The organism is Arthrobacter globiformis, assembly GCF_030815865.1.
Lineage (GTDB): Bacteria > Actinomycetota > Actinomycetes > Actinomycetales > Micrococcaceae > Arthrobacter > Arthrobacter globiformis_B.
On the sequence record NZ_JAUSXI010000001.1, the window covers coordinates 1,416,994 to 1,474,664 of the forward strand.

The 57,671-nt window shown below is 62.2% G+C and carries 40 protein-coding genes and 4 pseudogenes (2 of these 44 only partly in view); 15 read left to right on the plus strand and 29 right to left on the minus strand.

Annotation, left to right across the window (positions count from 1 at the left end; all coding sequences use genetic code 11):
- The 4 genes from QFZ33_RS06620 to QFZ33_RS06635 all read left to right on the plus strand — a co-directional run.
- On the plus strand, positions 1-565 hold the end of the coding sequence (locus QFZ33_RS06620; protein WP_307025945.1) for an MFS transporter. The gene continues 950 nt to the left of window position 1, outside the view; 565 of the gene's 1,515 nt are visible here — the last part of the coding sequence; its start codon lies beyond the left edge, outside the window; the stop codon is at positions 563-565.
- 227 nt (positions 566-792) lie between these two features.
- Positions 793-1,113: a GYD domain-containing protein gene (locus QFZ33_RS06625; RefSeq protein WP_307025946.1), complete on the plus strand. Its 321-nt coding sequence runs from the start codon at positions 793-795 to the stop codon at positions 1,111-1,113.
- A 53-nt stretch (positions 1,114-1,166) separates the two neighbouring features.
- Positions 1,167-1,547, plus strand: coding sequence for a VOC family protein (locus QFZ33_RS06630; protein ID WP_307025948.1), 381 nt, complete (start codon positions 1,167-1,169; stop codon positions 1,545-1,547).
- A gap of 122 nt (positions 1,548-1,669) precedes the next feature.
- Positions 1,670-1,915: an ester cyclase gene (locus QFZ33_RS06635; protein ID WP_307025950.1), complete on the plus strand. Its 246-nt coding sequence runs from the start codon at positions 1,670-1,672 to the stop codon at positions 1,913-1,915.
- Between the two features lie 51 nt (positions 1,916-1,966).
- Here QFZ33_RS06635 and QFZ33_RS06640 read toward each other — a convergent pair whose 3' ends face one another.
- From QFZ33_RS06640 to QFZ33_RS06650, 3 genes are all read right to left on the minus strand, one after another.
- The gene (locus QFZ33_RS06640) at positions 1,967-3,082 is read right to left on the minus strand and encodes an MFS transporter (protein ID WP_373427332.1); all 1,116 of its coding nucleotides are present in this window, start codon (positions 3,080-3,082) and stop codon (positions 1,967-1,969) included.
- A gap of 49 nt (positions 3,083-3,131) precedes the next feature.
- Positions 3,132-4,364 carry a LamG domain-containing protein gene (locus QFZ33_RS06645; protein WP_307025951.1) on the minus strand — a complete coding sequence of 411 codons (1,233 nt, stop codon included), beginning with the start codon at positions 4,362-4,364 and terminating at the stop codon, positions 3,132-3,134.
- Between the two features lie 543 nt (positions 4,365-4,907).
- Positions 4,908-5,222: a hypothetical protein gene (locus QFZ33_RS06650; RefSeq protein WP_307025953.1), complete on the minus strand. Its 315-nt coding sequence runs from the start codon at positions 5,220-5,222 to the stop codon at positions 4,908-4,910.
- Between the two features lie 541 nt (positions 5,223-5,763).
- Between QFZ33_RS06650 and QFZ33_RS06655 the strand changes: the two are divergent.
- A pseudogene (locus QFZ33_RS06655) lies at positions 5,764-6,045 on the plus strand (MFS transporter); the annotation flags it as partial.
- 33 nt (positions 6,046-6,078) lie between these two features.
- On the opposite strand, the gene QFZ33_RS06660 reads toward QFZ33_RS06655, so the two are convergent.
- Together QFZ33_RS06660 and QFZ33_RS06665 are read right to left on the minus strand one after the other, a co-directional pair.
- Entirely contained in the window at positions 6,079-7,329 is a 1,251-nt protein-coding gene (locus QFZ33_RS06660; RefSeq protein WP_307025954.1) for an MFS transporter, read from the minus strand.
- Between the two features lie 295 nt (positions 7,330-7,624).
- Positions 7,625-7,861, minus strand: a complete 237-nt coding sequence (locus tag QFZ33_RS06665; protein ID WP_307025955.1) for a PEP/pyruvate-binding domain-containing protein — start codon at positions 7,859-7,861, stop codon at positions 7,625-7,627.
- Between the two features lie 882 nt (positions 7,862-8,743).
- Between QFZ33_RS06665 and QFZ33_RS06670 the strand changes: the two genes are divergently transcribed.
- Together QFZ33_RS06670 and QFZ33_RS06675 are read left to right on the plus strand one after the other, a co-directional pair.
- Positions 8,744-9,031, plus strand: coding sequence for a hypothetical protein (locus QFZ33_RS06670; RefSeq protein ID WP_307025956.1), 288 nt, complete (start codon positions 8,744-8,746; stop codon positions 9,029-9,031).
- Positions 9,032-9,619: 588 nt separating this feature from the next.
- Positions 9,620-10,528 (plus strand): annotated as a pseudogene (locus QFZ33_RS06675) (APC family permease); the annotation flags it as partial.
- Here the strand turns inward: QFZ33_RS06675 and QFZ33_RS06680 are convergent.
- Positions 10,528-11,187: a diacylglycerol/lipid kinase family protein gene (locus tag QFZ33_RS06680; RefSeq protein ID WP_307031698.1), complete on the minus strand. Its 660-nt coding sequence runs from the start codon at positions 11,185-11,187 to the stop codon at positions 10,528-10,530. The pseudogene QFZ33_RS06675 and the gene QFZ33_RS06680 overlap by 1 nt on opposite strands.
- A gap of 492 nt (positions 11,188-11,679) precedes the next feature.
- Here QFZ33_RS06680 and QFZ33_RS06685 point away from each other — a divergent pair, with 492 nt between their 5' ends.
- Positions 11,680-12,756: a methyltransferase gene (locus QFZ33_RS06685; RefSeq protein ID WP_444861225.1), complete on the plus strand. Its 1,077-nt coding sequence runs from the start codon at positions 11,680-11,682 to the stop codon at positions 12,754-12,756.
- A gap of 108 nt (positions 12,757-12,864) precedes the next feature.
- On the opposite strand, the gene QFZ33_RS06690 is transcribed toward QFZ33_RS06685, so the two are convergent.
- Positions 12,865-13,089, minus strand: a complete 225-nt coding sequence (locus QFZ33_RS06690; protein WP_307025958.1) for a hypothetical protein — start codon at positions 13,087-13,089, stop codon at positions 12,865-12,867.
- 39 nt (positions 13,090-13,128) lie between these two features.
- Positions 13,129-13,626: a thiamine pyrophosphate-dependent enzyme gene (locus QFZ33_RS06695; RefSeq protein ID WP_307025959.1), complete on the minus strand. Its 498-nt coding sequence runs from the start codon at positions 13,624-13,626 to the stop codon at positions 13,129-13,131.
- Positions 13,627-14,186: 560 nt separating this feature from the next.
- Here QFZ33_RS06695 and QFZ33_RS06700 point away from each other — a divergent pair.
- Positions 14,187-14,339, plus strand: a complete 153-nt coding sequence (locus QFZ33_RS06700; protein WP_307025960.1) for a hypothetical protein — start codon at positions 14,187-14,189, stop codon at positions 14,337-14,339.
- A 15-nt stretch (positions 14,340-14,354) separates the two neighbouring features.
- On the opposite strand, the gene QFZ33_RS06705 is transcribed toward QFZ33_RS06700, so the two are convergent.
- From QFZ33_RS06705 to QFZ33_RS06740, 8 genes and pseudogenes are all read right to left on the minus strand, one after another.
- On the minus strand, positions 14,355-17,648 hold the full coding sequence (locus QFZ33_RS06705; protein ID WP_307025962.1) for a UvrD-helicase domain-containing protein: 3,294 nt from the start codon (positions 17,646-17,648) through the stop codon (positions 14,355-14,357).
- The gene (locus tag QFZ33_RS06710) at positions 17,645-20,479 is read right to left on the minus strand and encodes a PD-(D/E)XK nuclease family protein (RefSeq protein WP_307025963.1); all 2,835 of its coding nucleotides are present in this window, start codon (positions 20,477-20,479) and stop codon (positions 17,645-17,647) included. The genes QFZ33_RS06705 and QFZ33_RS06710 overlap by 4 nt, the downstream gene beginning before the upstream one ends.
- Positions 20,476-22,542: a sigma-70 family RNA polymerase sigma factor gene (locus QFZ33_RS06715; protein ID WP_307025965.1), complete on the minus strand. Its 2,067-nt coding sequence runs from the start codon at positions 22,540-22,542 to the stop codon at positions 20,476-20,478. Before QFZ33_RS06715 ends, QFZ33_RS06710 begins: the two co-directional genes overlap by 4 nt.
- A 34-nt stretch (positions 22,543-22,576) precedes the next feature.
- Positions 22,577-22,987: pseudogene (locus QFZ33_RS23850) on the minus strand (DEAD/DEAH box helicase family protein); the annotation flags it as partial.
- Positions 22,988-23,064: 77 nt separating this feature from the next.
- On the minus strand, positions 23,065-24,750 hold the full coding sequence (locus QFZ33_RS06725; protein WP_307025969.1) for an NERD domain-containing protein: 1,686 nt from the start codon (positions 24,748-24,750) through the stop codon (positions 23,065-23,067).
- A complete protein-coding gene (locus QFZ33_RS06730) occupies positions 24,747-25,313 on the minus strand; it encodes a hypothetical protein (protein WP_307025970.1) in 567 nt (188 codons plus the stop codon). Before QFZ33_RS06730 ends, QFZ33_RS06725 begins: the two co-directional genes overlap by 4 nt.
- A gap of 446 nt (positions 25,314-25,759) precedes the next feature.
- Positions 25,760-26,374, minus strand: a complete 615-nt coding sequence (locus tag QFZ33_RS06735) for a hypothetical protein (RefSeq protein WP_307025971.1) — start codon at positions 26,372-26,374, stop codon at positions 25,760-25,762.
- Positions 26,375-26,502: 128 nt separating this feature from the next.
- Positions 26,503-26,628 carry a hypothetical protein gene (locus tag QFZ33_RS06740; protein WP_307025973.1) on the minus strand — a complete coding sequence of 42 codons (126 nt, stop codon included), beginning with the start codon at positions 26,626-26,628 and terminating at the stop codon, positions 26,503-26,505.
- A gap of 412 nt (positions 26,629-27,040) precedes the next feature.
- Here QFZ33_RS06740 and QFZ33_RS06745 point away from each other — a divergent pair, with 412 nt between their 5' ends.
- The gene (locus QFZ33_RS06745) at positions 27,041-28,258 is read left to right on the plus strand and encodes a hypothetical protein (protein WP_307025975.1); all 1,218 of its coding nucleotides are present in this window, start codon (positions 27,041-27,043) and stop codon (positions 28,256-28,258) included.
- Between the two features lie 19 nt (positions 28,259-28,277).
- On the opposite strand, the gene QFZ33_RS06750 is transcribed toward QFZ33_RS06745, so the two are convergent.
- From QFZ33_RS06750 to QFZ33_RS06765, 4 genes are all read right to left on the minus strand, one after another.
- Complete coding sequence (locus tag QFZ33_RS06750) at positions 28,278-29,846, minus strand: TY-Chap domain-containing protein (protein ID WP_307025977.1); 1,569 nt, start codon at positions 29,844-29,846, stop codon at positions 28,278-28,280.
- Positions 29,847-29,856: 10 nt separating this feature from the next.
- The gene (locus QFZ33_RS06755; protein WP_307025979.1) at positions 29,857-30,858 is read right to left on the minus strand and encodes a sigma factor-like helix-turn-helix DNA-binding protein; all 1,002 of its coding nucleotides are present in this window, start codon (positions 30,856-30,858) and stop codon (positions 29,857-29,859) included.
- Positions 30,859-30,887: 29 nt separating this feature from the next.
- The gene (locus tag QFZ33_RS06760) at positions 30,888-32,417 is read right to left on the minus strand and encodes an ADP-ribosylglycohydrolase family protein (protein WP_307025982.1); all 1,530 of its coding nucleotides are present in this window, start codon (positions 32,415-32,417) and stop codon (positions 30,888-30,890) included.
- Positions 32,418-32,511: 94 nt separating this feature from the next.
- Positions 32,512-33,117, minus strand: coding sequence for an ARPP-1 family domain-containing protein (locus QFZ33_RS06765; protein ID WP_307025984.1), 606 nt, complete (start codon positions 33,115-33,117; stop codon positions 32,512-32,514).
- A gap of 93 nt (positions 33,118-33,210) precedes the next feature.
- Here QFZ33_RS06765 and QFZ33_RS06770 point away from each other — a divergent pair, with 93 nt between their 5' ends.
- The gene (locus QFZ33_RS06770) at positions 33,211-33,879 is read left to right on the plus strand and encodes an NUDIX hydrolase (RefSeq protein ID WP_307025985.1); all 669 of its coding nucleotides are present in this window, start codon (positions 33,211-33,213) and stop codon (positions 33,877-33,879) included.
- 100 nt (positions 33,880-33,979) lie between these two features.
- Here the strand turns inward: QFZ33_RS06770 and QFZ33_RS06775 are convergent, their stop codons facing one another.
- Complete coding sequence (locus QFZ33_RS06775) at positions 33,980-35,569, minus strand: SIR2 family NAD-dependent protein deacylase (protein ID WP_307025986.1); 1,590 nt, start codon at positions 35,567-35,569, stop codon at positions 33,980-33,982.
- A 269-nt stretch (positions 35,570-35,838) separates the two neighbouring features.
- Between QFZ33_RS06775 and QFZ33_RS06780 the strand changes: the two genes are divergently transcribed.
- Together QFZ33_RS06780 and QFZ33_RS06785 are read left to right on the plus strand one after the other, a co-directional pair.
- A complete protein-coding gene (locus QFZ33_RS06780; protein WP_307025988.1) occupies positions 35,839-38,010 on the plus strand; it encodes an AAA family ATPase in 2,172 nt (723 codons plus the stop codon).
- A gap of 3 nt (positions 38,011-38,013) precedes the next feature.
- On the plus strand, positions 38,014-39,201 hold the full coding sequence (locus QFZ33_RS06785; protein WP_307025989.1) for an McrC family protein: 1,188 nt from the start codon (positions 38,014-38,016) through the stop codon (positions 39,199-39,201).
- Between the two features lie 333 nt (positions 39,202-39,534).
- Here the strand turns inward: QFZ33_RS06785 and QFZ33_RS06790 are convergent, their stop codons facing one another.
- Positions 39,535-40,368 carry a hypothetical protein gene (locus QFZ33_RS06790; RefSeq protein WP_307025990.1) on the minus strand — a complete coding sequence of 278 codons (834 nt, stop codon included), beginning with the start codon at positions 40,366-40,368 and terminating at the stop codon, positions 39,535-39,537.
- A 152-nt stretch (positions 40,369-40,520) separates the two neighbouring features.
- Between QFZ33_RS06790 and QFZ33_RS06795 the strand changes: the two are divergent.
- A pseudogene (locus QFZ33_RS06795) lies at positions 40,521-43,600 on the plus strand (DUF3427 domain-containing protein).
- 222 nt (positions 43,601-43,822) lie between these two features.
- On the opposite strand, the gene QFZ33_RS06805 reads toward QFZ33_RS06795, so the two are convergent.
- Both QFZ33_RS06805 and QFZ33_RS06810 read right to left on the minus strand, forming a co-directional pair.
- Complete coding sequence (locus tag QFZ33_RS06805) at positions 43,823-44,842, minus strand: ISL3 family transposase (protein ID WP_307025993.1); 1,020 nt, start codon at positions 44,840-44,842, stop codon at positions 43,823-43,825.
- Between the two features lie 4 nt (positions 44,843-44,846).
- Positions 44,847-45,116: a hypothetical protein gene (locus QFZ33_RS06810; RefSeq protein ID WP_307025995.1), complete on the minus strand. Its 270-nt coding sequence runs from the start codon at positions 45,114-45,116 to the stop codon at positions 44,847-44,849.
- Positions 45,117-45,356: 240 nt separating this feature from the next.
- Here QFZ33_RS06810 and QFZ33_RS06815 point away from each other — a divergent pair, with 240 nt between their 5' ends.
- Positions 45,357-46,949 carry a HEPN domain-containing protein gene (locus QFZ33_RS06815; protein WP_307025996.1) on the plus strand — a complete coding sequence of 531 codons (1,593 nt, stop codon included), beginning with the start codon at positions 45,357-45,359 and terminating at the stop codon, positions 46,947-46,949.
- 171 nt (positions 46,950-47,120) lie between these two features.
- Here the strand turns inward: QFZ33_RS06815 and QFZ33_RS06820 are convergent, their stop codons facing one another.
- The 5 genes from QFZ33_RS06820 to QFZ33_RS06840 all read right to left on the minus strand — a co-directional run.
- A complete protein-coding gene (locus tag QFZ33_RS06820) occupies positions 47,121-49,052 on the minus strand; it encodes an AAA family ATPase (RefSeq protein ID WP_307025999.1) in 1,932 nt (643 codons plus the stop codon).
- 2 nt (positions 49,053-49,054) lie between these two features.
- Positions 49,055-52,264 (minus strand): DEAD/DEAH box helicase, encoded by a 3,210-nt coding sequence (locus tag QFZ33_RS06825; RefSeq protein ID WP_307026001.1) that lies wholly within the window; start codon positions 52,262-52,264, stop codon positions 49,055-49,057.
- Between the two features lie 269 nt (positions 52,265-52,533).
- Positions 52,534-55,692 (minus strand): helicase C-terminal domain-containing protein, encoded by a 3,159-nt coding sequence (locus QFZ33_RS06830; protein ID WP_307026003.1) that lies wholly within the window; start codon positions 55,690-55,692, stop codon positions 52,534-52,536.
- Positions 55,682-57,562, minus strand: coding sequence for a phospholipase D family protein (locus QFZ33_RS06835; protein WP_307026005.1), 1,881 nt, complete (start codon positions 57,560-57,562; stop codon positions 55,682-55,684). The genes QFZ33_RS06830 and QFZ33_RS06835 overlap by 11 nt, the downstream gene beginning before the upstream one ends.
- On the minus strand, positions 57,555-57,671 hold the end of the coding sequence (locus tag QFZ33_RS06840; protein ID WP_307026007.1) for a DUF6361 family protein. 1,092 nt of this gene lie beyond the right edge of the window; only the last 117 of its 1,209 coding nucleotides appear in the window; its start codon lies off the right edge, out of view; it ends in the stop codon at positions 57,555-57,557. Before QFZ33_RS06840 ends, QFZ33_RS06835 begins: the two co-directional genes overlap by 8 nt.

Here is a 57,671-nt window from a genome sequence, read left to right on the forward strand (position 1 = left end):
GACGGGACGCCTCTCAGACAGGATCGGCCGCCGGCCCGTGCTCTGGATCGGGGCCATCAGCACGGTGGTGCTGTCGCTCCCCGCGTTCCTTCTGATCTCGGTCGGCACCGTTCCCGCCACGCTCGCCGGCCTGGCACTCGTCGCGTTTCCCGTGGCGTTTTTCGTTGCCATTCTCGCGTCCGCGCTCCCGGCGCTGTTCCCCACGGCCCACCGCTACTCTGCCATGGGCATCGCCTACAACTTCGCCGTGGCCATCTTCGGCGGGACTACCCCATTCATCATTGCCGCGCTCATCCAGCTGACCGGCAACGACCTGATGCCGGCGTTCTACCTCATGGCGACGTCCGCCATCGCCGCGGTCGCCATCTACTTCCTGCCCGAATCCGCCCGGCGGCACCTGCCCGGCTCCATGCCCAGCGTGGATTCGGAAGAAGCCGCCCGCGAGCTGGTGGCGACGCAGGACCACAACCCCTTGCTGGAGATGGACTCGCTGCCGTTCGACAGCAGCTACGAGGAAGCACGGGCGGCGCATGGGGGACGCCCTGACAGGCCGACGGTGATGTGAGCGATCGTCGGTAAGCGGGGACGTCGAACACAGCTCCCGGACGATGCAGTCCGGCGGTGGCGGACTCGCGTCCGCGGAGTTAGCAGACAGCCGTTGTTAGCGCGCCGAAGTAGGCCTACGCTGTGCGCACGGCCCCACTCCGGGACCGCTCCAGGACCCACCGCCACGGGTGTCAGGCACGCCCTGGGGCGCCCGTGTCCTGGGACCATAACGGAACAGGAAAGACCATGACCAAGTATCTGTTTGAAGGGAACTACGTGGGTGAAGGAATCAAGGGGCTGATGCGGGAAGGCGGCTCCAAGCGGCGGGACGCGGTGGTGGACGCCCTCAAATCCGTTGGAGGATCGCTGGAGAGCTTCTACTTCGCTTTCGGGGACACCGACGTCCTGGGCGTCCTGGATATCCCGGATCAGGCCAACGCCGCGGCACTTTCGCTGACGATCAATTCGACGGGCGCCGTGAATCTGCGCCTGAAGCCGCTCATGACGCCGGAAGACATCGACGAGGCGGCCAAGAAGACACCGTCATACCGCGCCCCGGGGCAGTAGGGCGTGGGAGAGCACCGCCATCCACCAGAGAACAATGCAGAAAGGAAATCATCATGCTCACGGATTTGGACATCATGGCTGTTCTGCCCGCGAAGGACATCAACCGGGCCAAGGATTTCTATCGGGACAAGCTGGGGCTGGAACCTGCCGAGTCCCCGGAGGAAGGCAGCCTTTTTTACCGCGGCGGCCACGGAACGGGACTCCTCATTTACCAGACAGACAATGCAGGGACGGCGAAGAACACCCAGATGGGCTGGGCCACGGACAACCTGGAACGCGAAGTGGAGGAGCTGCGGGCCCGCGGCGTCGTCTTTGAAGAGTACGACATGCCCGGGTTGAAGACGGAGAACGGCATTGCCACGAGCGACTGGGGGAAGGCCGCTTGGTTCCTGGACAGCGAAGGGAACATTCTCAACCTCTCCCAGCGCGCGTAACGGCTAACTCCCAAGCGGGGCAACTCGGCCCCGCTAACCTCCGCTTCGTCCTGCGGAGCCCGCGTGGCGGCCAGCTGCTTCGCCAGGTACCTGGCGCGCAGGACAGGAACCCGCTGCTGGAGATGGACACCCTGCCGTTCGACAGCAGCTATGAGGAAGCGCGGGCCTCGCACGGGGGACCGCCTGAGCGTCCCACCAACACCGGTCCGCTGCACATGGGAGACAAGGAAATTCCGGCCACGGGCAAGTCGGTGACTGCGACCGGAGCGTACTTCGCCTCCGTCAGGGACGGAAAGATCGTCTCCTTCCGTGCCCATCCGGATGTCGCCACAATGATGGGGCAGCTCGGGCTGATGCCCGGGATGTGAGCCGGATGGCCCGGATCTGAACAAAAGGAGGCCGGCAAGTCGGCCTCCTTTTCAGTGCCGGAGCGCAGGCTCCGCGGCTTCCGGCTCCCTGACCGCGGCATTGGACCAGCCGCGCTCTCTGCGGCCCGGCGGGTAGGCGTGCCGCCGGCCCGCCAGCGTGATGACGAACGCGACGACGACCGGCACCGCCGCTGCGACGGGCACCATGAGCGGGCCGGCCAGCACCAGGGCGGCGGAGCCATAGAGCGCGCCGATGGTGATGCCCAGCTGGATGGTCAGGACGGTGAGGCCGTTGGCGGCGTCCCGGTCCTCGCGCCCGGCGCGGAGGATGGCGGCCTGGTTGTAGATGCCGATTGCGCCGAGGCCTGCGCCCCACACGGTCATGAGGACCATGGCGCCGGGAATCGTTCCGCCGCCGAGCGGGAGGAGGAGCATCGCGGCGGCGATGGCCGCCGTCGTGATTATGAGCGAACGGCGCGGCCGCGAATCCACGGTGACGCCCGCGATCCAGATGCCGATCAGGCCGGACGTGCCGAGGACGGTGAGGGAGAGGCTGGTGGCGTAGTCGGGCAGGCCGGCTTCGCGGATGAACGGCGCGATGTAGGTGAAGAGCGCGAAGTGGGCCAGGACCAGCAGCGGCCAGGCGATGGCCACGGATTTCACGCCGGGCTGAGCGATGGCCTTGCGCATCGAGGGGCGGACGGCGTCGGGGACCCGGCGGACCTGCGGCAGCAGCCAGACGGCCAGGCCGGTCAGGAGCAGGCTGAAGCCGGCCAGGAAGAGGAAGGACGCGCGCCAGCCGAGGAGCGCGCCGAGCGCGGTGCCCACGGGAGCGCCGATGGCCATGCCCAGGCTGTTGCCGCTGAAGACGATGGCCAGGGCTTTGCCCACTTTGTCGGCCGGGACCACGCGGGAGACGAACGGCGCGACGGTGGTCCAGAGCAGGCCGTGCGCCAGGCCGCCGACAAGCCGCGCGCCCATGGCCGCTGCGAAGTTGGGTGCGAGGCCGACGAGGACGTTGCTGAGCGCGAAGGTGAGGACGAGTGAGATGAGCAGGGTCTTCCGCGGGATCCTGGCCAGCAGCCGGGCGGCCGGGATCACCGTGACCACGATGACGGCGGCATACGCTGCGGCGAGGTAGCCGGCCACCGGGTCGCCATCGCCTATGTCGTCAGCAACACAATCTGACTCCTAATAATCCCGATGCAGCCGTCGGTCATGATCCGAACTCGAAGGAGTCAACGACTGCGCCAGCTCCGGCTCCCCCAAGATAGTCCATGAGGCTGTGCTGCTCGAGCACGGCCGTCACCTCGATCGCGACGTTTCCTTTTTCCCAGTCGAGCAGGAAGAGGCGCATTTCCACGGGGGCGCCGATCACGTGATGCAAGGCAGAGACTCCGCCGCCGATGATGACCGGAACCGCGTGGATGACGCCGTCGAGCGGGCATGGGCTCCTCCACCCGTCACTCACCCGGAGATCAAGCGCGACACCGGACAAGCCGCCCACCGTCACGGGAGCGGCCCGCACGATCTCGAGACCCGGTATCGTGCGGTACCACGCGGCGAGTTCCGCGGCGCTCGTACCTACCCCGGGCTGCGCTTCTTCACCGCAGAGCGCGGGTGCGCGGACATTCTGGTAGACGCCGATGTAGCTGCCGCCCCAGGCGCCCTCTTCTGGATCGTCGTTCCGCTTCAGCAGTACATTCCCGGGCAGATCCTCGCCGTTGGCCCAGCCTGGGGGGACCGTGTACGACAATTTCGGTTCAAAGGACGTGGTCGAGTAGGTACCCGCATTAAGGGAACCGAGACAGATACCGCCATGCGGATTCTGGCAGACAATCGGCGCCGACTGCTCTGGTCGATCGAGCGGGGCACCGTCCGGTGCCGCGACGCGCGCAGCAGCGGCCACCTCATCAGCATTGAGGGCCCGCGCCCAGGTTCGCACGTCGGCAAGGGTGCCTTTGAAGAAGTCAGCCGGTTGTGAGCGCGCCTGGCCGCGACCGAACAGCAGCGGGCCTTTCGCTTCGTACAAGGGGTCGGTGGCGACCCCTTGTTCGCTGACCGGGTAGCCGTTGAGAAAGAATCGGGCCCGCCCGTCAGCGGAATCATAGACTCCCGCGAGATGTACCCAGGCGTCCGGTTTCACCTCGACCCGTGTCGCTCGGTCGCGGTTAGTCACGAAGGCGTCCCCGTTGCCATCCTCAGGTTTGACCGAGAACGACCAAAACCCTTCGGCGACGCCCAGGAAAAATGGCCCGGCGACGTCCCCCGCCTGGCTAAGGACCGTGACGTACTCCCCGGGCTGCCCCGTCGGGCGTACCCATGCGCTCACCGTGAAGCTCGAGTTGGTGGCGATAGGGCCACGCGCCGAGGTGCTGGCGTAGTCGGCGCCGTTCACCTGCAAGCCCTCGCCCGTCCACCGGGCTCCGCCTTCGACTGAAAGGGCCACGCCACCCACCGCAGCTTCCGGACCCGTAAGGGGCCATACGTTCGCGGCGTCTGGCTCGTTAGAAGACTCGTTAGAAGAGCTGCAAGCCGCGAGCGTTCCAAGCAGAACGCCGGCGAGCATTACGGCGATGGTTCGCGACCGGCGGTGACGAGATGACGGTTGTGAGGTCGTATTCACGCCCCCCGCCTTGGTGATCTCCCTGATTCCCATGATGGCCTCTCGTCTTCCTGAAGAATAAGATCCGGAATACCGGGGCCATCTTAGAAGGATGGTCACAGGCCCTAAAGATACGCTCGGGACGGAATCAAGGGAAGGTTCCCGAGGCACCAGCACTCAGATCCAGGCCGCAGCCGAAGAACAGTCAATATTCGGCCGGGCCAGGATTCCCCTCACCGGTTCCGCGACGCAGGACTAGCAAACGTCTTATCTGGCACAGGCTAAGCAGGTCGGCCCGCCCTGCCACGGCTGGCCAAGTTTCACTGACGCTCACGTGCCATCGATCCAACTGCGCGGTGCCAAATGGCGGTGCATAAACAGCGTCACTTACCGCGGCGATGTACAGCCATGAATCGTCGGTTTGGCCCGGTATTTTGAGTCGCTGCGATCCAGGAAGGAAGGCGCCTGGGGGATGGCTTCGCTGCCTTCGTGTTCGATGGCGTGACGGATCAGCTCCGCCGGTGACTTCATGTCCGACTGGTCCCGGATCAGCGACCGCGGGCATCCGCCCTTCGTCCAGTACCTGGGGACATCCGTGTAGGGGATGCTGACAAGATAGGCGAAGCGGCCGCTGAGGCGGAAACCGAGGCAGGTCTCCAGCCAGTTCTTGAAAGCATGCGAAGAGCCTTGGGACTGTGCCACGGGGCTCTTGATGCCGCGCTTGCCGGCCCTGTCCGACTGGTGCCACGGCCCGTTTTCGACGCCGACCTTGTTGCCTTTGACTTAGATGCCGGCCGTGCCGGCGCCGGGCAACAGCACCAGCAGGTCGGTCTCATGCTCGCATCGTCCTTCCCGCACCTGTACGCAATGGGCCAGCCCAGAGTCATCAGCAGGCTGTTCGGCAGCACGTCTCAAGCCGCATTCGGCCGACTGGCCGTCACCGGACTCCGGCTGCTCCGGAACGCTAACTGCTGCCCCATCGTGGTGCCCGGACTCCGGGCTCCACGATGCGTCTTATCCCGTGGCGCCCGCCTCCCGTGCAGCGTGAGGAACCTGCCGCTCGTAGCTAATTTCGCACCGTTCGGCGCAAAACCGCCGCGCAGGCATGTAATGTGCACCATGATTACCGGAGGCAACAGCGGCGCACAACGCGCCGTTCGCCGAACCCGCTGGGACCTGCGCTTACCCGCTGGGACCTGCGCTGGAAACAGCAGGGACATCGACGTCGTGACGAGGAGCAATCATGAGCTGCCTGGACCGAGAACGAACCATTGCCCCGCCCGGGTTCAACCGCTGGCTCGTGCCGCCGGCGGCGCTCGCGGTCCACCTCTGCATCGGCTAGGCCTACGCGACCAGCGTCTACACGACGGCCCTGGTCAGGCATTTCGGTGCCAGCCTGACCGAAATCGGCGTGATCTTCTCCATCGCCATCGTGATGTTGGGCCTCTCGGCCGCGGTCATGGGCACGTGGGTGGACAGGAACGGCCCGCGGAAGGCGATGTTTACCTCGGCCGTGTTCTGGTCCGTATGCTTTCGTTCGCGGGCTGTAATCCTGCTGCTAGGGCTGGAGCGCTGACTCCTTAGTTTCAGGTTCCTTGAGTTCCGGATCCGTCCAGCCGCGCTCTCTGCGGCCCGGCGGGTAGGCGTGCTGCCTGCCGGCCATTGTGATGACAAGGGCGACGACGACGGGCAGGGCCGCCGCGACGGGAACCATGAGCGGGCCGGCCAGGACCAGGGCGGCGGAGCCGTAGAGGGCTCCGATGGTGATGCCGAGTTGGATGGTCAGGACGGTGAGGCCGTTGGCCGCGTCCCGGTCCTCGCGCCCGGCGCGGAGGATGGCGGCCTGGTTGTAAATGCCGATTGCGCCGAGGCCTGCGCCCCACACGGTCATGAGAATCATGGCGCCGGGGATGGTTCCGCCCCCGAGCGGGAGGAGGAGCATCGCGACGGCGATGGCCGCCGTCGTGATTATGAGCGAACGGCGGGGCCGGGAGTCCACGGTGATGCCCGCGATCCAGATGCCGATCAGGCCGGAGGCACCGAGGACGGTGAGCGAGAGGCTCGTGGCGTAGTCGGGCAGGCCGGCTTCACGGATGAACGGCGCGATGTAGGTGAAGAGCGCGAAGTGGGCCAGGACCAGCAGCGGCCAGGCGATGGCCACGGACTTCACGCCGGGCTGGGCGATGGCCTTGCGCATCGAGGGGCGGACGGCGTCGGGGACCCGGCGCACCTGCGGAAGCAGCCAGACCGCCAGGCCGGTCAGGAGCAGGCTGAAGCCGGCCAGGAAGAGGAAGGACGCGCGCCAGCCGAGGAGCGCGCCGAGCGCGGTGCCGACGGGAGCGCCGATGGCCATGCCGAGGCTGTTGCCGCTGAAGACGATGGCTAGGGCTTTGCCCACTTTGTCGGCCGGGACCACGCGGGAGACGAATGGCGCCACGGTGGTCCAGAGCAGGCCGTGCGCCAGGCCGCCGACAAGCCGTGCGCCCATGGCCGCTGCGAAGTTGGGTGCGAGGCCCACGAGGACGTTGCTGAGCGCGAAGGTGAGGACGAGGGAGATGAGGAGGGTCTTCCGCGGGATCCTGGCCAGCAACCGGGCCGCCGGAATTACGGTGACCACGATGACGGCGGCATACGCTGCGGCCAGATAGCCGGCCACCGGCTCGGAGACGTTCAGGCCTTCGCTGATCTGCGGCAGCAGGCCCGACGGCATGAGTTCGGTGGTGATGGCCGTGAACGTGATGGTGGCAAGGACCAGCATCGCGGCGAGCGGGAACCGTTTGGGCGCAGGCAGGGGCAGGGCGGAGGACATGGGGGAGCGGATCCATTCGAAGGGGGAGGAGCGGAAGGGGGGACGTCGCTGGCCCGGAAGTTCCAACCACAAAGTTACTGGATTTATTCTGTGTGAGGCAGTCCCCTGCCAGACCCTGTTTGAGGATCCCGTTCAGGGCAATGCAGTCACAAAAATTGCATAGAGCTAAGACGCGGAAGCCTGTTGGGGCATGACGGTGGCCTCGACGTCGGTGCGTCAGAGAGCAGAAGGCGCGGAACGCGCCGCCGCCGGAGTTCGACGTCGTACAGCCGACGGCGGCCGGCGACGATTCCCTTCAGGTCCCACCGCTAAGGCCCACTGCCCGGTCGGTCCAGGGGGAGACCCAGCAGCGCCGGACGTCCACGATGACGGCGTCGGCTCTAACCACGTCCATGAAGGAGTCCTGCTGCCCGGCGAAGCTGGCAAACGGCAGGTCTTCGGCGGTTGCAGAAGAACGCACCGCCACTGGCCGGTTGTCCGTTGCGGCATACGCACTGCGAACGGCGGGCTCGACGTCGGCGGTACGGGCCATGCCGCCATCATCTCGCGGTCACAGTGCGCGAGCCCGGCCCGTTCTTCATCCTTGAGTCCGCGATCGCCTTCGGGCGGCTCCGCCCCGCCCCGTCCAGGCGGGCGGCGATGACGTCCATTTCCGTGGGCGCGGCCTTCCGGTAGCCGGCTGTGGGCAGGCAGAAAGAGGCGGACCGGAAAGTCAGCAGCGGCAAGCCGGCCGGGTTTGAGGGCCTTGCCGCCTACTGTGGCTGCTGATGCCAGCTGGCTGAGATCAACAACCACCCTCGTACCCGCTTCCGCCCCGCTCCGGAACGGGACTTTCAGCAGCCGATGTCCTGCTCCTAGCCGTTGTCCGCGCCGTCTCCGGCGTCCTCCCACATGACATCCAGATTGTGGAAGATGACGGGTCCATCGCACAGTTCCGCCATCTCGACGTTTCCAAGTGCGGCGGAACGTGGCCGGAGTGCTCCCCTCGGTTCTTGAGGGACGGCCCAGTTCTTCGATCTCCTTGATGCGGGATGTCTTGAATTCGATGATCTGCACAAACCCCGCCATGACGGCCTCTCGACGGCGGTGGACGTTGATGCGGATCAGACTAGTCCCGGCGTCGGGCGGCTAACAGGGGAGAAATGCCCGAGGGGGCGGCTATGTGATGCTGGCGCCGTGTAGGGGATGACGTAGTCATCCCTCGGTGCCTGGCGTATAACGTGAGTCTTCCCACGTTATTTTGAGTAGCTCGCGATAAGCCGTAGAGTTAGGTACAGGCCACCGTAGCCCTTGAGTACCGCACCGGTGAACATACCAGGGCCAGCGGGGCAAGCGATACAACGCGCAACCGCCCTCCTGCTTGAGCGGCACAAGAACCTGTATGGCCCTCATCCCGAAACCCCACGGAGAACCCATGACTTTGCTGACCGAACACCCCGCAACCTCCTCATCCACCACCGAAACCACCCTCAAGAACGCTACCGGGATCACTGTCGCTGACACCGCAGTGCGCGGCGGCAGCTACGTGACTCTCCCCGCCGGCAGCGTCCCGGTCGGCGCCGAGGGCAGCTATGTCACCGTCGCTGGCGGCCGAAACCTGCCCCCCGTCACCCGTGGCAGCTATGTCACAGTAGACGGCACTCCCGTTGTTGCCGCCAGCGTCATCGAGGGCAGCTACGTAACGCTTCCAACGGCGGCCTAGAGCCCCAGCGCCCTGGGTGGGATAGCACCACCGCGGGCTTAAAGGGAGGCCGACGGCGACACTGGGTGTCGTCATCGGCCTCCTTTTTTCGTGCCATCGAGGAGAGCGCCGGCGCGCGGCTTAGTGCGCTCCCTCAGGATTCCGGGTTTCGCGCGGGTCCTGCCAGTCGGCCTCGTTGTGGCCCGGGGGGTGCGCCGCCCCCTGGTCGGGGTCGACAAGGCGCTGGGTGCTTCAACGATTCGAGCTCAACGCCATCGTGAACCAGGTCTTCGTGGTCAGCGTCAACTGCGCCGCCCCACCGGCAAGGGCCTGAGCATCATCGTGGATCCGGAGGGCAACACCCTGGGCGAGGCCGACGACGACGCCCCGGTGCTGCTCACGGCGGAACTGGACCTTGCCGCCGTCGAGCACGTCCGCACGCATGGAACCGAAAACCTCAACCGCGCCTGGTCCCAGTTCCGCGACGGCGAAGATGCCGTCGAACTGCCCGTCTACCAGGGCCGGATCAGCCCACGTCCGCCGGTCCATCCACCCGCGGGTCGGGTTCCTGGTGGGCTGGGCCATCCTGCTGACTACCTCTTCCTGCCCATGGTCATCTGGCTCATCGGCGGCTCCTACCTGACTGCGCAGTTCCCCGGGATCCCCATCGGGGTCTGGATCGTAGGCTTCATCCTCATCACCACACTGCTGAACATCCTGGGCATCAAGGTGGCGGACAAAGCCAACTACGTGCTGATGGCGTTCCAGCTGCTGGTTATCGTGTTCTTCGTGGCGCTGTCCGTCGGCAACGTGGTGTCCGCCGCCGGCGCCGGCGGCCTGGCCAGCACGCAGCCGTTCTTCAACGACACCTCCAGCTTTGCCACCATCTCCGCCGGTGCCGCCATCGCCGCGTACTCGTTCCTCGGATTCGACGCCGTCACCACCCTCACCGAGGAGACCATCGAGCCGCGCAAGAACATGCCCCGCGCCATCATGCTGATCGCCCTGATCGGCGGCGGCATCTTCGTGGCCGTCTCCTATGTCACGCAGCTGGTGCACCCGGGCGGCGTGTTCGAGGACTCGGCCTCCGCGGCCAGCTCCATCGCGCTGCAGATCGGCGGGCAGCTGTTCGGCGCGGTCTTCCTCGCGGGCCTGGTGGTGGCGCAGTTTGCTTCCGGCCTTGCGGCGCAGGCCAGCGCCTCGCGCCTGCTGTACGCCATGGGCAGGGACTCCGTCCTGCCGAAGGCGGTCTTCGGCCGGCTCAGTGCGAAGTTCCACACCCCGGTGGTGAATCTGGTCGTCACGGGCATCATCGGGCTGATCGCGATCTTCCTGGACGTGGCCACCTCCACCTCGTTCATCAACTTCGGCGCCTTCACCGCCTTCACCGCCTTCACCGCCTTCACCTTGGTGAACGCCTCGGTGGTGTTCCACCACCTGCGGCGGCGCCGTGCGGAGGAGCAGCTGAATCCTGTGTCCTACGTGGTGGTGCCGGTGATCGGAGCGGTCATCTGTGCCTACCTGCTCTCACAGCTGGACAGCAACGCGATTTCGCTGGGAGTGTCCTGGCTGGTGCTGGGCGTGGTGGTCCTGGCCTTGATCACGCGCGGCTTCAAGGCGGCGCCGCCCGAAATGACGGCCACGGAAAAGGCGACGGTTGAGGCAGCCGCCTGGATTGGGCGCCTGGGCCGAAGGGAAAGAACCACCGTGAGGATAGCGCTCGGACAGCTGGAGTCGGGCACCGACATCCATGACGCGACGTTGAGGAATGGCTCACCGTTGGCCCGGCCGAGGTCGATGTCCACCACCTTCCCTTCAGCGACGGTAGCGCACGCCTCGGCCAGATTGTTCGGTATCTCCAGCGTGCGGGCGAAGTCATTGGCGGTGCCCAGCGGAAGAACGCCGAGCGCAACGTCGATGCCGGCAACCCGACCGGCGGCGGCGGTCACGGTCCCGTCGCCGCCACCCACAACGATCAGGTCGTGCCCGTCCTCCACCACCCGGTCAAGGGTCGCGGCCAGCTCGCCCCCGGACAGCACGTGGTGCATGGAGGAGATTGGCACGCCTGCCTTTCGCATCGTGTCCACGGCAAGTTCGTGTGCCGCTCCTCGGCGTGATCCGGCATTGATCACCACGGCGGCAGAGCGGGCGTCCCGGGCAGCCTTCATGTGGGACATGGTAGGCCGCGGACCTGTGAATTCCCGCAGGGGACTGGGTGGGATCTAGGACTCGCACGGGCCCGGCGGTTAGACATGGCGAAGCAAGCCGGCGAACAAACCAGCTCGGCGGGGTCGCCGCCCACCTCCAAACCGGGCCGGTCCGCCACAGGGGTGAGCCACTTCGGCGCCTTGTCGATGACGCTGGAACCGCCGACGGCGGCCACGGCACACCTGTATCCTGACAATGCAGGTTGAATGGCTATAGCAGCCATCAACCAAGCTCGGTTCGCGCGGCCGGATGACGGGTCCGGAATCCTGGGCCGTCGCCTTCCACGTCGTGGATCAGCGCCGCTATCGTCAGTCTCCGATCAGCCCCCGGGCTCTTGGAATGGATCCTTATCACTACCGACTCGCCAGCTCCCGTAGGAATCCCGACACCGGTCCAACCCCTCGCGCACAGCTGCGGTGGATGAGCCCGCCGTCGTGACTTGGGTCGAGGCCGGTGTCAGCATGACCGCGCGGTGGCGTTCGGCGAACGGCACGCCGGCGCCGACGCACGTCGAAGTGGTCGCCGACTCCCTCACCGCCGATGATGCGAACCGGATGGCGTCACAGGGGATCGCGATGCTCTGGCACGGTGACTTCCACAATGCGCGGCAGATCCTCAAAGCCATGGATCGGCGGGTAAGCGCCGGAAAGAAGAAATTCGAAGGATCTCCGGCCGACGGGTTTTATCGGCATCGCCAGTTCGCCTCGCATCGTGCACGCATTCTCGGCCTTCTGCTGATTCCTCTTGATCCGGGCGCAGTGGTGCCGCTGCGCCGCGCACCGGATATCCGGGAGGCCGCCGCTGAAGCGTACGGCGATATCGGCGAACCTTCCGTTGTGTCCCTGCATGAGCTTGTCGGGGCAATTGGCGCCCACGAGTGGCGACGGAATGGCGTCTACGTCGATGCCCTGCAGGGCCGCATCCACCCGCACTATGGCACGTTCTTCCCCACACGGAGTGAGTACGTGGATCTCGTGGCCGCCGCGCCGCTGCCCTCTGACACGCTGGCGTTCGACGTCGGAACCGGCACCGGGGTGCTCGCCGCAGTCCTCGCGCGCCGCGGCGTCCACCGCGTGGTAGCGACGGACAACGAACCGCGTGCCATCGCCTGCGCCACCGAGAATTTCCGGAACCTAGGTGTCCAGGACCGTGCTGAGGCCGTCCTGACCGACATGTTCCCGCCCGGGCGGGCACCACTCATCGTGTGCAACCCGCCCTGGATCCCGGCCACGCCGCATTCCACCCTGGACAACGCCGTCTACGACCCCGGGAGCAGGATGCTGTTCCGCTTCCTGAAAGGACTCTCCGACCATCTGGAGCCGGGCGGTGAGGCCTGGCTTGTCCTCTCCGACCTGGCCGAGCACCTTGGCCTGCGGACGCGTGACGATCTGCTGAACGCCATCACGGCGGCCGGGCTGAAGGTGGTGGAACGGCTGGACACCAAGCCAACGCATCCGAAGGCATCGGACCGCGACGATCCCCTGTTCGAGGCGCGCACGGTCGAGGTCACGTCGCTGTGGCGGCTTGTTCGCCGATAGTCCGGTGCGATAGGGCGTAGCCGGCGGGTCACCTGGCCAGCGGCCGCCGTCGGGGAGTACGACGGCGGCGCGTGGGCTGGGTGCCGCCCAGCCCAACGGCTCCGCAAGTCAGCCCGCCACCGCCGCCTTCGCGGCCTGCGAGGCCGCCATCCACTCGCTCAGCCACGGCGCCCGGACGCTCGACGTGATGCGGCAGCCGGCCACGAAGGTCCCCTTGGCGCCGGCGTCGATCCACTCCTGGAGCGCGGAAAGGTCCGCCAGTGAGCGGATGATCGCCGACTCCGCACCGAGCGCGCGGGCGATGCCGCTGAAGTCCACTTCGGGGATCAGCATCGGCTTTTCGGTCAGGCCCTGGGAGCCGTACTGGTGGATCTAGGCTCCATAGGCGGCATCGTTGTAGATCACGACGACGGCGCTCCTGGCCGCCCCAATCAGCGATTCGAGGTCGGACAGCCCCATCAGGAAACCGCCGTCGCCGGAGGCCAGCACCAGGGTGCGGCCGTCCTCCACCGCGCGGGCCGCGCTGACGGCGCTGGCAAGGCCGAGCCCGATGGTCTGGAAGGCCGTGCCCACCATGACCAGGTCCTGCGGTCGCGGGATGTGCCAGTACATGGGGACCCAGCCGAGGAAGTGCCCGCCGTCCTGGACCACGGTGCGGCGCTCCGGCAGGCCGGCGTCCAACGCGATGGCAAGGGAACGAGGGTCCAGCCGGCCGTCAGCGGTTTCCGTGGTACCTGCGTGGTGGGCCGGTCCTTCGGCCAGACGCTTGCGGGCTTCCGCCCGCCACGCTTCTGCTGAAGCCTCGCCTTCCAGCAGTTGAAGGATGCGTCCGGCGGCAGACTTCGCATCCGCGCTGACTAACACGTCCACCGAGGGTGCGTCGGCTGCAGGGCGGCGTCGATCTGGATAACGGTGCTGTCGGGCCGAGCAGGTTGCCCGAACCGCATGGTGAAGGGGCTCAGGCTTGCCCCGGCCACGAGGACTACATCGGCCTCACCCATGAGCCCCGCTGCGGTGTCCGTGCCGAACGACGAGATTACTGGGTTGCTCAGAGGAAACTGAAGGCTGCCGGACGGGAACGCACTCGGCTGATCGGAATTTTCGGTGAGTCAAAGGGCGAAGAGGGACCTGGGAGCCGCTCCAGCTGTCGCGGGCTCTTTGGCGAAGTCCCAGAAACTGGGAGACGTAAGCCCGAGATTAACCTGATAGGAGTTCCAGCCAGCAACTGAATACCACCTAACACTGGGCTGCTAACGGAAGTTCTTGGGTTACAAAAAACGCATAGCGGCTAAGAAATTTTTGTAACCCTGGAAATGTCAGGTGCCGGCTAAGTTCCATACATGACTGAGGAGAGAAAGACTAAAAAAGCTGCGACAAGGAGATGCCCGGTATGCGGGCACGAATCTTGGCGGATCATCTACGGAATGGTTATGCCCGACGTCATCGAGCGATATCCGAAAGCGGAATTTGCCGGCTGCGTCATTGTGCCCGAAGAGCGCATTTATTTTGCTACCGGCAAAGTGGAAAGTGGCATAGCCAAGTGGGCTTGCCAAAATAACGAGTGCCGCCACCGATGGTGGTAGACGGCACTCGTCACTTTACGACTCGGCCTCTGCTTTCGTGTGCCGTGCCTGACGGCGAATTTCAGCATCCCCGGTTCGGCAAAAGATCAAGACTAGTTCATTTACTTTTTGACCGGTGATGCGCTCCACCATTCCCGCGTAGGTCGACAGCTGGCGCCAGTAAGCCGCCAAGGTCTCCTGCGTGACGCTGATGTCAGTCTTGAAATCGGCGATAACCAGCGTTCCGTCATCTTCGCGGTACATCAGATCGATGATGCCCTCAAGAGTCATTCCGCTGGTCGAAGTGACAACAGGAAGCTCAAGCCAGTGGTCCCGGTCAGCGGCGCGCTGCACGGGGACGCTCCGCAGCGCAGATCGGGCCCGTTCTGCAAGGCCAGCAGGATCAGCCAGTCCGGAAGCGCTGACAATCCTTTCGGCGAGCTTTTCAAGGTTCTCGTTCTCCCTGAGGTCACTCAGCTCGAGCAGCCGGTGCAGTGCGGTACCGAACTCCTTGCCATGTTCCCTGCCTGTCGCTGACACAGACGGCAGCAAGCCGTCCTCATCAATGCTCACAAAATATGGGGTCTTGTCGGTTCCAAAACCGGCCAAGTCCCCACCTCCTTTGGCAATCGCCGTGACGGAGGTGGACGATACGAGGGCCGAGTTCTTCTGCCAGACATCGCGTTGCTGCTGCCACTCTTCAAGCGCTGGTACCGGCTGCACTTCGTGATCAGTTCTCGCCTGAAGGGGCATGTCTTCTGGGACATGGAGATCTACCGCCGGAACCGCATCAGCTGCGTCTTTCAGGACTTGGCCCAGGCTATTCTTGGCGTTCACATAGTGGGAGACGACAAGGTGGCTTTCCGCGCGTGTGCAGGCCACGTACAGGAGACGGCGCCTCTCAGCGTCGTCGAATTGCTTCTCGATGGCTTCGGCACTTCCGTATCCCGCGGACCGTATGTCGCTAATGAAGTGCACCTGTACTTGTGAGCTCTGATCCCACAGGGCAGCAGCCTTTTGATTGTTGGGTCCGGAGCCCGTGCCGGCGAGAATCACCATCGGGAATTCCAGCCCTTTAGAAGCATGGATGGTCATGATCCTGACGGCCTGAACGTCCGTTTCCGGCACTACAGCTTCTTTGACCCGCGAATTTTCCTCCTGCTGCACGGCTGCCCAGACCAGGTAATCACGTAGGCCGCCGTGAGTGGCCTCAGTCCAGGCCCGTGCTTGGTCGATGACAAAGCGTAGCCGTCGCCAGACGTCCCGGTAGCGCGGCGCATCAACGGCTGCCTCGAGCATGCGTCGGTCAGCGGCGAGGTGCTCCATGATCTCGGCCGGTGTCAGTACCTCTATCTCCCGGCACAGGGCAGCAAGATAAGCGATGGCTTGTGCAACGCTGGAATCTTTGAGCGCGTCGGGCGCGTCCGCAAAGAGGTTCCAGTACCCCCCGGCCCGCTTCCACTCGAAAAGTGCATCATCACCGCACCCGAACATCGCCGACCGCAGGGACAGCACAAGCGCCGCTTCATCCGCAGTATTAGAGATCGCCCGCAGCGCGAGCAGCAGATCGGTCACTTCCTGGGTGGAATAAACCAACGACGATGCCTCGGCCCGGTACTCAATACCGGCGTCGTCCAGCGCGTCTTCCAAGGCGGCGAGGGAAGTCCGGGTGGGGATCAGGACGCAAATGTCCTTCAACTCAACCGGTGCACATTCAAAGCCCTCGGACCGCTTGCTTTGCTTCTGCCACGCCGGTGGCCCTGCCGTGCCCGTTGCGATTCTGATTGCCCCGGCAACATCGGCGGCTTCCTGCCGGCGCATGGCATCTGCCGAGACCTTTCCCGATTTATCGGCTTGCGCACCGCCGCTGCCAATAACGGAAATGGCCGGGCCGTGCTCATCGCTCCATTCGGGACGCTGGGGGTCGGGAACCAAGGCGTGGTACTCCGGCTGAACCGTGCCGTTCGCCGTGATGAGCTCGCCGAACGTGCCGTTGATCCACTCAAGCAGTTTTCCCGTGGACCGGAAGTTGGTCTGGAGCGAAGCGGTCCTGGAATTCGCGTCGTCTGAAAAACGCTGCTGTGCCGCGAGGTAGGTGGCGATATCGGCCCTGCGGAAGCGGTAGATGGACTGCTTCGGATCCCCGACAGTAAAGAGCCGGCCTGGCGGTACCCTAAGCTGTTCCCAGCCGTCGGGCCCGCAGACGTCGCTGGCGGCAATCCGCGTGGCAAGTTCAGCCTGAATGGGGTCCGTGTCCTGGAATTCGTCCAGCATGATGCAGCGGTAGCGATCGTGCAGGGCTGCATGGACGTCCCGTTTGTCGTCACCGACAAGGAGGTCCCGGGCGTGAATGAGGAGGTCGTGATACTCGAGCTCGCCGCTGCGCTGGCGTTCACGGGCCGCTTGGAGAAGGACCTCGGCCATGGCGGCGGTAACGGTTTCAACGGCTGGCTGGACAAAGCTGTTGCGCAGGGCTATCGCCTGCTGGGCCAGATCTTTGCAGGAGCTCCGCACATCGGCGACGTTGACTGACCAGTTGCCTTTTCGCCCGCCACGAAGGTCGGGTTGCGGCACAGCATGCAGCAGCTCAAGGACGAGTCCCAGCTCGCCCGTCGCCGCCTCCGCGAGGCGGCCGTGCCAGCTCTTAATGAGTTCGAAGGCGGCCAACAGCTTATCCGCAGGGTCAGTGCAATGGTCGGCGTGTGCGAGAACGTCGGATGTCTGGCGGAGGAGCGGGCCTAGATTGACCGCGGGGATAGGGCGCTTCTGGGGAGGGTGGCTCTCCAACCGGTCCCAGTTCGCGTCCAGGTCAGCCGCAACGTTCTGCAGGTGGTCCAGCGAAACTCCCACGGCGAGCAGGATGCGGAGGGCGTCGTCCAGGGACCGGTCAGCGAACAGCTCTTGGCGGGCCGCTTCCCATCGCCGGCTAAAGGCAATCTGGGACCGTAGCTCATCCACGACGGTGATCAGGGGCGGGACTCCAGCCTCAATGGGGTGTTCGCTGATGATGCGCGCCGCAAAGGAGTGGATGGTGCCGATGGGAGCCGTGTCCAGCTGGTCGAGCGCCCGTTGGCGCAGCTCTGTAGGGCAAGCGTCCGTTAGCTGCCGACGGATCCGTTCCCGGAGCTCACCCGCAGCCTTTTCGGTGAAGGTGATGGCTGCCACGCCCTTAAGTTCAATCCCGTCGTCGACCATCGCGCAGATGCGCTCGACGAGTTCATGCGTCTTGCCGCTTCCTGCACCGGCTTCGACGAAGATGTTCGCTTCGAGCTCTTGCTCGATCAGTGTTCGGTCGCTCTGGTCTGTGAGTTCCAGGAGTTCGGGTTTCATTTCTCCGCCTTCAGGAGCTGGGCATAGGGCTCAAGTTCGGGGGCGTTTTGAAGCTTCAGCCACCGCTGGCCAAGCTCCTGGGCGCCCATCATGGTAGTGAAGTTGACGTAGCGGTCGGACTCGGGCCGGGGCGGGAAGATTCCGTTCCGCAACGCCGAAATGATGAGACCCACATCCGCGCGCAGTTGCTCCACAACCTCGTCAGTTACGGAGTAACCGATTTTCGCGAAACCGCCTGCTTTCGAGATGAACCAGTACTCCGCCGAGACGTTGGCCGAAGAGTCCGCGAGGGTCCGGGCGAACAGGCCGTAGACCGGCAGCTGGTATCGGCTGCCCTCCGCGGTGGGATGCTCCTTGAGCGACTTGTACTTGTCGGCTTTGCCAGTCTTGTAATCGATCACCCGGACACTGCCGTCGGACTGCTGGTCAATCCGGTCCACCTTCCCCCGGAACCGGACCACAGTGCCGTCCTCGAGGGTCAGCTCGACCGGAGGGTGGCTGTCTGTATCCTCCGGACCGAAGCTTGCCTCTTCTGCAAGGTATTTCCAGCCATCGTCAAACCTGTCTTGGTCGTCCGCCAGCACTCGTTTTAGGTCTTGGCGGAGCATGGCCTGATTGCGCTCCCAGACGTGGCTAAGCCATGCCGGATTTGCGACTTCCTCGAAGGCGCCATCTGCCAACTCCATAAGGCGGTCGGACGACGGCGGAAGACCGTCTTTCGTGATGCTGCGGACGTAGTCTTCCAGCACCTGGTGCACCAGGATGCCCCGCTGCTGCGGCGAAATCTGCACCTCAAGTGCCACGTCCTCCAGAATGCTCACCTTCAAGACATTCTTTAACAAGTAGCTGAAAGGACTGATGACCCAGTCCTCAAGCCGGGTGGGCGACAACGGCTTTTCCGGGTCCACGATGGTCCCGGCATACGCACCGAGGTTCCCATTGAACCTGGAGAAGATGCCGTCTCGTCTGTCACGGGTGGCAGCCAGCGCATTCTGGAGCGCAGTATCCTCTTGCAGCGCTGCCGTGCGTTCCTCGGCGGTGAGAATATGCCGCAGCCGCCATTCCTGCGAGGTTGGGGGAAGTGCGTCGGCGGTGGGTGCACTGTTTTCGATGCCGTGGGCGAAGGATTGCAGCTGGTCCTGCGGCTTAGGCCTGACGTTGATCCATCGTGAGACCTGGTAGCTGCCGGAGCCGCGCAGATCGCCTCGGGGGCTGGTGATGAACCGCTCCGATGCGGCAGCGAGGGCAGCGAAGAACTGCTCCTTGCTGGCCTCGGCGCGCTGCTCCACAGTGGGGAGACCGCTGGCCAGCAGGGCCCGGACGCTGTCCGGAAGAAGTGGGTTCTCCCTGATCCTTGCCGGCGCAAGCCCTTCCGCAACCCCAATAAGGAAAATGACATCAAGGTCTCTGGCGACCGCGTCCGCATAGCTGCCGATGACGACGCCGGTGCCGCTTTTCCCGGTCCAGCCGCCTTTTGAGGCGATTGCGTCCTCCATTGCACTCTGAATGAGCGAGGGGCGGGGCAACGGGCCGACGAGGTCCAAGTGCCGAAGATCGGAGGCGGCTTGAACCAGGGCGTCTCGGGCAGCGCTCTTCTCGGGCCGTTCGCCAGATCCTCGGGGACCCATGAAGTCCTCAAGAAGCGAGACCAGGGAGGCGGAGGCGTCGCTCCACGTTGCAGCTGTTTGGACTTGGTTTATCCGCGCGGCAAGGGCTCGGATGAAGGATTGGAATATCCCGAACTTCTCAAGGTACTCGGCGGCCTTAGTGGAGTCTGCTCCTGCAGAATCGTCTTCGGCCGGTGGATTCGCGTAGAGCCTTTCACAGACGGCACTGCTGGGCAGCTTCTGTTCATGCCAGGAAAAGGTACTTTCCGCATGGATGTTCAGTATGGCGCGCGCGTCGGGGTCCTGCGGGTCGAGTTTCAACAAGTGAAGCAGGCCGCGGGCGAGTGGCGAGTCCTTGAGCCGATGGGCTGCCGGGCCGACGAAAGTGACCCCCGCCTGGCTAAGGCGCTGGGTGAGCAATGCTGCATAAGGCTCGGAGGCAGAGTGGAATATTCCGATGCGGTGGCCTGGAGTGCCGGTTGCAAGCCTTTCGACGACAAGGCGCACGACGGCGCGGACTTCATCGTCGGCGTCGGATGCTGTCAGCAGTCTTGCGTCCGTCTCTGCGGAACCGGCTGCTCTGAGGAGTTGCATCCCGGCCGCTTCGAGGCTTTGTTTGAAGATTGCCTCGGCGGGACGGTTCTCAGTGCCCAGCATGAAGCCGATGATGGTGCCCAGCCGCTGCCTCATGGTCCTGGTCCCGACCTTGTTGCTGGCAAGGGTAAAAGCCTCATGATCCGTGTACCACTGCTGGCCCAGAGCCTCCTTTGAGGCGCCGTGAAGCCGAAGCACTTCCTGCGTGAGGTCCGGGAGGTCCGGGGCGGAGGGATCCGGAACCGCGTCGAGAAGCTCGGCCGTCCTGGCTATGGCACGGGCTGTTGCGGGCTGGTCGGCGACATCCTTGAAGAGCCCTGGTTCGTCTAGCAGGACCCGGCTCACAGCTCCAAGCCGGAGGACGGGCAGAAGGGGGCGACGCCCGTCCACAGCGTCGTCGTCGGCGATGAGTTCGGTTGCGAGGTCCTTGAGCGTGAACGCCCTGACCCCTACACTTCCAGCGCCCCCGTTGAGGGTCCTGCCCAGGTAACGGGTCACGTCCAGGCCGGCGGCATGGGAAGGGACCAAGATGGTGACTGGAGCCAGCCGATCGGCGGCCTGGGCCTGGGTGATCAATGCTTCCAGCTCGGCCAGAGCGAGACTCACCGAAGGGAAAATCGTGCAGGTCATGCAACACCACCATAGTTGTACTCGCGAAGGGACTGGGATCGTTCTGGTTCTCTAAGCAGCGCCATGGTCTTCGACTCGATCTGGCGGATGCGCTCGCGGGTCACACCGTAAACCTTGCCGATGGCATCGAGGGTCTTTTCCTCGCCGTCGTCTATACCGAAGCGCATAGCGATTACTCCGGCTTCCCGTTCTGTCAGCGTATCCAGGACCGCATGGACTTGGTCCTTCAGCTGTTCCTTGGCGATCGCGTCGAGGACATCTTCATGCCATGGACCGATGAGCTGGTCCGCGAGCGGCTCCACGCCACCCTTGCCGTCCGGTACGAGATAGTCCAGCGAAAGCATGGGCTTGTCGAGTGACAGAAGATGCTCCACCTTGCCGGCCGACTGCTCCGTGTGTTTGCCGAGCTCGGCAATGGTGTACTCAACGCCCTTGCGGAATGCTTCGCGCTGGACGGACTTCACCTTATTGATTTGCTCGACCATGTGGACCGGGAGCCGGATGACCCTCGCCTGGTCGGCGAGTGCCCGCGTGACGGCCTGCCGGATCCACCAGGTGGCATACGTGGAAAACTTGTTACCCAAGGTGTAGTCGAACTTGCAAACTGCCCGGTGAAGGCCGATGTTCCCCTCTTGGATGAGGTCCAGCAGGTCCATGCCGTGGAACACGTACTTCTTCGCGATGGACACCACCAGCCGGAGGTTCGCCTCAAGCAACGCGTCCGCGGCCCGCTCACCCAACTGTGCGATCATCCGGAGTTCCCGGGTTTCGCGGCGCCCACGAGCGGGCCCCTCCGCCAGCAGGTGCGCTGCGTAAAGCCCGGCCTCGATGTCCTTGGCCAGTTCCACTTCCTGTTCGGCTGTCAGCAGATCCGCGCGGCCTGCTCGCTGCAGGTAGTCCGAGACTCCGTCCTCGCTGAACCCCTCGAGTCCCTGCAGCTCCTCCAGCCAGCCGGATTCCTCCAGATCAAACGAGGTCGGCGCGCTTTCCCCGTCATTCTCCACTGAAGGTTCCACCACCGGCTCGAGCCCGCTGCCGCTGTCCGGTCCGGCGCCGTGACCGGGCGTACCTTCCGTCGGCTCGCCAGGCTCGGGCACTGGAATCTCCTCGGGCTCCGCCTGACGGAGGAACTCCTGCAACCCGTCCAAATCCGTCTTGATGTCGAAGAACTCAACGTTGCGTGCGAACGGCAATACCTTGCCCAGGAATTCCTCACCCTGGACGTCCGGGTCCTCCACCGTGCCCTTGGAGTAGAGGACAACCAGCCGACCCGGCCGTCCATCGGCCTTCTTGCGGATGACACGCCCCAGCCTCTGAACCATCTGACGCTGGCTGCGGTTGGCGGCAACGATGATCCCGAGGTCAGCTTCAGGGACGTCGATGCCTTCGTCGAGGAGCCGCGGAGCCGCCAGTACCTGGGATGCGCCGGTGCGGAAATCCTCCATCCCCTGCCGGCGGTCATCCTTGGGCATGCCACTGAACACCGCCGAGGCCTTCGACCCCAAGGACGTGTACAACTCCTGCGCCCGGCGGGCGGACTCCTGGGTCTGGGTGAACACCAGCGTTCCGCGGGACTGGTCGACGGTCTCCTTCAGGGCTGCCAGCGCCAAGTATTTCGTCTTGGCCTCAGCCAGCAGGGTGAGACGCGAGGACATGGCACGCATGTACTTCCGGGCAATGGTTGCTTCCCGGCTGGGTGAATCAGAGGCGGCGAGAGCAGCCACAGCAGCAATGAACTGCGGGAACGGCCGCCTCGGGATGGCAGCGTAGGACTCAAGATTCCGTGCCGCCTCCACCATCACAGCAGAAAACTCGTCGTAGTTCGCCTGCTCCGAAGGCACCAGGTCAACGCCAACAAGGGCGATGTCGAAAGGCGCAATGACCTGGTCCTTCAGTGCCCGGTCATACCAGAGGTTGTAGATGACGCCGCCGAAGTACGGCGTCAGGAGGTTTTCGTGCTCGCCGTCCGCCCTCTCGAACGTGGCTGTCAGCCCAAGGCGCCAGGCATACCCTTCCTGCAGGGCGCCGGTTAAACATCGGAGCAGCGTAGCGGTGGCACTCATCGGCAATGATCAGACCGGCCTTGTGCGAACGAAGCGTTTTCCGGTTGGACGCCGAATGAACGATGGCCACCAGAATGTCGACGTCGTCAAGGGAATCCGACCGTCCATCCCCAAGTGCACCGCGACGAGCAGCGGGCAGGTCGCGGCGCAGGGACACCAGCCATTGGCGCTGAAGCTCCGCTGTTGGTACCAAGATCAGGACCTTGATGCCCTGCCGGACTGCCTCGAAAGCCGCGGCAATCCCCACTCGAGTCTTACCGGAACCGGTGACGGCTTCCACGACGCCGCGGCGGGCGTTCGAGTGCCACGCCTTCAGCGCTTCCTGCTGCCAGGGATACAGAAAGGCATAGTCGTAGGAGGCAGGCACTGGCGCGGGCGCAGCCGGGACGGGCACCTGCGGCAGCGTCGCGACCGGGTGGGACCCGGCGTCGGCTAGTTCTGGCATTTCATCCCCATTGGACGGTTCTGGTCTGGTGCCTGAAGACTAAGAGGAGGCACTGACAATTTAGGTGAGCAGCGCCACTATCCGCCGGCAAGCACCGGTTTCCACGCCTGCGTGCGCGCCAGCGCGAGCTTCAGCTCGCGCCCGCCTGCCTCCTCCAGCAGCCCGGAATCACCCACAACCACCAGCAGGCTGCGCGCGCGGGACAGCCCCACGTAAAGCTGTTCCGGCGCCCGTCCCATGTCTTTGAAACCGTTGACGCAAAGAACCACAACAGACCGCTCCAAGCCCTTGAAGCCGAGCACGTGGCCATAGAACTCAGCTTCGTTGGCATGGAACTCCCGCCAGTACTCCTCGGTGGCATCCCGCTCGAAATAGTCCAGGTGGATGGGGTGGCGGTCCTTGGTGGTGAGGAGCGCGATCTGGTTGTTGGCCCAGCCTTCCTCGATCAGCGCCTCGACACAGTCGCCAGCGACGTCGAGCGCGTCCTCCGTCGGGCAGTCCACGAAACGCACAGGCAGCCCGGTGCTGCCGCGTGGGGTAAAGTGCTCACCGGCGAAGGGCCGGAAGGACTCGGCGATCTTGCGGGTGTTGCGGAGGTTGTCGTCGACGTGGATGGGCACCAACGTGGCCATCGGGCCATTGGTGAGGTCCGCCGTCGCGCCTCCCCAGCGCTGGTAGACGTCCTGCCGGTCATCCATGAAGGCGTACACCTCGCCCGCAGAGGGATTGGTGGTGCAGGCGAGCAGCGCTTCCCACCAAAGAGGCGCGAAGTCCTGTGCCTCGTCGACCACCACGGCGTCCAGCCGCTCCTGCGGGTCCATCTCAGCCGCGAGTTCCTTGAGGAGGCGTGGCATCTCGACGTCGAAGTAGTCCTGCCCCTTGCCGTCGGGGACGCCCAGCCCGCGCACGTACTCGTGGAACTCGCCCGTGAACACCGGCTTCGCCTGCCGCCACGTCGCCACCCGGTCCTGAAGGTACTGCCCCAGGCCCTTGTTGTAGCAGAACAGACCCACGCGCTTGCCCTGCTTGCTGAGCAAGCGGGCCTTTTCGACGGCGAGCCACGTCTTTCCGCTGCCCGCACCGCCGGTGAAGCGGATCCGGGGGAGTGAGCGGGTTGCCTGCAGCAGTACGGACTGGCGTTCCGTGAGGTGGTCCTGGGCAGCTTCGTCTTCCTGGAATGTGGTGGAAGGCGCGACGGCGGTGTCCAGGTTTCCGCCCAGCTTGCGGACGATGCGATCCAGGAAGGCCGGGGCCAGTGGGGCGGCGCCGCCGCCTTCGTTTTCGATGGCCTGGCGTACGAGCTCGGCGGGCGATTTGCTGTCCGTCTGGTCGAGGATAAGGGACCGGGGGCAGCCGGCCATGGTCCAGTCCCTCGGTACATCGGTGTAGGGCAGGCTCACCATGTAGACGCAGCGGCTGCTGACGCGGGAACCAAGCTGGTCCTCAAGCCAGTTCTTGAGCGCGTGAAGCGAACTCTGGGACTGCGCCACCGGACTCTGGATCTTACGCTTCTGGTTCCGGTCCGACTGGTACCACTGGCCGTCATTGATGCTGACCTGGCCGCCTTTGACCTCGATCGCCGCCATCCCCACATTGGGCCAAAGGACCAGGATGTCTATTTCGTGCTCGCTCCGCCCATCACGGACCTGGACCGAGTGGGCCAAGACTACGTCATCGGGCAGGCTGTTCCGGAGAGCAGTCCAGAGGGCTTTTTCCGCCAGTTGTCCATCGCCGAACTCCGGTTCCTCCGGAATGCACCTCATCGTGCCTCGACTCTCGTGTCCTGGAAGGGGGCCAGCCCGAACTGGGCACGAATGTCAGCCAGATCCCGCGTGTTCCGGTCGATCTGCTTAATTTGGTCTTTTTCGATAATCGAGGAAAGGATGCGATTTGCGATGGCGAGACCCACCAGCACAAAGGACGCCCACCCCGCGGCGACTATGAAGTCCGGCATGGTGAGGAACGCGTTCTTCAGTGCGATGACGTTGTTAACGCTGCCCGTCAGACCATCCAGGATGTCATTCAGCGTGTCGGTGATCGGTTGGAAGAAGGGGCCCGCAGACACTTCGGGGCTCTCCACCCTTGCATCCCTCCCGACAGACCAGCGCGGATCCATGAGGTGGGCGAGGATGTAGAAGACCACCGCAAGGTTGGCTGCCGCAAAAGCCGCCGTGCCTGCCATCAGGGCGGTAACCACCCTCGCTGCGATTTTCAGCGGGGCGGAAACGCGGCTTCCAACGAGGAACAGCAGGCCGATCACCACAGCGATGATCCAAACAAGATTCTTGAACGTGCCTACGCTGGCTCCGCTGAGCAATTCCATCACGGGGCATCAATCTTTCCACTGCTGCGCATTTGCACGCGCACGGTTCCTAAGCTCCGGACACCGCAGCGTGGTATCGCTCCGCGCTGAGTTCAGAAGTTGTTTCAGATCATATTTGTATCAGCACGGACCGACATTATTCGATTGCTTGGTTCACGGCTTCAAAAGTGTCTTGAATTGTACTTCCCCGGAGGCCCGAAGCACATCCCGGAATAACGGATCCGACGTCGACTTGAACGTTTCTGGTTGCCTGGCGCGCGCTCGGCGGGCGACTTGCTGTCTGTCTGGTGGAGGATGAGCGACCGCGGGCACGCGCCATGTTCCAGTCCCTCGGTACATAGGTGTAAGGCAGGCTCACCATGTAGACGCAGCGGCTGCTGATCCGGGAATAGGGATTGATCTCCAGCCAGCTCTTGAGGGGATGAAGCGAGCTCAGGGAATGAACTTGGCTACTCGGACCACCAAGGTGTGTCTGTGAAATCTTCACCTTGTGCGGCCTCGAGCACGGCAGCGTGTAGTTCCAGCCATGCCGTTTCCCCGTTTGCAAGGCGACTGACAGTGTCCACACCGATACTCCTGTAGCCGAGGCGTTGCAGAGCGCTGCGCTTGACGACGTAGAACGACCACTGCTTTACGTCGAGCGGATTATAGTCCTCGTGCCGCTTTGCCGTGTGAACGCAGAACACATACACGTTCGCGTTTAGTTGTTTTCCTGCCGGGTCATAACCGTGTCGGGGGTGGTACCGAGTCCCCTGCAGCCCGCCGAAGGTGATCCGGCTGGGCCGGGGCTGCTCCCACGCCTGCAGGTACGCCGACGACTTCACCTCGATCCGAATCCCGTCCAGCAACAGGTCGTAGGCATCCCATTCGATGCGGTGAACACTGTCTAGTCCTAGCGCCTTCGCCACGAGGAATTCAGCGAGGTAACCCCGGGCATTATTCATCCGCAGGTCGCTTAACGCGAATTTCCAGAAGTCAGCGACGGTGGCATCCGTACCGATGAACCGATCGGAACCATCAATATCGCTGGCACTCGGGGGAACGATCCAGGCCTCCTCGTCCATGCGAGAACAGTACGGCTCTCGAACGTTTCCGGAAATCCCTGAGCTCTACCAGGAGGACGCAGCCGGCTGTTAGCTGGACGGGGCCGATTTACTGTCGCGGCTTGAAAGCCCGGTGGATCTGGATGCAGTCAGGCCATCAAAGGAAAGCGGCGGCGCTTTTCCCGGGCGACGTAGGACAGCACCTTGTGAAGCTCCACGTCATACAGCTCCGTAACCGGCGTGACGCGTCGGCCGCATGCTTTCAAAAGCACCATTCGTGCCTCCTCGGCACCACTCAAATGGAGCGAACGGAGCCCGACCATGACTTGTTCGACTTGCTCTGCATTCAGCCGTTGGTGTTGGAAAACCAGTTTGTGTGCCCCGTATCAAAGACTTCATACCCATCCGACATTTTGGCTCTCCGAAAGTATTCGAGGCATCTTTGCGAGGCCTTGGGAGCATTATGAATAACCAGTCTGACAATCGATGTAAGTCAGTGTCGGTTCGTGGCAATACACTTTCATCCAGCCCTTACCCACGATCGGAGCCCTGCCCATGAATGACCGCCCTATAATGCTTGGGATGCTGCCTGACGGCGGTCGTCTCCACCTAGGTGATGCGGATGGACGCTGGCCGGCAGGCGGAGGTGTTCTGCTGATCCGGGGTGATGGGCCGGTCTCGAGGGGAATGACTTACCTCGACGAGATCATCAGTCAATTCTGCCGTACGAGCGCGACGCACGTCATAGACCTCGTGGAAGGCGACTACAGCTGGATGCTGGAAGGAATGAGATCACTCTCCAGATCCATGGGGGAAGCCTGCATGAAGGTTGGTGAAATTCGTGCAGGGTTGCACGAGGATCCGCGCGGCACCACTGTCGTAGTCAACGGCGCCGAGTTCCTCTGTGCTGATGCCCATGAGTACTCAAGCGTGCTTGCCGGTAAGCTCAATGAGCTCGTGGCTTCCCAGGCCGGCGGAGGGGTGTCCTTGGTGCTGGCCGGTCGCGACTTTGATGTTTCCAAGCTTCTTGTAGCGGACTTGGACGGTGCCCACCGGATCCAATTCGCCAGCTGCGACCAGCCGGACTCTGCTCATTATCTGCTGGGTGATCTGCACGGTGCTGTCGTTCCCGCCGGTGCGGCCATATATGAGGGCCCCCGCGGGGCTCAGTCGGTCTTCTTTAACCCTGTTGTAGGCCCCGACGGCGGGTCCGCCGGGCTCGGCTTTCTGGATGTACCGATAGGAATTGGAGGGGCCAGCTTCTCGACCGTATGGGCACAAAACCTAGTGATATGCGGCGGTTCACTTTCCGGGAGGTCGAGATTGGTTGCCGCGATGGCAACGGCTGCTCAGGAAGCCGGAGCGCTGACTTGGGTCGCCGCGTCAACCCCGGATTCCGCCTTCAGTGCCCATTGGCGTAACCATCGGGGGACCATGTCCACGGGAATCGTGCAGGCCAGGGAACTCCTGCAGCTCGTTTGCGATCGGGTTTTTCCGCGCATTGATGCCTGCCGGAGGGTAAGAGCCACCGATGTAAGAGATTCACGGATCCCTGCCGACTTGGCACGGCCTATCGCAATTTTCGTTGATGACATCGCTGCTTTGACCAAGAAAAGTGCACAGCATTCCGAAGTTGGAGAGGCGGCTGAAGCCGTGGAAACCTTGGTTAGTTTCCTTGCCCAAACCGCTAGGCGAACTAACGTCACACTGGTTGTGGGCGTTTCTGGACGTGGACCGGAGGAAGCCGCTTGCTCCGACACGCTTTGGGACGGCGCCGCGCAACTACGGCTGGCCCCGCCCCCTCAAGCTGACCTCCCGGATGAGGCACCGCTGTACTTTGCTGCACCAGGCCTTCCCGCAGTCACACTGGACCGGGCCGGGGTGAGTCCACTCGGCAGCCGGTAGCGCGGCAGTGCCTTTTAGCTCAGCTGGCATTCCGCAACGTTTGAACTTCACCTTCCAAGGCTCGCTCTATCGTGACGCCGCCATCCGGGCCCGGCCCCGCCGGAAACTCGCCTGTACACCAACGCAGGTTGGTAGCATCCTTGCAACCCCGCCCGTGCCTCAGCCCGCGCACAATCTCCTGGCCGGCGTTGGACAAAGGCACCCTTGTTTTCAACCAGTTAGGAACTTCTTCATCGGGTGCCGCCCAACCATTGTCCGCAAGGTAGCGCGTGTTGACGGGCCATTCAGCCGCGGGCAGGTATTGCTCGGAAACGATCTCGCACCATACACCGTCAGCGCTCGGCGTCGCCTGCGCATAGGGCCGAGTTGTGATCTCCTCATTGCCGTCGTATTCGACGCGCAGAAAGCTGCTCCACGGCATCTTTGCCAAGAGTTGACCGATGAGTTCGCCTGCTTGGTGCCACTCCTCAGCCTCACGTTGGGATTTCGCTTCATTGATGGCCAGGCTTTCATCCTCAAATCCAAATGGAAAGCCCCAGTAAAACTCGTGGGTGTCCGGCTCTTCGTCGACTTCTTCCTCTTTGGGGAGTATGACTTCGATGGCGGCTTCCCAGCTACCGTAGCGACGGATGAGCTCTACGGCTGAAGGATGTTCTTCTCTTACGGCGGCGGCCGCAATGATCCACTGGTCGTAAAACTCTATGTCCATGGGATTCCCGAATTGCATGCACTCCTCGGTGGAACGGTCGAGGACGTCCAAGTAGTCCAGCTCCGTGAAGCGGTGGTCACCGGACAGAAGTCGCATACCCACCGAGTTCAGCAAACTTTCCCAGGACCCGTGACCGTAGCGTGCACGCAAGGTTCGTCCCGGAACGGGCCAGGGATCATCCGGGTCGTTCGCAATTGAACCGAGGCGCCTCGACACTGCCTGCATGGCGCTCTCGTAGTCCTCGTGAGAAATGGTCGTGATTGTTCTAGCTCGGATGGCAAGAGCTGTGGTTTCGATGACGGCTAGAATCTCTGCCATGCGCCGATATGGCAATCGTGAATTTAGAATGCCCCGGAGCTCCGACACCGCGGTGAGGGACATCTTTCCCAAGGCCAATTGGTAGTCCGGTTCTATTTTATGGTGGACTCCCGCGACATACAGCAGGCTTAGCTTGTCACCGATCCGCCGTGTCGGGATGTCCTCCACCGTTTGACCCCCGGGAATACCCGGGATGTGCAGCAGCTCCGCGGCGGTCGGGATGTCGATTGAAATACCCAGTGCTTTTAAAACTTTGGGTATTTCATCGCGATCAATTTCCGAGGCGTGGAGCCGCTCAACCATTTCCTCATTGGCGAGCAGCACCTCGTTGGTTGCCGATGCGCGCCGCCGAACCGCGCGTGAGCGCTCCAACTCATCGCTTGGGCTGCTTTCCGCCATGATCAGGAGGCAGACCTCTTCAAGGTCGCGCTCCATCGCCCTGGCAATCGCACGGAGCGGATCACCCTTCCTGTACGAGTCCATAAAGTCAGACTCGATCATCCAGTCTGACGGCACACGAATGCCCACATGGTGCTGTTCCTTGCCGACAAATTCCCCCAATGCTTCTCGCCTACCCCTTCACCGAACGCAGGGCGTCCGCCCAAGTGCGGTAGATGTTTCTTACCGATGCGCCGGAGGGCCGGGACCGGCCAGCTGCTAGTTCCTGCTTCACCCAGTCGTCGTAGGCTGCGTACGTCGCATTCGTTTCGGCAGCCGTCGCATGGAAGCAGAAATCGCTCACCGCGTCGTCATACTCTTCGCGGGTGAACTTCAGCAGTCCCTTTGATCGGCCCTGCCTTGTGGTCCCGATTCCCATGGCTTCCAGGGCCTCGTTCCAGCCGCCAAATCGCTTCATAACAGTTTGCCGGGTAGGCGGCCAAGGGAACGCTCCCTGCCGGGACACCAGGCCAAAGGCCACAACGAGTTCGTCGCGGAGTTCTTGGTAACGGGCGCCGGTGATGCTGGCGGCAGGGTCCTCCGACACGTGCTTCTGTGCGGCGCCAATGACACCTAGGATGGTAGCCACGTCATCGGGCGTCGCTTCTGCCGATTGCAGGGCGGTCCGCAGCTCGCTTATGAGGGACAGGTCCAGGTTCACTGCCGCCCACTCACGGTCAGGAGCGAGACTGCGGTCGGATCCCAGGAGGAACCAGATCGCTGCAGCCAGCGCCTCCTTCGAGAAGATATCGTCCGCCTGCGCCTTAGAAAAGACAATGTTAGACCCCTTCAGGGCTTCCTCGGCGAGATCGACGTCGATCCCCGGGTACAGAGCCTGCAGCTTGAGCACCGCATCGGGCCGGGTCACTCCACGCTTCGCCATGTGCCGGGCCATATCCCCGTACTCTGTCAGGAAGGCTTCATGAGCGGCCCGTGTAGCCGCTTCTCGTGCCGCAATCCGCTTCTTGCGGGATTCCTCGGCGTTCGTGCCGCCCACTTTGGCGATGATCTGCCGGACCCGTTCACGGGTGATGCCGAAGCTCTGGCCGATGGTGTCCAGCGTCTCACCGTCGGCGTAGCGCTCAACCATTGCAGCCTCGCGCTGCTCCCGGCTGAGGTCAGGAGTTGTTGTCATAGTCATATTCCTATCAGCAGCCTCGGACATTATTGGGCACCTGCGCCCGTGGCACCGGCAGCCGCTGGACAGGTGCTGGTTTCGTCGTCTGCAAGCACCTGCATGAAGAGAGGATTTGGCCGCGCATTGGGCAGTACACGACGCACAACCTCCAGCGCCTCCAACGGAGACACCCCGGCCACCTGCGCCCCGTACAGTGCGGCCACAGTGGGGGTCCGTGATTCTGCCCGGACACAGTGCAGCAGTACTGTTTTGCCCTCCGCCCGGTAGCGTTCGACGGCGTCGGCCGCGTCCCGAAGCACAAAGGCAGCATGTGCGTTGTCGTCCTCAACAGGCGAGTCGACGACCCAAAACGACGCGTGGTCTTCAGGAGCCACGCCCGGCACATCCTGCGTGCCCAGCCGGCAGAGCGACACCACGGCATCAATCCCCAGCTCGGCCACACGCTGAAGTGAGCCGACCCCGCCCAGCCACACGCCGTCGTCGTGCGGGTGGAGGACCAGCGCATCGGTGCGGCCCCACATGCTGTAGTCCTGACGCTCAACACGCGGCCAGGAAGCGGTCCGGCTGCCCTCGCCGCGGCCAAGCTCCATGCCCAGCATCATCAAATTGCGGGCACGCAGACCCGGCCAGCCGTGCAGGTGCTGCCGCCATTCGAAGGGCACAGCGGTATAGCCGTACGCTGCGCCGAGCAGGCCCCCGGCGATGGCCGCAACAGTATCGGTGTCCCGGCCGCCACGCACCGCTTCCTCAAGGGAAGTCCGGAGGCGGGCAGGGCCTGACGCCGCCCGGCGGGCATAGTGGATCGCACTCCATGCACCCTGGAACGCCTCCACCACCCACCCGTTGCGGACGAAGTCGCGGGGTCGTGACCGCTCCGCCGCCTCGATCCGCTCCAGCCACAACGCCGCCCGTTCGGAGGAAAGCAGCGGCAGGCCGGCCCGCACATCGAGCTGCCCGGTGAGAACGGCGTGACGGACCGCAACGCACCACAGCCCGCAGGCCTCCTGTGCATCCGGATCCGCATGGGTCAGGGCGCTGAGGGTCCCGGCAGCCGCCATAAGCTCGGCGGGATCCCGGCGGAGATAGGCCAAGGCCAGTGGCGCCGTCCGCATCAGGGAACCGTTCCCGGCACTCCTGCCGGTGCGGGTGTGGAATTCGGCTGCGGCAGCGTTGAAGTCTGCAGCAGTCACCTCACGGCCGGCAGCGGAAGCAAGCCGCCGCGCGGCCGCGGTGACGCTGCTGGTCTGCGCGCCCACGTCCTTTGCTTCGGCGGCCCATGCGGACCAAGACTGGACGATCATGGTGAGGGCTGTGGGGGAGGAGGCCCCGCCGTCGGACGCATGCTCCAGCAGAGCCTCGGCGATGGGGAAGGCCATGGAGGTGTCGTCCGTCCACTCGGCCGGCGCGAACCCGAAGGGCCCGCCGCCTTTCATGCTGACTTCGGTGCCGTCCGGGAGCGGGGCGCCGAATTCGTAGCCTGCGCCGAGGGCGTCGCCGGCAGCCAGGGCGACCAGGACGCCGGCGGCGCGGTCGTTCTGCAGGGGGTTCGGTTTCATGCGATCTCCATCAGGGGGTGTTGCGTGTTCCAGCCGGTGAGGTGCGCCAGTTGCGGGCGGCGCTGGGGGAGCGCGATGGCGATTCCGGCGGCGGTTATCCGTCCCTCGGCGCGGGTGACGTTGCGGCTGCGGAGGGAGCCGTGGTCCCGGACCTCCAAAGCTGCCGGGCCGTCGTCGAACCCTCCTTGTCGTCCTTGAACCAGTCCAGGTGCTGAAGCAGCGAGCTGGTGGCGGAGGCACCCCGGGCATTGTCGAAGCGGTTGACCCGTTCCCAGATGCGGCCCTGCCGGTTGCTTCCGCGCTCGCTGCTGACACCGGTCAGCTCGGCTCGAACGTTGAGCGGGGCACGGCGTGCCTGGCGGCGGTGGCTGCTCTGGCCTTCTTCCCAGCGACCGGCCTCGACGCAGAAGGTGTCGATATCGCGTGTCTCACCCGGTCCCAGGACGACGTCGCGGACGCAAGTCCGGTGCTGCTGCCCGCCTTCGAGCAGCTCGCCTTCCAGCAGCAGTGCCGGGTTTGGGCCGTTGTTGGTGACGGTGAGGCGGGATACCTGGGCACCACTGGCCATTTCGGTGACGGCCACGTCGGCGTGGGGTGCCGGTGCTGATGCCGAGGCTTCCGGGGGCTGAGGTCCAGACGGGGAAGATGTTGAGCGGCCCGAGCTGGTGCCGGCGCCGACGTGAAGCTGGGGAACTTTCATGGTGACCTCCAGGGGATTTATCGCGTTTCTGCGCTAATTGACTCCAGTATGCACGTGTTGCTTCTTTAGCGCAATACTGCGATAAATGGTGGTGTGAAGGATTCCAAGAACGGCCCAGACACGTCCCTGCTCGACTATCCGCGCCCGTCGGTGGCGGTGGATACCGCGCTGCTGACTGTTTCCGAGGGGAGTGTGTGCGTACTGCTGGTGCGCCGCGCCGAGGACCACCAGCACGGAAAGTGGGCACTGCCGGGAACGTTCCTGCGGGAGCGCGAGACCCTGGCGGACGCAGTTCTACGGTGCCTGCGGGAGAAGGCGGGGATCTCAGGCCGAGTGCCGCGGCAGCTGCAGGTATTCGACGAGCCGGGCCGCGATGACCGCGGCTGGGTCCTGTCGGTGGCACATGTGGACGTGGTCCCGCTGGCGGCATTGCAGGAGGCGTTGAAGTCCGACGGCGTCCGGCTGGCTTCTGTGGACGGGGAACCGGAGCTGATCGCTGGGCTTCCTTATGGTCACGCGGACATTGTGGCGAAGGCGGTGGAGTGGCTACGGGCTGCCTATGTGGAGGCGCCGGATCCTGGGGAGCTGCTGGATGAACCGTTCACGCTGAAGGAGCTGCGGGAGCTGCACGAGGTGGTGGCTGGTGCTTTGCTGATGCGCGACACGTTCCGGCGCTTCATGGAGCCGAAGCTCACCGGGACGGGACAGATGTCGGACGGGACGAGGGGGCGGCCGTCGCGATTGTGGGTGCGGGGGAGATAGCTCTGTGGATCCTCTGGATTTCCGTATATCTGCTAGTGGCCCATTGCCACGTCTCTACCGTGCTGCCAGAGGGGACCGACTCTATCTTCCGGTGGTATAGCTAACTGCTAGCTGTTGACCCGTCCCAGCCGAAGTCCCTCAGCACCCGGTGAATGACCGAAGCGGTGCTGCTGGCCGGTTCGCGAGAAGAAACCCGGGCGACTTCAAACAGCGCATTTCTGAGGGCCAACTCTTCGTCCGTGAGGCCGTCCCCGTAATGGGGAGCCAAAAGGAAGGAACGGCTGTCCGAAGCGTGGGCAATCAAGGCATCCAAAAAGATCTCAAGCCGTCTCGCTTGGGCGGCGGTACCGGATTCAGAGGAACCAGCGTCCTCCATATCGATGAGGTTCAGATGCTTGCCCCAAAGCTTTTCCTGCATCGCGTCGTGCTTCAGCATGAGCGCTGACCCGAATCGCCCGCCTGCTTCTTGCGCAGGCAAAGCCCGGCGGACGTCATGGATTATTTCGTGAAAATGATCATCGGCGAGCCCAAAGCCGACAAATAACAGATGGTGTGTGATGAGATGTGCTTTCACGAGCGCTGAAAGTGCCTCCCTCGTAGCGCTGTAACCTAAATAGTCGTCTCGCGTAAGGACGATGGTTTCTGGCTTATCAACTGACCCATGGAGTTTCAGCAGCCATCTGTGGGTCGCGGTTGTAGCGTCATCAGGTTTCTCCCCAGGTATGACCGTGCGGGGGCTGCCGGCGTCTTTGGATGCCTTCTCAAAGAGAGTGTCGTAGTTGAGGGTGATGGCGCCGCTGGAAGGCAGAGAGGCGAGCAAACTGGGAGCAAGTCCATAATGCTTCATGTTGACGGCTTCGCTCACGGCCCGACCGAATCTGATGTCGCCGGCGTCGGGAAACTTCTCCTCAAAGAAGGACCGAAGAACCGCAGCTTGGTCTAGGTTGCTGAGTTTCTCCAGCGCTTTCTTTTCCGGCTCTGAGAGACCTGCGGCTCCTGCCATTCGGCCTAGGAGCTGGCTCCAAGTGGGAGCGCCGGCGCTGATACTGATTCCAGCGCCCATGAATGGGACCAACCTGCCGGACCGGGCGATCTCACCCAGCCCTTTGGCCTTGGTCAGAAGGGACGGCGTCAAAGCGGCCCACGCAGTGTCCCCTTCCCTGCGCTGTTGTTGTGCGAGAGCGAAGGCTGCCGGATCTTGAAACACAAATACGATATCGACGCCCGCCTCCCCGGCATGCCGGTGAGCCTCCTTAAGAAGGACTTTTAGAAGGGCGCCCCGATATATGTTTCCACCTCCATGGCCGGTCCCGAAGAAGGGCGTGGCCAGCACCGGAGGGCTCGCCCGGTCTGCGGACGTCACCCGGCGTTCGTTTACAGCAGCGGTGGCTACTTCCAGAAATGCACGAAATCGCGGCAACAACTCATCCGCATCCGTCAGGCCCGCCATCGGTACCGCTGTTAGGACCGGAATGGATGAACCAGCGGGCCAAGCATGAAGCGCATGTGCGAAAGTGGATTCATTTTGAAAGGACCAGAGGTCTTCTGCATCTATTGCATCCGCAAGCTCTGGCATTGCCCTCGTCCATCGAGCCCCTGGAGAAGCCCTTCGGTCGACAGGCAGCAACCAAGCATCCGACTTGAGATTCAGCAGATCACCCATGGTGACGAAAACGTGGCCTTTGGTCATTGAGCTGGTATATCAGCTGCCATCCGCCGAGGCAAAAGGTTTGCTGTTCCCACGGACTGCTGGGTACAAACCGTTGCAGTCTAAGTGCAACTAATTGGATAAGGCCGCCTCGCTCTCCATCTGCCACCACTGCATTCCAGGCGGCAATGTTTAGGATCGAAGAGGAGTATCTATGCCTCCTTTGTGTTACATCGTTAGTGTTAGCGGCAGCGTACTAGCCATCGAGCTTCTGCTTTGTGCCCTTTCCCGAGAGATTGGCAAATCCCGATATGACTGAAAGCACTGGACCAAACCGCCGCAAACGCATCAGGGCGGTTCTGGAGATCCTGTCGGAACACTCGGAGGGCGTCCGCAACTCGAAGGATCCGGATGGTGTGTTTCAACTCGCCGTTGATCGCGTGCCTCTGAGCCCGGCTGAAGCCACCACCAATGCAAGCGGTCTCGTGCGCGGGAACGCAAACTTGTCTTTCGACTCCATCGGCCTGGTAGTGGCAGGCTGGATAACGAAGACGGACGGAATCTGGCGAATAACGCCGGAGGGCCTGAAGGTTCTAGACCTCTACCCAAGCGCTGATGAACTTTTCGGCCAGATGGCAAAGCTTTCAGCTGCCCAGACCGCACGGCGAAAAGCTAACCGCGCAGAGCAACTCCGAACGGTACTCGTCTCACGGAACGCGAAAGAGGATGTTTTCCGCGCCACGACGGGTCTTTTCGTGGAGAGGGGCCTCCGGGAAGGGTCTTCAGTATTTGATCCGGACCGTGATGTTTGGACCGTTGCTGCGATCACCGAACTAAGGACCAGATTTATCGAAGCTCCGGACGCAGGAGGCGGCACCTTTGTCGAAAAGATAAGGATGCAGCTGGCAGAGGCCTCTGATGAAGCGCGACTCTTGATGGCCGAGCTTGTGACGTGGCAGGTTCTGCCCATTTTTGAGGGTGCAATCGGCTTCGGCAAGAAAAATGAACGAATCTCGGCAATTCTCCAGACCATGGACGAGCCAGCAGTAATTCCAGACGAGGTCCTCAAAGGACTAAAGAACGGGGTCGTCCACCCCGGCCAGGCGATGAACAGCAACACATTTCAGGCGATGGTCCTTGTGCTCTCCGTCGTAGAGAACTACCTGCAGTCCTCGATTGAGGTGCAGCAGGAAGTCTTATCGGACCCGTGGGCTTGGAAGTCTTTCGTCTTCAGCGTCAAGGGACGCAGCTTCCCTACCCAGAGAAACGCACTGTTGTACATGGTCCATCCGGAAACCTTCACCGATATCTTTTCTGACGAGGACAAGGGCTTGGTCCGAAACGCTTTCATCAGCAGCGATGCTGATTCGACTGGGGACGTGGACCGCGACTTATTCAACATCGGTCTCCGAATGCAACAGGAGACCATGGCTCCCGTGGACTTCTACGATGAACAGCACAAACCCCTTTGGAAAAAGGGTGTTACTCGTCCTACCCCACAACCGGAACCCGTGAACGACGTCACGCCGACGAACGGCGAACAGATGACTCCAGAGCTCGAACGCGAACCCTTTCCTGTTGCAGACGCGGCTCTGAGTGGTCGGGTCTACATCGAGGAAAAGTGGTTGCAGGAGTCGTTGGACCTCCTCGAGAACAAGCGGCAATTGATCTTCTTCGGTCCGCCGGGGACGGGTAAGACGTTTATTGCCCTGGCCTTGGCCGAACACGTTGCCCGTGACGAGGCAGAGCTTGTGCAGTTCCACCCGAGTTATTCCTATGAAGACTTTTTCCAGGGGTACCGGCCCATTACTGTCAACGGGGCCCTGAGCTACGAACTCAAAGATGGACCGTTGCGGCGGATTGTAGACAAAGCGAACAAAGCCAAGCACCGAAACTTCGTACTGGTCATCGACGAAATCAACCGGGGCAATCTTGCGAAGATCTTCGGAGAGCTCTACTTCCTGCTCGAATACCGGCACCGGAAGATCAGCCTTCAGTACAGCGAGGAAACGTTCGAGCTGCCAGACAACCTCTTCATCATCGGAACCATGAACACGTCTGACCGGTCCATCGCTCTGATGGACGCGGCCATGCGCCGTCGCTTCGCCTTCCGCGAACTGCATCCAGCGCAAAGTCCTGTATCCGAGGTGCTCCACGGATGGCTTCTTGCGCACAAGAGCAATGATCTCGGTTCGGAACCCGCACTGCTCCTTCGACAGCTCAACAGGAAGATTATTGATCCATCATTCAGCATCGGGCCGTCATATCTCATGCCCAAGGTTGGAGGGATCACGCAGGATGTCCTCACGAGGATTTGGGAGTCGGAAATCCTGCCGCTCCTGGAAGAGCACCACTACGGCGAAGGGAAGGATGTACTAAAGCAGTACCGTCTGGACACATTGAGGACGGAGCTCGCGGAGCGCAATCCAGTTTCGCTCGAGGACTTGGACGGTCACGGTCCCGCAGCCACTGGGAGCGAATAGATAGTGCCGGCGTTCGAAATCCGTGAAGCCGCAGCCACCCTGACTTTGGCATTACCGGACAGCCTTGGTTGGGCCCTAAATAGTCTGGGAATTGCTACTGCTTTGCCACAAGGTGAAGGACTGTGGTCAGTGTCTTCCGTGTCAAAAGTTGGCGTGGTCGCCGTTGGTGAGCACGAGCTATACATCAAGCCCAAGCTTCCGATCCCACGTTTGTTCTTCCTCATGGGCTACTCGCGTTCGCCGAATTACTGGCGAAATGACGATGTGTCACTCTCAGCAGATGAGCACCTAGTCAGCAGCATCGTGGGCTCCTTCATCCGCCAGGTCAAGCAGGCCACCGTCCAAGGCCTTCTTCAGGACTACAAGACGGTGCATGAGTCTGAACCCATGGTCCGAGGCAAACTTAACATTCCAGCACAGATTGGGCGCCGAGCTGGACTCCCATTGCCGGCGGAGGTGACATACGACGACTACACCGTCGACATCGCGGAGAACCGCATGCTGCTGGCAGCAACACGCAAGCTGCTCACCGTCCCCCGACTGGCCGAAACTGACAGACAGTCCTTGCGCAAGCTGGAACTGAAGTTCGAAGGAGTGGGTCTGGCCTGGCCTACGGTTTTTCCACCCATCCGGTCTACCCGGCTCAACGCCCACTACGCTCCCGCCGTCCTGTTGGCGGAGATCATTCTCAAGGGTGGCTCTCTGGAACAGCAAGTTGGGACCGTTACTGCCAGTTCATTCCTCTTCGACATGTGGGAGGTTTTCGAGGACTTCGTATCCGTAGCACTCCGTGAAGCTATGGCGTCCCACGGTGGAAGTGTGGATCTGCAGTACCGAGGAAAACATTTGGACGTTGGCGGAGTGGTGCCACTCCGGCCTGACATCGTGTGGCGACGCGACCAAGACGTTCTGGCTGTTCTCGATGCGAAATACAAGGCTGAGAAGAACGGTCGCTTTCCTAATGCAGACCTCTATCAGATGCTCGCATATTGCACGAGGTTCAAGATGCAGGCGGGCCACCTTGTCTACGCCAAGGGTGAATGCGACGAGACGATTTATGAGATACATGGGACGGACGTTCGTATTTTCACTCATTCATTGGATCTGGAAGCACAACCGCTCGAGCTACTGGGCCAAATCGGACGCCTGGCCGCGAAGGTTGTGAAACACTCCAACATCAAAGCCGAGTGATTGTGCCTGCCCCCAGGTTCAGGTATGACCGTGACCGGTCAGGGTCACCTATCTGGACGAAAGTCGCAGCCGGTGCAGGCCCCGTCCCAGATGAATTTTCAGATGAGATCTGCCTTCACTCTCCCCTTCCTGACGACGACGGGGGCGATGGTATGTCACCGGATCAATGATGGCTGCCTCAATCCTCGATAAAGACTCTGATTCCATCAACGCGCATCCAAATGGTGTTATTCGGCGCCTCAATTGAACTCATGATTGTCCTTCCCAGTCCGATGGTTCCAGAACGGGACCCGTTCACTCGCCAGCGTGCCTTAAAAATCCGGTCTTGATAGCTCACCTCGAGATATCCATCTGCACGCGGCAGCGCAAACTTCGATCGGGCAGGGATACGTAGGTTAGAATGGCACGGTCTTTGTCGGTGATGATCTGAGATTCAGTTCGAGTCCCCCTACCGGAACCAGCCGTGCCTGCGGACGCCGGCCTTGCAGGAGCACGGTTACTGTCAGGCGCAGCTGAGAACGCGGCGCCGGCGGCAGGTATCGGCGGAGTCGCTGCGTTCGCACGCTCTTTCTTATAACCGGCCATGCCGTGCCGCTTCCGCATTCCCGCCTGCACCTCGATGTTTGCAAAGGGTGCGATTCTCTCAGGATCGTGAAGGGCACGGCGCACGGGAGGTGGAATGGCAGCTGCGAAGGAATTAAGGAGTCGAGCTTCCGCCGATTTCGGTGACTCTGCGGCCGCATAGTGCACGTACAGTGCCTCAAGATCGGCAAGGGTCTTCAGCCACCATCCACCGGCATGGGGGGAGCGGTTACCAATAGGAGTGCTGTAGTACTGGTTGACCCGCTTCCGCACAGAAGTGCCGGCAAGACCGATGTAAAGGACGGCAGATTCAGGAATCCAAAAGGCTCCGATTCGTTCGGCGAGCTTCTCGTTCGTTGCCGGTGCGCCATCCACGGTCACCGAGGGGCAACGGGATCTAAGCGTGTCGAATGCACTGGTGTCAGGCCGATAAGTGCCGATGCGGCCTACTCGGTCGCTGAAGTCCGGGGTGGACGCCACTATGTAGACACCGGGAAGATCTAGTTCAGCCTGCTCGCCCCACTGCACGACACCAGCTGGCAGCAATTCGGACTTTTCGAAGAGTTCCCCCACTGAGATGGTCATTGGCCCATGCTAAATGACGCCGCGGACAGGACGAGTTATTGGTTTTCATCTGCTCCACCCAATAGCCTGGCGAAGTGAATATTTCTGATGGGGGAGCGGCGATTGAGGAATTGCCTGAAGGTCTCTATGAACTGATAAAGACCGACGCACTTATGACGACACTGTCAAAGCTTCCCCTGTTGGAACCGCGTTTCGAATCAGTAGGAGACGAAGACACTCCTGATATCCTCTCCCGTCATGTCGCCGCCGCCGTTCGCGACGCTCTCGCTGAGGCACGCCCTGCGGACAGAGTTGCCCTGGCCAACCGGTTGCTCGAAGCGTTGCAGCAGAATGACCGCATCGCAGACGGTCCCACGGTGCTCCACTCCCTCCACCGCCCGGATACACTCAAGCGCCGCCAACTCCGACGCCCCACAACAAGACTCAGCGACTCCGCGCTCCTGACCAACAGCAACGAGGACCCCAACCTGGCCGCAGAACTGCGCGCAGAAATCGAGTCAGCGGACACAGTCGACCTCCTCTGCGCCTTTGTCCGCTGGACCGGCATCAGACTCCTCGAGCCGGCACTCGAGCAGCTCAGAGACCGCGGTGTGAGACTCCGCGTCATTACCACCACTTACATGGGCGCTACGGAACGCCGGGCCATCGACGAACTCGTCAACGGGTACGGGGCCGAGGTCAAGATCAGCTACGAAACCCACTCCACCCGGCTTCATGCGAAGGCGTGGCTGTTCCGCCGCAACTCAGGCTTCCACACCGCCTACGTGGGCAGTTCGAACTTGAGCAGCGCGGCCCTCCTCGACGGACTGGAATGGAACGTCCGGCTCAGCTCGGTAGCCACGCCCGCGCTCCTGCAGAAATTCGAGGTTACGTTCGACAGCTACTGGGAGCAGCGGACCTTCCAGCCCTACGACCCGGAAACGGACGGGGACAAGTTGGACGCGGCCCTGGCCCGCAATGGTGGCAGGACCACCGGCGCGCCGGAGACAAACACCGGCCTGGAAGTCCAGCCCTTCCTCCACCAAATTGAGATGCTTGAAGATCTCGAGGCGGAGCGCGCAAAAGGCCATCACAGCAACTTGCTCGTCGCTGCCACGGGCACGGGCAAGACGGTCATCGCGGCCCTGGACTACAAGCGGCTTAGTGAAGCCGCCGGCCGGGACCTCAAACTGCTGTTCGTTGCCCATCGGCAGGAAATCCTGAAACAATCGCTGCAGACTTACCGACGGGTACTGCAGAAAGGCTCCTTCGGCGAATTGTTCGTCGGGGAACACAAACCGAAGGACTGGCAGCACGTCTTTGCCAGCGTCCAGTCCCTGGCCTCACTCGGACTGGACAAGATCGCGCCGGACGACTTCGACGTCGTTGTCATCGACGAGTTCCACCACGCCGAAGCAACCACCTATCGCATGATCATCGACCACCTGCGCCCCCAGGAGCTCCTCGGCCTGACCGCCACCCCCGAACGCGGTGACGGCGTCGACGTCGCCAAGCAGTTCTTTGACGGCCGCCGGGCCAGCGAGCTGCGCCTCTGGGACGCGCTGGACGCGGATCTCCTGGTGCCGTTCCATTACTTCGGGGTTTCAGACGACGTCGACCTCAGCCGTCTGGAGTGGAAGCGCGGCAGTTATGACGTCGGCCAACTCGACGCCCTCTACACCGGCAACGAGGCCCGCGCCGGCAAGGTGATCCGGGAGCTCCGGGACAAGGTCACCAGCACAGCCGACATGCGGGCCATCGGCTTCTGCGTCTCCGTGCAGCACGCCGTCTACATGGCTGAGGTCTTCAACCGGGCCGGGATGGCGTCCGTTGCTGTTTCGGGCCAGACGGACGACGCCGAACGCGCCCTCGCACTGCAACGGCTGCGGTCCCGCGAGATCAACTGCATCTTCGCCGTCGATCTGTTCAACGAGGGGCTGGATCTGCCCGAGGTGGACACCATCCTGCTGCTCCGGCCCACCCAAAGCGCCACGATCTTCCTCCAGCAGCTGGGCCGGGGGCTGCGCAGGGCTGCGGACAAGTCCGTACTCACGGTTCTGGACTTCATCGGCCAGCAGCGCCGGGAGTTCCGTTTTGACCTGAGGTACCGCGCCCTGACCGGCTATGGCCGCAAGGAGCTGGAGAAAGCAGTGGAGGACGAATTTTCCTTTCCTTCCGTCCGGCTCGCAGATCGTGCTGGACCGGGTGGCGCAGAACGTGGTGCTGGACAACATCAAGGCGCAACTGAAGGTCAACCGAGCCCAGCTGGTGCGGGACATCGCCTCGTACGGGGAAACCGAGCTGGAAGCGTACCTGGAGCAGTCCGGCAGCGAGCTGAAGTCCATCTACCGTTCCACGAAGGACTCCTGGACCGGCTACCTCCGCCAGGCCGGCCTGATCGAAGGCTTCTCGCCGCTCGAGGCAGTTCTCCGCGGAAAAATCCATGACCTATCGGACGACGCCGAGAAAAGGCTGCTTGCGCGCATGGTGCGGCTGATTCACGTCGACGACCCAGAGCGCGCGGATGCTTACTCCATGCTGGTCAGCCCCGACGCACCCCGCTACGCGGAGCTCGGTCCACGCGAGCAGACCTTCGCCCGGATGCTGTTTTACACCTTGTGGGACGAGGGCGGCGGTTTTCAGACATACGACGCCGGCCTGGACTATGTGCGCGGGTACGAGTTTGTCTGCAGCGAGATCCGCCAGCTGGTGAAACTCGGAGTGGCAAAATCCAAGCACGCCGCGAAGAGCCTGGGCGCTGGCTTGCAACACATCCCGCTGCTCACCCACGCCACATACCGGCGGGAGGAGGTACTAGCCGCACTTCAGTACGGTTCGCTGGAGCTGGGCAAAAACGTGCAGCACCGCGAAGGTGTGGCCTGGTGCCCGGCAACGGCCACGGATGCGTTCTTCGTGACCCTGAACAAGGACGACAAAAACCATTCCCCCTCCACGATGTACAAGGACTATGCCATCAGCCCCGAGCTATTCCACTGGGAGTCACAAAATGCAACCTCGCCCAAGAGCCCGACGGGTAGGCGGTATCTGGACAGGTTGCAACACGAGTCGCACATCCTGCTTTTCACCCGCGACACCGCCGAGGACGAGACCGGGCTGACCGTTCCGTACACGTGTTTGGGTGGAGTGGACTATGTTCAGCATTCGGGGAGAGAAGCCGATCGCCATCACTTGGAAGCTGCAGCGGCCGATGCCGGGGGATGTTTATTCTTCAGCAGCAGCGTTGGCACAGTGAGATAGCAAAAGGCGACGCTTGTTCGGTAAAAATTGCCGCCCATTGAGCTTTGCACGACACCCGGAGCTTGGGCTACCAACTCGCCCCTCTCGCAATCAGGAGACCCCCCAGTCATCAGAAGTGAGCGCAGCCGGGTAGTTCTGTAAGTAATGGCTGGCCCCACGTCCGCTGCATTTCCGGCTCTTCACGGTTCGTGGGGAAATGAATCCCCCGAGATGAGTGTCATGCCGCCGTCCGGACGGCACTTCTCAAGAGAATAACCGATCTGTAGTTGGCTGGGTTGCGGTAGCCGCGGGCGGTGCGCTTGATGTTCTTAATGGCGGTGTTGTTGGCCTCGACCTTGCCTGTCGTGGCGCCGGTAATGATCAGCACCTCGATCTCTTTCCACCACCGGCAGACGGTGCGATAGAGCCTGTTTGTCTCCGGCCGGTCCGCCGCCTTCACCAGCTCCTTGAGCTTTGTTTTCGCTACTGCGGCATCCTCCAAAGAGCCGGTGCGCAGCAGGGCCCTGAGCTGTTCCTTGACCTTCCAAACGGCTTGGAGGGTCCCGGTCGGATCGTCGACGGCGAACACTTCGTCCAGCCGAATGGCCGCCCTGCAGCTGAGCGTGTCGCCGCCGCGCAGGAGCAGCATGCGGTGCGCCCACGCCTTGTCGATAGCCCTACCTCGGCGGCCCTTGACCTGCTGGGAGAGGTTCTGCCGGGTCTCGGTCATCGCCTGGTTGGCCAGCGAGATCAGATGGAAGTGATCAACTGCGACCGCGGTGCGCGGAAGCCACATCCGCAGCGCTTTCCGGAACGCAGCAGACGGATCGATGGCCACGACCTGCACAGCCAGCCGCCAGTGCAGGGGCCGGGCGAAGAGCCAGTCCCCGACACCCTGATGGTCCCGGCCGTCAACCACGCCAAGGACCTGGCCGGTATCGAGGTCCACAATGGTTGTCATCCATGGCTCGAACCGCGTCCACGTCTTTGACTCCGGATCATGGAAGTAGCGCACGGATCGGAACCGGTGTTCATCGATGCCCAGCATCCGCGGGTTGAGCGCATCCACGTCTGGCAGCTTCAGCAGGCACGCTTCATTCAGTGCCGCCCGGACCATCCACCAGGACACGGCGAAGCCGGCAGCTGTCTCGGACACCGCCCGGCCCGAACGGATGACCGCGTCAACGAGTTGGTCCCGGAGCCGGCCGGTGGAGCGGGCACGGCGAGGGACCTGCGGCGTCGATTCAAAGAACGACAACCTGTCACAGGCCGGTTCCCCGCAATACCAGCGGTATTTGGACCAGAGCACCTCCAGGGCACCCGGCGACAGGGATATCGCGGATCCGCTGGAAGCGGCGTTCTTTCCGGCGTGACGCCACCACGCCGCAGCTCGGGCAGCCTGGTGGCTGCTCACTTTCGATAATGACCTGGCGCTGGCCATCGGCAACCACGGTGGTGGAGATGACTCGGTAGTCGGGCAGGTTAAAGAGGATGGTGGCAGCGTCGGCTGCGACCCCGGTAGGCTCAGTCAAGGCTCGTGGTCCTGTTCCTGGTTGAATGCTAGACACACTCATCCCAGCAGGGCCACGGGCCCCTTTTTCAGCTACGACACGGAATCAATTCCCCACCAACCACGAAGAGCCGCATTTCCATTTTGAGCCGACTTGTTCTCATCATCGTGGCGCGGATGGATGGTGTCATCTTCATGTGTAAACGTGTCGGTTCATGTTTGAATACGTGTCCGTCCTCGGACAGAAAGCTGATGGATAATAATGGAAGAAAATGCTGTGAACGCCTCCGCTTGGGAACAAGCGGCGTCGTATCTAGGCGACAACCTAGTCAGCTACATGCTCGCTTCCGAGTCCGTGCCAAAGGCTGAAGCTTTGTCTGCTGAGCAGATGACGGCAGCCCGGACCATTCTCGCCGCTCTTGCGGACTCCGACTTAAACGAGTGGGATCCACACCGCAGAATGGATGACCTTGCTCGAAAGTTCTGCGCCTATATCCCGAAGCTTAGGGACAGTCTCGCGACCGCGCTCCACTTCGCCTGCGGTGGAAGGCGGCCGGAAATGAATTCCACCGACCCATTAGAACAGCTACTAATTGAGCTCGCCCTTGATGCATACCCAGCTTTCTTGATTGGAAGTGCTCAGGGTGCCTCAGCAGGACTTCCCAGTGTCGTGTGGAATCACCCGGCAAGGGCAGAAGCCGAGGAAGCCATTTTCCAGAGTGGTGAGCCGCTCATGAAGCTCTTTCCTCAAGCCGACTTCGGTGAAGCACCAGCTCCCGGGAGTGGCCGCGACTGGCAGCTGAGGAGTCAGTTTCTTTGGAGCGACGGCAGTGTTCAGACTTTGCAGTTGATACAAATACCGATAACTATTTTGAATAAGTCCAATGGCGCTCTTGAGCATGGGAAGTCGGGTTTGGAAGCATATGTTGGTTCTGTGCGCAGCACCCTGACAACTGCGCGTGCGCTAGCTGGGGGTGAACCAGCCCAGGTACCTGTACTTGCTGGCTGCTACAGTGCGGCCCTGGCACAGGACGATGTCCAACTCCGGCTGTCACAGGGTCGATTTCGTGGCAAGACGAAGATGGACTCCGCCCTCGTTGCGGGCAGCGAGACGGTAGTCTTCGAGATGCCCACCGAGCTGTCTTTGCTCAAGCGCTACGACGAGGAATCGTGGCCAATACTGACGGAAGACCAAAGGGCATCCGCCAAGAAGTTCACTGAGGACCTACACGAAGGCATCAGCAGAGCGCGCATGGCCGTCCTGCTGGCCTCCAAGGATCGTGAGGTGCTGGCAGTGGGTCAATCGTTCTTAACAGTGGTGAATCCCCTAGCGTCAGGGCACTCATACACCAACAGCCCTCTGGCGTGGCCGCTTGCCCAATTCCAGTCACGTCCCTTGACAACAAATGATGAGAAATCTATCCAGGAATGGGACGCTCTTCTTGGCCTGATGCCCAAGGGGCTACGAACCGGACGGGACCGTCTTTTGGCGGCAGTGAGTGAACGATACAGTCCTCACGACGGATTTATAGACGCCGTCATCACATGGGAAAACTTGTTTGGCGCTGCGGGGGAAACTGGGCTAAGGGTGTGTGGCTCCATAGCGCGGCTCCTTCACCCTGCAAACGCTGAGTCTCGAACTAGCCTCTACAAGAAGACCAAGGCCATGTATGACAAGCGGAGCAAGCTTGTCCACGGAGGAAACGTTCAGCTCACCACAGAAGAGGCGGCGCTGCTTAGAGATGATGCCGTCCACATTGCCATTCAAGCCTGGCGGCTTGTTCTCGGAACGGAGTCACTTAGAAGTGTCAATGATTCCGCTGTCCGCAGCAATCTCGTTCTACTCGGCGCCTAGATTGAGGTCTCCGCTGAGGCTGGAGGCGGTCAGGACCACACGTTCCGGTACGACGGTGCGCTGGCGAGGATGACTCCGGTGATGTCGTCGGCGACCTTACGTCAATAACACAAATTAGCTCAGAGCAGCCATGTAGCAGACAGAAACCGCACGGTTGCACCTTCGTGCTATCTATCGTATGACCGGCAACTTCTTGGCCGCGCGGGCCAAGGCAGCAGGGAGCGGCTTGTCGTGCACAACTACGAGTTCCAAGTTTGCCCGGGTCAGCGAGGTGTAGAGCCTGCCGTTGGTGCCTGAACTCGCTCGGAATGCGGCGGGTTCCATGACAACGACTGCATCAAACTCAAGCCCACGGGCTTCTTCCGGGGCGAGTAAGTGAAAACGTCGGCCCTCGGCGTTTACAAACGCATGCCGACCGTCTGGTTTCCATCCGGACAGCCGAGCCGCAGAAGCCACGTCATCCAGATGAGGCGTGATGACGGCCACCGTTCCCTCGTCATAGGTGATCGCGAGCCGAAGGCACTCTTCAACTGTCAGGGACTCCATTGTCCGCCTGCGTTCTGCAACGCTGATCACGGCGGGCGGCTTGCCTTCACCGAGCGGCGAGGCACCACGACGACGCTGAGTGATAGGCAACAGGGATGCAGCGAAATCAGAAATTGATTTCGTCGTGCGGAACCCGCTGTTGATCACGTGCTCCACCCATCGGGAACTGGGAAGGTCCTTGTACAGATCCTTCCACTTTTTGAACGTCCTCGGAGAGTGTCGCTGGTTCATGTCCCCTACGAGTGTCCACGCGCCCGCGTTCAAATGAATCAGGACCTGCCATTCAAGCGGTGAGAGATCCTGGGCCTCATCGACGATGATGTGGGAGTTCTTGCGGGGCGGGTCGACCAGCACCTTGATATACGCAAGGAAGGGCCAAAGTGCTGGCCTGGATCGGGCGGTTTCGAAGGTTCGCGGCAGGGCTTCACGCCAGGCATAGAATTCCCGCGATCGCGCGGGAGCCCTGTTGGTCTCGAGTGCCAGTACCGTGTCGTAGGCCGCGCGAATGCTACGGCCACGACGTGAAGTCGACTTATATTCGGCAACCAGGTCCGCAATTGTGAGGGCTGCACCCTTTGGAAGCGCAACGGAATCTACAGCTTGGGCGGTGGCTGGTTCAGCCCGATCCAGTTCCAGAATATTCATGAGAACGCGTTGAATCGAAGAGATCGTGACCCTTCCATCTCCCGTGTGGAGATCGGCCACGGCCAAAGAAATGTGTTCCTCCCATGCTTCCGTCGGTCCAACGAGTAGCACCTCCTGGAGTGCAGTGCCCCTGGCAGCATCGACGAGCCAGGCTGCACGATGGGTGGCGATAATCGTCTTTCCCGTGCCAGCGTGCCCCTGAACGATCAGGGAACCAATCGGTTCCGCCGTGACCAGGCTGTATTGCTCGGGCTGAAGCGTGGAGAGAACCGCTTCAAGGCCACCTGTTCTTGGTGCCGCCAGAGTGGCCCGTAGCAGATCCTCAGTCGTGGAGGGCGCCAAGTCTGCGGCGGTGCTGAGATCTGAGAAGAGATCACTGCCCACAGAAGGCGCACGGGCGGGCAAATCAGGTATCACAGGTGCTGGAGCAGGCTTGGGATTCGACGTCTTGCCCGTGCGTGCCTTTGACAGCCAAGAACTGCCGCCGGGCGGCGCAGATGGTGGTGCTTGCTTCGGCCGGCTCTGCGCGACTTTGAACGGGTCACCGTCAGGGCGCACCACCCAGTCGTCCGCATAATCAGTCAGACGCTCGACACGCTTGGAGAAGCGACGCCGAGCCCTGATCTTTTGGTTGTTCCAGCGTTTATTGCGCTCAAAGAACATCGCGGCCGCGGGTGCCGCCCAGCTGATGACGAAGAGGCCATCAGTTTCCATGTGGCGGGGGCCAATGTAGTAATCCTCGATGGTGCCCTTGATTTCGCCCTCAACGGATACGCGTCCCGACAGTGGCGCTACCTCGCGCCTGGACTTCGAGCCGCCCGCGACGCGGTACTCCACCTTTGACTCGGCGCTCTTCAGATACCGGCTGTTAACCGCATTTTCGTAAGCGAGTACCTGTGACTTCTTGTCCATGGTCATACCACCTCAAACTGGGCGATGGCCAGTTCCTGCAAGGGAAGGCTCGTCTGACGGCTTGTGCTGATGCGTGCCATTTGATCGTTGAAGCGGTTTTCGCCGCGGGTCAGTTGGCCTTGAAATGCATTCCTCATGCTCGGGGCCTGGCTCATCCGATTTAGGACAGACAGCTTGTGATTTTTGAACACTTGTTTTGCCCGCATTTCCCGTTCGAGCACTAAGGCCTCGTTTTCCTTCTGGCGTGCGGTTTCAGCTTCATGACGTCGTTGCCTTAGGGTTTCCATTGCTGCTGTGGCCAGGATGTCTGCCTCCGGGTGCAGCTGCTTTGCTCCCGAGCGAAGGCTTCCTTTGGCTAACGCGGAGAACAACAGGGCGCCAACTGAATCGTCCATTTGTTCACCCGTATCGAGGTTGATCGCTGCAGTCCATAGCTCACTCGTCGGCCGTAGTCCGCGCCATTCTGCTGCGGCAAATGCGACTAGATAAATGCCAGGAGGGCAATCGTCGGTAGCATCAGCCTGGAGCATGGAAAATCGCGCCATGTGGTGGTCTTCGTAGTCTTTGGCGGCCATCTGAACCAGGGGGTGGTGACCGTTCAGCAGTGCCCCGCCTTCGCGCCGAGCGGTCTCGGGGTTAAGGGACAAAACGATGGGGCGCTTGGCTCGCGCTGCACTCTCCACGCGCGTGATCTCAGAGGAAGTCTGCCCATTGTCCCGACGCCAGGTGACCATGCGGTGCAGCATCTCGTCACTAAGGGATACTCTTAGCTCCGCAGCGTCGCGATTGATGTCTGCCTTGCCGCCTCTAATCCGAGCCCAATCGGCAACCATGGTGGCTAACTCATTCTGGCCGAGGTACCGGCCTCGAGCCACCCGCTTCTCAACAGCCTCTATGCCGAATTGTTCTTCGGCTTGAAGCTTTGATGCGGCCGAGTCCAGTTCACGCGAGTCGGACTGGTTCTGCTCCACGGCGGCAAGGGCCTTGTTGAGTTTGGCTTGCTGTTCGCTCGCACTCAACGTGAAGTCCAATACGATGTCCTGGATCTCGTCGAAGCTTTCAGCCAAGATCGGCTCAAGTTCTCCAATTGAATGCTCGAATACGCCGAGTCGTTCATAGAGGCGCTCGAGAATCCTCGTTTCGATAGTTTCTGGTGTGGAGAAGTTCAGGATCAGAACTTTTTCCGAGGATTGCCCGATTCGGTCGATACGCCCGATGCGCTGTTCGACTTCCATTGGATTCCAGGGGAGATCGTAGTTGATCACGAGTGAGCAGAACTCGAAGTCCAGACCTTCGCTTGCTACCCGCGTGGCGATCACTAAGTCGAATTTTCCAGCGCGGAACTGACGCATAAGCGTCTCCCTGTCTTCGACGGAGACACCACCATGAAGTTCCGCAATCCTCATCAAGGGAGACAGACGCTTCCGGAGATAGGCCAGCGTATCCCGTGAAAATGTGAAGAGGAGGGCTTGGCGGCCTCTCATCTCTTCGGAATTCAGAGCCTCGATGAGCGCATCAAACTTGGAGTCTCTGGAACCCACTCTGCGTGCCAGCTCGATAACTTCAAGTGGCGGAGTTTCCTGCTGCAGGATCGAGGTTTTCTTAACTGCGATGCCAGTGTCGTCGCCGTCTGATTCATCAAGCCCGCGGCGAAGAACACTCCGTGCTGCCTCCGGCAAGCAGCTTCCGGCGAGCCTGAGAGGCATCTGGAGTGCAAATCCTGTGGGTAGCTGACGTTGGATGGAGACTTGACGAAGCCACTCGTAATACAACTCATAGAAATCTCGCTCCTCGTCCGTCCAAAGGACCGGTGCATTCGTGGCATGACGGACTGTCGTCGACTCTCTAACCTCAGACTTCTTTGTGCGCGTGATGACTGCTGAGAGCCCATGGAGCTGAGAGCAGGCTTCACGGAGTGCCGGTACCTGATCGGTGCTGAAATTGTCGGTCTCGAGAAGCTCCTCAAGCTTGCTGAATGCAGCGCGTTGGCGCAGCGCCGCACCCATGCTGGAGCTGGCGATTCGACCCAGCCACAGGCGACGCTGCACATTTGTCACTGAAGGATCGGTTGCGCTCCGACGAAGCATTTGAAGCGGTTCATGATGGTCAAGCCTGGCCTCAAGATCCTGAACCGTCTCTACCTCACCTGGCATCAGCAGCTGCATGAGGGAAAGGAGATCAGAATTACCCAGGTTCAGAGGGGTGGCGCTGAGTAAGATCATCGATGCCGACACATCGCGAAGCAATAGTCCGAGCTTGTGGCTCGACGTTATCGAATTCCGCATTTGGTGGGCTTCGTCGACGATACACAAATCGAGACCAAAATTCAGACCGTCCAGCTCGTCAAGGTCTTTAAAGCTGCGGAACGTCTGAAGCGAGACTACATACGCAAAGCGGCTGGGTAGTGTTCCGTTTCGTAACCTTTCAACGATGTTGGAAAGATCCGCGGAAGTGCACCTCTGCAACTCAAAGCCAAAGCGGGCTTGCATTTCTGCCCGCCACTTTTCGACGAGAACTGATGGACACACAACCATGACCCGGTCCGCCTGGCCTCTTGCAGCCATCTCGGTCCAGAGAAGTCCGGCCTCAATCGTTTTACCCAAGCCAACTTCGTCGGCGATCAGCATCCGTTCCGTGGCGGAATCGAGGTATTTGAGCACGGGCTTGAACTGATACGGCAATATATTCGTCTTGGACACTCCATAGGAGAACAAAGCGTCCGTAACTCCCCGGTTCAGTTTGGCGCGGGTGAGCATGGCGGAAAAACTCGACGCAGATGAGGGCTCGCTCGATATCCAATCTGCTTCACCAACGAGGTCTGGAACTGGCTCAAGGTCACTTTCCGACACCCACTGGTGTTTGCCATCCGTCCGCACGTAGTACGTCCAGACGGTGCGGTCCAGCCGGCGCTTCATGATTGTGGCATCCCGCCCCGTCGAGCGGGCTACCGCCAAGTCCTTAAGAGAGAAGGACGGAGACGGAACGTATTGACCTTGCGGCCACCAGTGCTCAAGCCAGGTCAGCCCGGCAGGACCAAGATCATCCTCCGATGCTTCAGCCAGCGTAGTTTGCTCCGCAGGACAAGGTAGCGCGCTCAAGTCGTTGCTGCCATGTAGAACGAGGGCGTCCGTGACTCCGTCAATCCTCGCCCAGTAAATTCCCGGCGGGAGCTGCGGATCCTCGTCCGGTCGGGTCAGCACTCGCGTGTCCACGTCAAGGGTCAGGTCCTGTGGCGACTCGCCCACTTGAAGTACACGACCCCAAGTAACACCAAGCTGGACAAGGTCCGAAATCTGCGGATGATAACCGCACATGTCCTGGCTGATAACTTCCCCCAGTTGTAGCAAAAGACGTCCTGAGACAACTTTGACTCAGAGGTCTGACAATCCGTTAGCTGAATCCTAGATGAGTGCCCAGTCACATCGGAAACTTGAAGCCTAAACGAGTGCGAGGGACGCCATGGCGGCCGGTTTATTACGTCCTATGGCCGCAGGTTCAGCGGCCTGATCTCGGCCCCATCCTTGATCAGTCCCAACAGGTCGTCCTGCCGAGCTTGCCCCAAAGTGAGCCGGTACTTCGCCAGACCAGCAAGCATGTGCTTGGTCCTGGGCACATCGCGGCTCAGCGTGTGATCCAACAGGCGTCGCTCAATCTTGTGCGCTCCCGGGTGAATCCAGTGCGGGGCAAACTCGGTACTAGGGTCTTCCGGCCGTGCAGCGATCTCAGAGGCGGCAACCGCGAACAGTGTCTCCCATGGATCGCTCACGTCAGGCTTCAGCACGGCAGCACCGTGGGCTTCAGCTACATTCTTCCGCACGGCATGCCCCAGATACCTGTGCACGCGGCCCTCCCGCTGCTCAAAGTCCACGGGGTTGCCAGGAACATTCCAATGGATGACGGAGTGCGCCCACCAGTGGAAGTCGATGCCTTCCTGCCCCACGGACGTCGAGGCCAAAACGAACGGCCAGAAGGGGCTGTTAAAGGCTCGACGGACATCCGGCATGCGGTTGCTGTCGCCGTCGTCCGTTTTGGCGTTGCTGTACCGGACGGCGAAGCGGACACCCATCCGGAGATCCTCGTGGGAGTCGTCCGGATACTTGGCCAGCATCTGCGCGGGCTTGAGGGACAGCGACCGCCGCATGTCGTCTGCCAATGCCCACAGCTGCTCCGTGGTGATGACTCCTGGTGCCTGCTGGCTGCGGAGCTGAAAAACGTACTCGTCCAGCACTGCCTGGAGGTTTCCGGCCTCGCAGTAACGAAGGACCTTCTGCCAGTAGTCGCCCTCGGGATAAAGCTTGTCCAGAAGCTCAGTGGCGTCGAGGCGATTGAACAGCGTTCGCAATCCTGCTGTGGCAAAAAGTGCGGCCTTCCACAGCTCGGCACCGTCGAAGTCTTCGGGAATGATGCGGTTGAAGGCGCGGTATACGCAGTTCGCCGGGGAATTGACGGCCAAGTCCTCGACGCCGTCCTCCCATCCAGTCGGACTACCGGTTGCTGCGCCCAACATCCTGTCCACGTGGGTGAGGTAGAGCCCCGCTTCGGAGCTTGCACCTTCCTCCGGTGCGGCATCGTCCGAGCCGGACGCTTTGCCGAGCTGCTGAATGTACTCGTCCACCCCTCGCAGCTCCTTTGCTGCAAGCCGGGCATCGTTCCTCCACTCGGACGGCAACGTCCCGGGCACCGAGAAGTAGGAAGCCCAAGTTCCGAGTCGGCTGGCATCATCGACGACGGCGCCACTCACCATCGACTTGCCCGCCGAGGCAGCGGACTCCCGCACGGACGCTCCCGGCGCGGCGCACCCCCTCATAGAGGCAGCCACCAGCGGATCTCCTTCGAGCGCCAGCGCAGCATGAGGAACGAAAAGAGCGAGCGTTGACATGGCCAACGGCTCCCCATCACGGACGCGATACCGCAGCCTTCCACGGAACTTCTTACGCGCCTCTGCCGTGTTTTCACCGTGCAGCGGCGACCCTTCCAGAATCTGCCGCTCGGCCTCGTAGGAGAGCATTGTAGTGATCGCCGTCGGGGCAGCGTTCCACGCCGAGAAGACCAGCTGCTTGGTAACATCAGGCCCCATTTCGGCAAAAGCTCCGGCAGGCTCAACGTAGGGGAGCGCCGGCGGCATCCACAGCAGCTTCCACCAGCCCTGGCCGACAGTGTGGTCGCGCACCGCCCTGAACTTGGCGTTGTCGGTCTCCACGGCGCCATAGCGGCGATAGGCGACGGGATCGATCGTGGCCAGGGCCGGCAGTACCGGGCCAACGGACTCGCGGTCACAGTGGATCCGGCCATCCAGCATCCTGCCGACCTTGTAGTCGGTAAGGAAGTGCGCGAACATCGGCACGGATTTCCAATACTCCATAGGGTTGCCGGTGCGCGTGGCTCGGAACAGGGCGGACAGGGATATGTAGCTGGTGAGGTCCCCGGCCCGGACATCCGTGGGTGCCATCTCGATCACGGACAACATGTCGTCCTTGCCGAGCTGGGGCCGCTCCGTCCGGCTCATGAACAGCTTCAGGCGGCCCTCGATGCGGCGCGTCAGCCCGTCGTCGGGAACCTGTTTCAGCAGCTGGGTCCGGCGGCCGCCCAGATCAGCTTCGAGACCTTCCATGTACCCGGGACGCTCGCTGCTGAGGAAACGCAGCAGCTGCCGGAAGTCTGCGGCGTGGTCGTCGCCGTCGGCTTCGTTTGCTCCCGTGTGCGCCTTGTACGGCGTAGCCGAAAGCAGGATGAGCTTGGCGCCCTTGTAGTTCAGGAACTGCCGGGCGAGCTCTGCCGCCGGATCCTCGTCGTCGGGCGCTGTGCCGGGGGAGTAGAGCAGGTCGCGGAAGCGCTGGAACTCGTCCAGGATGATCAGATCAGGTTCCAGGCAATCCAGCCCTGCCTGCGCGAGGTCTCCCCGGAGCCCGCCGATGATGGCGCTCATGCGTGGCCGGACATCGTCAGTCCCGTCGGTCAACGCGTCGCTCATCGCAGTTTCGAAGGCAGAAAGATTTCCGCTCTTCCTGGCGAGCTGTCTGAATTTGTCACACACCGAGGTGACGAACCCTTCGGGATGCAGTTCGGTGAGCCGTTTGACTTCCCAACTGAACCCGGGAACGCCAGCGCCCGACCGTAAGAGCTCGACGGCGTGATCCCGACGTTCGGACTTTATGGCTCCGAGCTGTTCAAGGATCCGAAATAGCACGGCTCGCTCTCTGGCCTGGCCAGGAGCTTTGCTGACATTGAACGACGTTCCCGGTGTGAGCGATATGAAGTTGACGCGCTTCAGCGTCCCCTCTGCCGGGGAAGCGTTGAGCTTCGCCAGCTCGGTGGGCAGCAGTGTCAGGCGTCCGGACTCGATGATGTCCTTCTGTCCGGTGACGTTCAGCCGGCCGAGGTTCTGCTTGGCCAGGTCGGCATTGGAGCAGACGTAGACCACGTCGATTCTGTCCACGCCGGAGTCCCGCCGGTCGAGTCGCTCAATCGCTTTCGCAATGACGCCGCGGGCCACCATGCTCTTGCCCAGTCCGGTCTCGTCGGCGACGAGGAAGCGGTCGGCCGGCTGGTCATCCAGATACAGGCGTTTGAAGACGTGTTCCACGGTCCGGCGCTGAAAGCCGCGTAGGCCGTCCAGCGCAGGCGTTGCGTCAAACCCCATGAAGTTCCCCCATGTCTAGTGCCTCGGTGGCTGCCGTCCACAGCGCGTGGAGCTGCTGAATCTCCGGATCATCGCCGCGAAGGGCGAGCAGCCGGTCCATCACTACCTTCAGGTCCGGGAAGACCGAGCGGGCGTCCGGCCCGGCCATGGCGCCCACCATAGCTTCAAACAGTCCTGCGGCGGACCCGTCTCCGAACCCGGACCCGGCGAACCAGCCGGTGCCGGTTCCGGACCCCGGCAGCGCATCTTCCGGGGTGAGGAACAACAGGAGGAACTGACGGAGCTTCTGCGGGTCGTCCAGCTGACGGGCGATGATCTCGTCCAGCCGGCCCGCAGGGTCGGTGCGCAGACTGCCCTGGATCACAGTGCTCTTGGACAGCCCGGCTTCCGGGTCCTCCAGCGTCAGCACCAGATATGGGGTCACATCTGCGAGCAGTATGGCATGGAAGGAATGCTCGTGCTGACCGCCGGAACGTTCGACGACGGCGCTCGGCTGGGGGAGCGAGAGGAGTCGCAGCTTCGCGGTGAACTCGGGCTTCGGTGACCAGTCATGCGAGATGGTCACCGTGAACGTGTTCTTGACTCCGTCATCTGGGACGGCGTCGAGGAGGAACCGCTGTGCTGCAGCGTCCCGCAGGGCGTTCTCCAGCCGGAAGGCAGCCTCATCCTCTTTGGTTCGGTCTTGGCCGCCGGTGCCGTCATAGACCGCGAAGGGCACGTCCTTGAGGCTCTCCCTAATGCGCTGCACCCCGAGGCGCTTCTTGGCGCCCCGCATTTCCAGCAGGAACTCCACGTTCTTGGTGAATCCTGCTTCCGTGGCGTTGGCGGATCCCAGGAGGGCGTAGGTGAAGTGGTCGTAGTCGCAGAAGTAGGCCTTGGCATGCAGGCCGGTCAGGTCGTCGGCAACGCGCTGGAGGCCAGATTCGTCCGTCTCACTCAAACCGGAGTCCGCCGACTCGGGGATGCCGAGCTCGTCAAAGGCCTTGAAGGACGTACGGGTGTCGGCCACGGTCTTCTCGTCGAGGAGGTCCAGCTGGTCACCGCGGGAGTAAATGTAAAGGTTCTTTGCCCAAGGATCCTGCAGCCGGCCGATCAGCTTGTCATCCAGGAAGGGCGAAATGACCAGCTTGTCGTAGCCCAGAAAGGCGTCGTCCCCGGTCTTGTTGTTGAGCGCCATGAACTTCTCCGGATCGCGGAGGTGAGCCACGATCGAGCCTTGTGCAAATTCGTCGCCCATGCCCATCGGCCGGAACGCAAGGCGGTGGATGTCCTCGGGCAGCTCCCAGCGGACGTCCGCCAGTCGCGAGGCGAGGCCGCGCACCCTGGCCAGCCTCTCGGCGTCGGGCTTTACGGTGCAGAGGTCCGGGAGCCCAGCGATAAACCGCGCCAGGGGTCCGCTGTCCGGGCCGGCGTCTTCGGTATCCTGCACGGGTTCGCCGTCCAGCCGGACGAGGAGGTCCCAGCTGGCGTCAGTGGTGAGGTTACGGCTGCTGCACAGGAAGCGGTAGCGGCGCTCGGTGTCGTTCTCGAATTCAAGGAGCCAGACCTTGGGGTGGAACAGCCCGCGCTTGACGCTGACCTGATGGACCATCGGCTCCAGCAGCGCGAGCAGGTCCGAGGCGTCCGACGGTGCCTTGATGTGGCCTGCCTGGCAGAAGATGTCCACGCGGTCGGAGACCTTGCGCAATGCGCTGAGGACCGCCACCGGGTTGGTGAATTCTTCTCCGGAACCGGCGACGAAGCTCAGCGGTACCGACAGCGCGCTGGTCAGGTCCAGAGTGAAGGTGGTGCCCACGGCATGGGCGAGCCGGAATCCGGCCGGCGGGCGCAGTTGTTGGGTGAGTGCCTGCCTGTTTGCTGGATTAAGCATTTGCCTGTCCTTCCCGTGCCAGCCCGGCGTGGATATCCAGTACGTTTCGGCGGACTTGGGTCCAGCGGAAGGTCAGCGACGCAACTTGGGTCGGGGGTTGCCATGCTCG

Coding starts and splice junctions, on each gene's coding strand:
- QFZ33_RS06830 (WP_307026003.1), bottom strand. CDS start 55,692: ATGGGGTTTGACGCAACGCCTGCGCTGGACGGCCTACGCGGCTTTCAG.
- QFZ33_RS06780 (WP_307025988.1), top strand. CDS start 35,839: ATGACTGAAAGCACTGGACCAAACCGCCGCAAACGCATCAGGGCGGTT.
- QFZ33_RS06670 (WP_307025956.1), top strand. CDS start 8,744: ATGACTTTGCTGACCGAACACCCCGCAACCTCCTCATCCACCACCGAA.
- QFZ33_RS06690 (WP_307025958.1), bottom strand. CDS start 13,089: ATGCTGATCCCCGAAGTGGACTTCAGCGGCATCGCCCGCGCGCTCGGT.
- QFZ33_RS06725 (WP_307025969.1), bottom strand. CDS start 24,750: ATGAGGTGCATTCCGGAGGAACCGGAGTTCGGCGATGGACAACTGGCG.
- QFZ33_RS06760 (WP_307025982.1), bottom strand. CDS start 32,417: ATGAAACCGAACCCCCTGCAGAACGACCGCGCCGCCGGCGTCCTGGTC.
- QFZ33_RS06740 (WP_307025973.1), bottom strand. CDS start 26,628: ATGGTGCTTTTGAAAGCATGCGGCCGACGCGTCACGCCGGTTACGGAG.
- QFZ33_RS06705 (WP_307025962.1), bottom strand. CDS start 17,648: ATGAAACCCGAACTCCTGGAACTCACAGACCAGAGCGACCGAACACTG.
- QFZ33_RS06745 (WP_307025975.1), top strand. CDS start 27,041: ATGACTTACCTCGACGAGATCATCAGTCAATTCTGCCGTACGAGCGCG.
- QFZ33_RS06735 (WP_307025971.1), bottom strand. CDS start 26,374: ATGGACGAGGAGGCCTGGATCGTTCCCCCGAGTGCCAGCGATATTGAT.
- QFZ33_RS06715 (WP_307025965.1), bottom strand. CDS start 22,542: ATGAGTGCCACCGCTACGCTGCTCCGATGTTTAACCGGCGCCCTGCAG.
- QFZ33_RS06835 (WP_307026005.1), bottom strand. CDS start 57,562: ATGCTTAATCCAGCAAACAGGCAGGCACTCACCCAACAACTGCGCCCG.
- QFZ33_RS06685 (WP_444861225.1), top strand. CDS start 11,680: ATGACCGCGCGGTGGCGTTCGGCGAACGGCACGCCGGCGCCGACGCAC.
- QFZ33_RS06775 (WP_307025986.1), bottom strand. CDS start 35,569: ATGACCAAAGGCCACGTTTTCGTCACCATGGGTGATCTGCTGAATCTC.
- QFZ33_RS06680 (WP_307031698.1), bottom strand. CDS start 11,187: ATGTCCCACATGAAGGCTGCCCGGGACGCCCGCTCTGCCGCCGTGGTG.
- QFZ33_RS06755 (WP_307025979.1), bottom strand. CDS start 30,858: ATGACAACAACTCCTGACCTCAGCCGGGAGCAGCGCGAGGCTGCAATG.
- QFZ33_RS06635 (WP_307025950.1), top strand. CDS start 1,670: ATGGACACCCTGCCGTTCGACAGCAGCTATGAGGAAGCGCGGGCCTCG.
- QFZ33_RS06625 (WP_307025946.1), top strand. CDS start 793: ATGACCAAGTATCTGTTTGAAGGGAACTACGTGGGTGAAGGAATCAAG.
- QFZ33_RS06790 (WP_307025990.1), bottom strand. CDS start 40,368: ATGACCATCTCAGTGGGGGAACTCTTCGAAAAGTCCGAATTGCTGCCA.
- QFZ33_RS06765 (WP_307025984.1), bottom strand. CDS start 33,117: ATGAAAGTTCCCCAGCTTCACGTCGGCGCCGGCACCAGCTCGGGCCGC.
- QFZ33_RS06815 (WP_307025996.1), top strand. CDS start 45,357: ATGGAAGAAAATGCTGTGAACGCCTCCGCTTGGGAACAAGCGGCGTCG.
- QFZ33_RS06700 (WP_307025960.1), top strand. CDS start 14,187: ATGCCCGACGTCATCGAGCGATATCCGAAAGCGGAATTTGCCGGCTGC.
- QFZ33_RS06630 (WP_307025948.1), top strand. CDS start 1,167: ATGCTCACGGATTTGGACATCATGGCTGTTCTGCCCGCGAAGGACATC.
- QFZ33_RS06710 (WP_307025963.1), bottom strand. CDS start 20,479: ATGACCTGCACGATTTTCCCTTCGGTGAGTCTCGCTCTGGCCGAGCTG.
- QFZ33_RS06820 (WP_307025999.1), bottom strand. CDS start 49,052: ATGGACAAGAAGTCACAGGTACTCGCTTACGAAAATGCGGTTAACAGC.
- QFZ33_RS06660 (WP_307025954.1), bottom strand. CDS start 7,329: ATGTCCTCCGCCCTGCCCCTGCCTGCGCCCAAACGGTTCCCGCTCGCC.
- QFZ33_RS06665 (WP_307025955.1), bottom strand. CDS start 7,861: ATGGCCCGTACCGCCGACGTCGAGCCCGCCGTTCGCAGTGCGTATGCC.